Consider the following 40,971-nt stretch of genomic DNA (forward strand, 5'->3'; position numbering starts at 1 on the left):
CCTCGACGCCTTCGCGTGCGACGATGCGCAGGAGGGCGCTGGCGATCTCGCGGCGGCGTTCGGCGCGGTCGACGATCTTCGGCACGGACGCATTCTCCTCTCCTTGGGGGCGGGTGGACCGTGACTGTGTGGATTTCGGGACATCTGACGTCCCGAAATCCACACAGTCACGGTCCCCCGAGGCGGCAGCCAGCCGGTCGCGAGGGGGTGTGTGGAAATAGGGACGTTGAGTGTCCCTATTTCCACACACCCCCTACTCTGCGTCACCTTTCGTGCCACCTTGCCCACTCGGCCCTCTTTAGAATACATTCGTATCCGAAAAGGGGGTACTGGGGTGGACGAAGTCGCACACAAGCGGCGGGCGGAGGAGAACCAGCTCGCCGCCGCGCTGACCAAAGGGCCGGCGGAAGTCCTCGATTTCCTTCTGCCGTTGTGGGTGGGGAGCCAGCTCGGCGCGTCGGCCGCCGAGGTCGGGGCGCTGACCGCGTTGGAGACGCTGGTGTCGTTCGTGGTCCGGCCGATCGCGGGCTCGCTCGCGGATCGGTTCGACCGTGGCCGGGTCGCGGCCGTCGGCGCCGTCCTCTATGGACTGTCCTTTGTGGTCTACGCGGTGACACCGGGAGTCGGGGTCGCTTATCTGGCCGCGGTTCTCGGTGGCGCGGGCGGGGCGCTGTTCTGGGTCGCGTTGCGGGCCCGGGTGGGGGAGGGGCTCGCGAGGGACGACGGCGCGTTCAGCAAGCTGTTCGCGGCCGAGGGTGGCGGTACGTGGATCGCGTTCGTGGTCGCGCTGACCGCGATCGCCTGGATCGACTACCGGGGTGTGTTCTGGCTCGGTGCGGCGGCCTGGGCGGCGGCCGCGGTGGTCTTGCTGAACGCGCCGTCCGCGCCGGTGCGCGAAGCGGGCGCGCCACGGCTTTTCCAGCTGGGTAAGAGGATGCGCCCGATGCTGGCGCTCGTCGCGTTGACCGCGATGGCCGAGGCCGGGGTCGCCCTGTTGCTCCTGATGCATCTGCAACGCGGGCATCAGCTACAGCTTGGCGAGATCGCCGCGGTGTTCATCCCCGGCTTCATCGTCTACAGCCTGCTGCCGGACTACCTGCACGGCTTCGTCCGCAAGGTCGGCCGGACGCGGGTACTCGCCTTGGCGATGGTGGCGAGCGCGGTCTTCGCCGCCGGCTTGTCCTTCGCGCCGAGTCCGGCGGTGCTCGCGGTCATGTGGGTCCTGTCGGCGGCGGCGTTCGCGGCGGCCATCCCGGTGGAGCAGGCGGTGGTCGCCGAGGCGGCCGGGCTCAGCCTCGGCCGGGCGATGGGAATCTACGAGAGTGCGACGCTACTGGGAGCGACGATCGGGACCTTCGTGGCGGGCCAGCTCTACGGTTCGGACGCCGGATGGCGCGTCGCCTGCTTCGGCGCGGCGGCGCTCCTGCTCTTCGGATCTTTCGTGGTTCGTGGCGCCGTACGGCGTGTCGGAGTTGCGGAGTTTCCCGTGGAACCACGAAAAACGGTGTCACAAAAGGAAAAGCCGGTCACCCGCACGGTCGTGGAGAGTCCGCAAGCGGCCGAATCGGTGACGGAGGAGGCGAACAAGCGCTCGAACCCGCTCCGCAACTGGGCGGTCCATGTCGCGGTCTACGTCGTCGCGCAGACGGCGCTGGCGTTCGCCGGATACAGCTGGCCCGTAGAAGCGCTATTCGGCGGCCCTCACGCGGCCGACTGGTTCTGGAACTCCAGTGGTCACTGGCTGCTGAACATCGGCCGGATCTGGACCTTCGTCCTGGTGGTCGACACCGTGTGGACGGTCGGCCGCGCGTTGCTGAAGAAGCAGCCTTATTGACATGTTGTCTAACATGACACTATGTCTCATACGTGGGTGACGGCCAGCGACGGTGTCCGCCTCTCGGTCCGGGTGACCGGTGTCGACGACGCGCCCACGGTGGTGCTCGTCCACGGTTACCCGGACAACGGCTCCATGTGGGACGGCGTCGCCGGCCTGCTCGAGCGCCGCTACCGGGTCGTCGTCTACGACGTCCGTGGCGCCGGCCGCTCGGACAAGCCTTCGGGACGAGCGTCCTACAAGCTGGACCAGCTGTCCGATGACCTCGCTTCGGTCATCGACGAGGTCCAGCCCGAGGGCAAGGTCCATCTGCTCGCGCACGACTGGGGCTCCATCCAGACCTGGCATTCGGTCACCGGCGAGAAGCTGCGCGGACGGCTCGCGTCGTTCACGTCGATCTCCGGGCCGAGCCTCGATCACGCGGGAGCGTGGTTCCGCGCGCAGCTGCGCCCGAGCCCGAAGCGGCTCAAGAACGCGCTCGCGCAAGGAGTGCATTCGACGTACATCCTCGGTTTCCAGCTCCCGTTGATCCCGCAGCTGCTGTGGCGCACCGGCGCGATGGGGGCGCTCATCGGCCGGATGGATCCGGCGGCCGCGGCGCCGTCCACTTCGGACGGCCTGTACGGGCTCAACCTCTACCGCGCCAACATGTTCACCCGCCTCTCCCGGCCGCGGCCGCGTAACGCCGAGATCCCGGTGCAGGTGCTCGCGCCCACCGGCGACAAATTCGTCACCACGCCGTTGCAGACCGAGATCGAGCGCTGGGCACCGGACCTGCGGGTGCGCCGGATCGTCGGCACGCACTGGGTGGTCCGCGAGAAGCCACAGGTGATCGCCGACGCCACCGCCGAGCTGATCGATCACGCCGAAGGCGGCGAGGAGAGCCGCGCGCTCAAACAGGCCAGGACGAAGGGTTTCGCGCACAAGCTCGTCGTGGTCACCGGTGCCGGCAGCGGGATCGGCCGCGCGACGGCGCTCGCGTTCGCGGACAAGGGCGCCGACCTGGTCATCACCGACATCAACGGCTCTGCTGCGGCGGACACCGCGAAACTCCTGCGGGACAAGGGTGTCACCGTCGGCGAGTACACAGTGGACTCTTCCGACGCGGAGGCGGTCGAGAAGTTCGCCCAGCAGGTCAAGGAGGAGTTCGGGGTTCCGGACATCGTCGTGAACAACGCGGGGATCGGGCTGTCCGGGCCGTTCCTCGACACGACGGTCAAGGACTGGGAACGCCTCATCGAGGTGAACCTGTGGGGCGTCATCCACGGCTGCCGCGTCTTCGCCGAGCAGATGCGCGAGCGGGCCGAAGGCGGTCAGATCGTCAACGTCGCCTCGGCCGCCGCCTACCTGCCGTCGAAGATCCTTTCCGCCTACGCCACCACGAAATCCGCCGTGCTGACGTTGAGCGTGTGCCTGCGGGCGGAACTCGCCGCCGAGAACATCGGCGTCACCGCGATCTGTCCCGGCATCGTGAACACCAACATCACCAGCACCACCAGGTTCGTCGGCGTCGACGACGTCGAGCAGAAGCGGCGCCAGAAGTCGAGCAGCAAGCTGTACGCGAAACGCGGTTTCGGCCCGGAGAAGGTCGCGCGGGACATCCTGCGCGCCGTCGAGAAGGATAAGGCGATCCAGCCGTCGACGCCGGAGGCCAAGGCCGCGCTCGTGCTCTCCCGGCTCACCCCCGGACTGCTGCGGGCCGCGGCGAAACTGGACGTCACCCCGTGACCTCTGCCAGACGTCCTCGCCGGATGTCGGCGGAAGCACGCCGCGAGGACCTGATCCGCGCCGCACTGGACCTGTTCGGTTCGCGCGCGCCCGAACTCGTCACGGTCGACGACATCATCGCCCGCGCCGAGGTTTCGCGGCCGCTGTTCTACCGGTACTTCTCGAGCCTGCGGGAACTGCAGGTCGAGGCGCTGAAAACGGTCACCGTAGGGCTCATCGACGGCCTTGCCGGACTAGAGGAAGGCCCGCCTGAAACGCGGCTGCGGGCCGCCGTCCGCGGGCTGATCGACGTCGCCGACCACTACCGCGCGGGCTACGTCGCCTTGCTGCGCAGCGGTTCGGTGATCGCGACCTCGGAGACGGACGCGGCGATCGACGAGGTCCGCAACCGTGCCGTCGAGCTCATCCTCGACGCGCTGGGAGTGTCGGAGCCCTCGCCTATGCTCCTGCTGACCTTGCGCTGCTGGACCGCGGTGGTGGAGGGCTCGCTGCTGAGCTGGCTGCAGGAGCGGGCCGTGCCGCGCGAGGTGCTCGACGGCTGGCTGGTCGATCAGCTGACGGCCATGCTGTCGGCGACGGCGCGGCACGATTCTTCGGTCCCTCAGATGCTATGAACGGTCCGTTCCTTGCAAATTTTGCAAGGAACGGACCGTTCATAGCGCGCTACTAGGACTGCTTCGCGACCAGGTCCCAGCCTTCGACGTCTTCCGGCTTACGCGGCTCGGGGCCGACGTACTTCGCCGACGGGCGCACGAGGCGGCCGGTCTTCTTCTGCTCCAGGATGTGCGCGGCCCAGCCGGCGGTGCGCGCGGAGCTGAACATCGCGGGCATCATATGCGGCGGAACCTGGGCGAAGTCCAGGATCACGGCCGCCCAGAACTCGACGTTGGTCTCGATCGGGTGATCCGGACGCCGCTCGCGCAGCTCCTTCAGCGCCACCTGCTCCAGCTCCGCGGCCGCCTCGTAGCGCGACGCGCCGAGCTCCTTGCAGGTGCGGCGCAGCACGCGTGCCCGCGGGTCCTCCGCGCGGTACACGCGGTGCCCGAAGCCCATCATGCGTTCCTTGCGGTCCAGGATGCCCTTGACCAGGCCGACCGCGTCGCCGGTCTTCTCGACCTCTTCGATCATCGGCAGCACCCGCGCCGGCGCGCCGCCGTGCAGCGGGCCGGACATGGCGCCGATCGCGCCCGACAGTGCCGCGGCGACGTCGGCGCCGGTCGAGGCGATGACGCGCGCGGTGAAGGTCGAGGCGTTGAGGCCGTGCTCGGCGGCGGACACCCAGTAGGCGTCGATGGCCTTGACGTGGGCCGGGTCGGGCTCGCCGCGCCAGCGGACCATGAAGCGCTCGGTGATCGACTTCGCCTCGTCGACCCGGGTCTGCGGGACGGCGGGCTGCCCGATGCCGCGCGCGGACTGGGCGACGTACGAAAGCGCCATCACCGAGGCACGGGCCAGCTGGTCGCGCGCCTCGTCGTCGGTGATGTCGAGCAGCGGCCGGTATCCCCAGATCGGGGCGAGCATGGCCAGCGCGGCCTGGACGTCGACCCGGACGTCGCCGGTGTGCACCGGCAGCGGGAACGGCTCGGCGGGCGGTAGCCCGTGGCCGAACCGGCCGTCGACGAGAAGTCCCCAGACGTCACCGAAGGTCACCTTGCCGGCGAGATCCTCGATGTCGACACCGCGATAGCGCAGCGCGCCACCGTCACGGTCGGGCTCGGCGATTTCGGTCTTGAAGGCGACCACGCCCTCGAGACCCGGTCGGAAACCGTCGTCGACCTTCTCCGACGGCTGATTGGTGCTGATCGTGGAGGCACTCACTGTGGTGAAACCTTTCGATGCGCATTCCCCGGCTTTGTGTTCACGCGTGGACGGGATACACGCAGCGTAGGCGCGCCTCATCGCACGGATGGACAAACTTTGCTCCACGTCGGGGCCTGGGGCAATCGAAAGATGTGGTGCTTTCGGTCACGATTACGAGAACGATTCAGTGAAAACGCGCCTCGTACGCGAAGAGTTACGGTGCCGTTCACTTTGCGTGTACCGGCCGCCGAGGTAAATCCTGTGTTTCGAGAACCGGCGGCGACCGGTTTCCGGTGATAGACCTTTCCCATGCACCTGAGCCCCCAGGAGCGGGACAAACTGCTCATCCACGTCGCGGCGGACGTAGCACGCAAACGCCTGGAACGCGGGGTTTCGCTGAACTACCCCGAGGCGGTCGCGCTGATCACCGACCACGTGCTCGAAGGCGCTCGCGACGGCCGGACGGTGAGTGAACTCGTCGCGAGCGGGCGTTCGGTGCTCTCGCGGGCGCAGGTGCTGGACGGAGTGCCGGAAATGGTCGATTCCGTCCAGGTCGAAGCCACTTTCCCGGATGGAACGAAGCTCGTCACCGTGCACGACCCGATCGTTTAGAAGGGGGACGGGTGCGACCAGGAGAGATCATCACCGGGGACGGACCGGTCGAGGTGAACCCGGGCAGGCCACGGGTCCGGCTGCTCGTGCGGAACCTCGGCGACCGGCCCGTCCAGGTCGGTTCGCACTACCATTTCGCGGCGGTCAATCCGGGGCTCGAATTCGATCGCGAAGCCGCGCGAGGACATCGGCTCGACGTGCCCGCGGGAACGTCCGTGCGGTTCGAACCGGGTGTCGAACGCGAAGTCGACCTCGTCCCGCTGGCCGGGAACCGCGTGGTGCCCGGATTGCGCGAGGAGTCCTGATGCCGTCGATCGATCGCGAGCGGTACGCCGAACTGTTCGGCCCGACGACCGGGGACAGGATCCGTCTCGCGGACACCGACCTGCTGATCGAAGTCACCGAAGACCGCAGCATGGGCCCGTCCGGCAGTGGCGACGAGGTGTTGTTCGGCGGCGGCAAGGTGATCCGCGAATCCATGGGACAGGGCATGGCGACCCGGGCCGAAGGCGCGCCCGACCTGGTCATCACCGGCGCGGTGATCCTGGACCACTGGGGGATCGTCAAGGCCGACGTCGGCGTCCGCGACGGCCGGATCGTCGGCATCGGCAAGGCGGGCAATCCGGACACGATGGACGGCGTCGATCCGGCGCTGGTCGTCGGACCGTCGACGGAAGTACTGTCGGGCAACGGGAAGATCCTCACCGCGGGCGGGATCGACTGCCACGTCCATTTCATCTGCCCGCAGCTCACCGAGACCGCGCTGGCGTCCGGGCTCACCACCCTCGTCGGCGGCGGCACCGGCCCGGTCGAAGGCAGCAAGGCCACCACCGTCACGCCCGGCGCGTGGAACCTCGGCCGGATGCTGCAGGCGATGGACGGCCAGCCGGTCAACGTCCTGTTGCTGGGCAAGGGGAACACCGTCCGGCACGAGGCCCTGCGCGAACAGCTCGCCGCCGGCGCGGGCGGGTTCAAACTCCACGAGGACTGGGGCAGCACCCCGGCCGCGATCGACGCCTGTCTCACCGTCGCCGACGAATCCGGTGTCCAGGTGGCGATCCACACCGACACCCTGAACGAAGCGGGCTTCCTGGAGTCCACAGTGGACGCCATTCGAGGCCGCTCGATCAACGCGTACCACACCGAAGGCGCGGGCGGCGGGCACGCGCCGGACATCATCCAGGTCGCCGGACTGCCCAACATCCTGCCGTCGTCGACGAATCCGACGCGCCCGCACACCGCGAACACCCTCGACGAGCACCTCGACATGCTCGTCGTCTGCCACCACCTGAATCCGTCCGTGCCCGAAGACCTGGCGTTCGCCGAAAGCCGGATCCGGCCGACGACCATCGCGGCCGAGGACGTCCTGCACGACCTCGGCGCGATCTCCATGATGAGCTCGGATTCGCAGGCGATGGGCCGGATCGGCGAGGTGATCATCCGCACCTGGCAGACCGCGCACGTGATGAAACGGCGGCGCGGTACACTGCCCGGCGACGGCGCGGCCGACAATCTGCGGGCTCGTCGCTACGTCGCCAAATACACGATCAACCCCGCGATCGCGCACGGTATGGAGCGCGAGATCGGCTCGGTGGAGATCGGGAAACTCGCGGATCTCGTGCTGTGGGAGCCGAAGTTCTTCGGTGTCCGGCCGCATGTCGTGCTCAAGGGCGGTTTCCCGGCGTGGGCGGCGATGGGCGACGCCAACGCGTCCATCCCGACGCCGCAGCCCGTGCTGGCGCGGCCGATGTTCGGCGCGGCCCCGGTGGTGGCGGCCGCGAGCAGTTTCCATTTCGTGGCGCCGGAAGCCCTGGAAAGCGGGGTGGCGGAGCGCTTCGGCATCACGCGGAAGCTCGTGCCGATCTCGAACACCCGCTCCCGCGGCAAGGCCGACATGGTGCTGAACGACGCGACACCGGACATCCGGGTCGAGCCGGACAGTTTCGCCGTGCACGTCGACGGCGAGCTGATCGAGCCCCAGCCGGTGACGGAACTGCCCATGGCGCAAAGGTATTTTTTGTTTTGATGGATCTGGCCGCGCTCATCCTCGCCGACTCCCGGTTCCCCGGGGGCGGCCATGTCCATTCCGGCGGGCTCGAAGAGGCTGTCACCCGGAAGCTGATCACGCACGAACGCGACCTGCCGGGCTTCCTCTCCGGACGGTTGCGCACGGCGGGTTCGCTCGCCGCGGTGTTCGCCGCCGCGTCGGCGCCGGCGGCGGCGCGGAATGTCCAGAGTGGACACTGGCGACGGCTCGACCACGAACTGGACGCCAGGACGCCGTCGCTCGCGCAGCGGGAAGCGTCCCGCGCGCAAGGACGCGGGACGGCGAGGGCGGGCAAGGCGGCGTGGCCGTCGCCGGTGCTTTCCCAACTGTTGAGGGAAACCCCGCGACCGCATCATCCGGTGGTGGCCGGCGCGCTGATCGGGGTGCCCTTCGACGCGGCGATGGCGGTGGCGTACCTCGCGATCAGCGGACCCGCGAGCGCGGCCGTGCGGCTGCTCGGGCTGGATCCGTTCGCCGTCAACGCCGTCGTGGCCCGTCTCGCGAAGGAAGTCCGGGACGTCTCCCTGCGCGCGGCCGAGGTCGCGGGCGACGATCCGGCCGATCTCCCGGCGCCGGGTTCTCCGGCGCTCGATCTGTTCGCCGAGGCACACGCCCGGCATCACCAGGAAGAGGTGCGTCTCTTTGCCAGTTGAGCATGGTCACGGACACGGTCACGTGCATCCCGTCAACTTCGACCCGACCGCGGCGGAACCCGACCATTACGAGCAGGCGCCGACCGCGGGCCGCGCGTACCGGATCGGGATCGGCGGGCCGGTGGGCAGCGGGAAGACCGCGCTCACCGCGGCGCTGTGCCGGGCGCTCGGCGACGAGGTGAACCTCGCTGTCGTCACCAACGACATCTACACCACCGAAGACGCCGACTTCCTGCGCAAGGCCGGGGTGCTCGACCCGGAGCGGATCGAGGCCGTGCAGACCGGCGCGTGCCCGCACACCGCGATCCGCGACGACATCACCGCGAACCTCGACGCCGTCGAGCGGCTGGAGGAGCGATTCCCCGGGCTGGACCTGGTGATCATCGAAAGCGGTGGCGACAACCTCACCGCGGTGTTCAGCCGGGGGCTCGCCGACAGCCAGGTCTTCGTGGTCGACGTCGCCGGCGGCGACAAGGTGCCGCGCAAGGGCGGGCCGGGCGTGACGACCGCGGATCTGCTGGTGATCAACAAGATCGACATCGCGCATCTGGTCGGCGCGGACATGGACGTGATGACGTCGGACGCGCACCGGATGCGGGGCGAGTTGCCGGTGATCACGCAGTCCCTTGTGGACACTCCGAACGCGCCGGCGGTGGCGGACTGGGTTCGTTCGCTGCTCCCGGTCCGCACGGGGTGAAGGCGCATGCGCGGCTGACCGCCTGTTTCGAGGGCGGCCGGACCGTACTGCGTGAGCTGCGCTCGATGGCGCCGCTCACGCTGCTCCCCAAACGGGGCACCGGTGTGACGGCGATCGTGCACTTGGTCAACTCGGCGACCTCGCCGTTGGGCGGCGACGGGCTGAAGCTGACCATTCATGTCGGCCCCGGTGCTTCGCTGCGGCTATCGGGAGTTGCGGCGACCATCGCGCTTCCGGGGTTACACGGGGAAGGAAGTTCGTCCCTTGTGGACGTTGTCGTGGAGGACGGCGGGTCTTTGGAGTACCTGCCGGAGCCGACCGTGGTGACCGCTCGTGCGCGCCATATCGCCGAGTTCCGAGCTGCTTTGGCATCGGACGCTTTCTTGCACACGCGGGAGGTTCTGGTGCTCGGCCGGGCTGGTGAGCGTCCGGGTTCTTTGGTGACCACGCAGCACGTGACGCGAGGCGAAGTGCCGGTGCTGCGGCAGACGTTGGAGATCGGGGATTCCACTTTGGACTCCAGCCTCGCGCATCTAGCCGGACGGCGGGTGCTGGCGACCGATCTGGTCGTCGGCGGCCCGGAGCTGCCCGAGGCATCCGGCGAGTGGTGGTCCCGCACGTCTCTGGCCGCCGGTGGGATACTCACGACGTCGCTGGCTCACGATGCCGTGACCGCGCTCAAGGGGGAGCCATGAAACCACTGAGTCTTTCGTTGCCCGGCCAGCCTTGGAGAATGGCCGCACCTTCGGCGGTGGGGCCGTTGTACGTGCTGTGCACCCAGGGGAAGGAGCTGACGAGTCGGCGGACGTTGCTGGCGATCGACCTGGCGGGGAAGGTGCTTTGGCGACGCGAACTCGAGGGCGATCCGAAGGGGCACTGGTCCCAGAAGAGCTATACGAAGCATTTGCGTGTCTCCGAGTCGGGCACCGTCTTCCTGATCGACGGTGACGTTCTCCTCGGATTCGACGAGTCCGGCGGAACCCAGGCGGAGATCCGGCTGGATCATGACCCGGACGAGGCTCCAGGCTCGTTCGCCCTGGTACGGGGAGGGTTCTGCACCACTTGGACGACCTTGCCGGGGCGTCACCGCGATGTCCGTGTCGATGTGCGCGACGGTTCCGGCGCGTGCACGTGGTCGACCCGGATCCCGACCGAACCACTGGGCTTCGCGTCCTCCGAACCTACGATGCCCCACGAGTTCTCGCCGTCGTACTGGGATCCGTTGCTCGTTTCCGACGACCGGATTCTCGCCGCGTTCGACGACTTGGGCAGAGGGCTGTCGCTGTCCTACCTGCTCGACCGGGACTCCGGCCGCCTCGTGGCGACCACGCCGGTTTCGGGCGGCATGCACAAGGCGATCGCCGGGCCGAGCGAATTCCTGGCCGGGGATCGGGGTTTCGGCCTGCTCGGGACGGCGCGCTATGACGCGTCAGGGGCCGAGGTGGTCCGCTGGGACAGCGAAGGCCCGTTTCTCGTCGGCCCGGACGGCGTCATCCGGTGTGCCGAGAGCGGGAATCCGGAGAGGCATCGAAGGTTCAGGAAGCTCAACGCAGACGGTTCGACGGAGGACGGCCCGGTGCTCTCCAGGCGGCATTTCGGGAGTCCGGCGCTCGACAGCGCAGGGACGGCGGTCTTCACCCAGGACGGGGCGTTGCGAGCGATCGACGCGGAGCTGCATGAGCGTGTGCTGTGCGAGATCCCGGAAGAACGTGATCTGTACGGCCGGGTTCTCCTGCTGGAGGACGGGCTGGTCGCGTTCACCGTCGGGCATGAACTCTTCCTGGCCGCAACCGATCTCGGTCCCGTGCCGTCCAGCGGCTGGGTCTGCGGTGACGGCAACCTGCGTGCCAATCCCGTCCTCGAAAAGCCGTGAAGGCCTCCTTCCCTGCCTGGCGAGAGGTGGGGCGGCAGGAGCGGTCCTAAGAGCCCTGGCTGCCTCTTGATTGTCCATAAGGGACTCTTGCAGAGAAGTCAGCGCACGATTTGGGCGATTTGCGCGGATTGGCGGCTGGGTCGTGAGTGATAATGAGGGTTAGAACGACACTTATCACTCACGACCCCTTCGAGAACCGTGCATACGGGTATAAAAAGGACTCTTGATTGTCGGAAGGTGTCCCTTGTGGACAATTGGCTGCTGCCGTCGGTGAGTCCGGAACCAGCCGCGAAAGCCCACCTGCCCTCTTCGGTGAGTCCGCGATGCCCGCCCCGATGCCGAACAGCAGCTATCGGACCTTGCCGGGACGCTGACCCTGAAAGTCCGTGAGGGCCTCCTTTCCTACCCTGAAGGTAGTGAAGGAGGCCCTCACGGACCGGCTCCCCGTCAGAACTTGGTGCCCAGCCAGGTCATCGCGACGGGACCGCCGGTCGCGACGCCGCCGATGTGCTCCAGCAGCGGGAACTCCTGCCAGGTGACGTCGGCGCCGAGGGCGCGGTAACGGTCGCGCAGGCCCTGGCCGACCGAAAGCGGGATCAGTTCGTCCAGCGACGCGTGGTACAGGTAGACCGGCGCGCCCGGTTTGGTCTTGCCCGCGAGGTTCTCGCCGAGCCGGGCTTGCCAGCGCGGGTCCGCGGAAACGTTCGGCACGGTCGTGAAGTCGTTAAGCCGTGCGAAAGGCGCCGCCGCGCCGAGTTCGACGGTGCACGCTTCCTTGACCTTCGCGACCATCCTCTCGCCCTTCGCGTTGAGCACGTCGTTGAAGGGCAGTTCGGGGTACGCCGTCGAGTAGCCGACAGCGGCGCCGAGCACCAGGCCGAACGCCGGGCCGCCGTCGTTGAACTTCAGGACCGCGTTCAGATCCGCCGGGACACCGCCTTCCGCGACGCCGACCAGGTTGACGTCGGGCGCGTAGGACGGCTGGAGTTCACCGGCGAAGGCCGCGGCCTGACCTCCTTGTGAGTAACCGAAAACGCCGACCGGCCCGGTCTTGGACAGGCCCGCTTCGGGGACGTTCGAGGCGGCACGGGCGGCGTCGAGGACGGCCCGGCCTTCGGACTGGCCGACGGCGTAGGTGTGTGTGCCCGGGGTGCCGAGGCCTTCGTAGTCGGTCACGACGACCGCCCAGCCGCGCGAAAGCGCTTGGCTCATCAGGAGGACTTCGTTCTCGGACCCGTTCGTCAGCCGGGTCGACGGCGCGCAGCGGTCGCCGAGGCCATGGGTGCCGACGGCGTAGCTGACCAGCGGCCGCGCGCCCTTCGTCCACGGCGTGTGCGGGACCAGCAGGATGCCCGACACCGTGTTCGGCTGTCCCGTCGCCGAGGTGGAGCGGTAGTTGAGTTTCCAGGCCTTCGCCGGGGCGGTGGCGATGACCGGTTTGTAGTCGACCAGATCCCCGGGGGCGCTCGGCGCGGCTTGCGCGGCGGGCGCGCCTATCAGGGCGGCTGCGAGGGCTGAGACCAGAACTGTCCGAAGCACCGTTGCCTCCAGTTTGGTAATTGAGATTTTCGCAATGTAGGCGGAGTTGCTAGCATCTGGCAATCCCTGTTACCGAATCGGGGGAGGTCGAGTGGCCCGCACCTACGGCGGGGTCGCGCCCGAGCAACGGCGCGCCGAACGGCGTGAACGCCTGCTCGTGGCGGCCCTGGACCTGTTCACGTCGACGGGCTACCAGCAGGCGAAGATCACCGAGTTGTGCACCCGCGCCGGAGTCTCGACGCGGAACTTCTACGAGGAGTTCGAGAGCAAGGAGAAGGTGCTGCTGACCCTGCACGAGCGCATCAACTCGCTCGCGCTGGAGCACGTCACCGGCATCCTGGAACGGCTGGAGGACGCGGACGCGGTCACCCGGATCGGGACACTGCTGGACGTCTTCGTCAGCTCGGTGACGTCGGATCCCCGGATGCCGCGGCTGAACTACGTCGAGGCCGTCGGCGTCAGCGCCGCCTTGGAGGCGCAGCACCAGGAATGGGTCGACCGGTGGGCCGCGTTCATCGAAGCCGAGGCCCGGCACGCCGCCGAGCACGGGGTGGCGCCGGACCGCGATTACCACCTGACGGCGATCGCGCTCGTCGGCGCGGCGACCGGGCTGCTGCGCGAGTGGCAGGCGCACACCCCGCCGCTGCCGGTCGCCGACGTCGCCGCCGAACTCCGGGCCCTGATGCTCGCCGCGATCACCCGGCCTGCCTGACCCCGCATTTAGTCCTCTGAATGCGGTCCTTGCACACGCAAGTACCGCATTCAGAGGACTAAATGCGTCAGGAAGCGGCGGAGGCTCGCCGGAAGGTGTTGTGCAGTACGGCAAGCAGCGCGTCACGGACCGAAAGCCGTTGCCGCGCGTCGAAGGTGATCAGCGGGACGTCTTCGCCCACCGCGAGTGCCCAGCGCACGTCCTCGAGGTCGTGCTTGAGGGAGCCGTCGAAGACGTTCACCCCGACCACGAACGGCAGCCCGGCCTTCTCGAAGTAGTCGACCGCCGGATAGCAGTCGTCGAGACGGCGGGTGTCGACGATGACGAGTGCGCCCAGCGCCCCCAGCACGAGGTCGTGCCACATGAACCCGAACCGGTCCTGCCCCGGCGTGCCGAAGAGGTACAGCTTCACCTCTTCGTCGATGGTGATGCAGCCGAAGTCCAGCGCCACCGTGGTGGTGGTCTTCGACGGCACGTTCCCGCCGGTGCCGTCGACGGCCGCGCCGGTCGAGGTCATGGCGGCCTCGGTGGTCAGCGGTTTGATCTCGGAGATCGCGCCGACGGTGGTCGTCTTGCCGACGCCGAACCCGCCGGCGATGACGATCTTGACCGGTGTCGGCGGTTTGGCCGTCACCGGTTCAGCGAATGGATTCGAGTCCACGAATGACCCTTTCGATCATGCCGAGGTCCTGGGTGAAGGCTCCGGCAGGGCGACGGAGCACGACGTAGCCGAGCGCGGCGAGATCCGCCACGAGGACACGGGCCACGCCGATGTGCAGGCCGAGCATCGCCGCCACTTCGGCGACGGATTTCGTTTCCCGGCAAAGGGAAACGATCTCCCGTCGTTCGAAGGTCAGCCTCGCGTGCGAAGCCGCGCCGAGCCTGCTCGTGAGCACTTGAGCCTCGATTTCGAGCGTGCCGTCCACCGGCTGCGCGCGGCCGGCCGTGAGCAGATACGGGCGTAGCGGCGAGATGCCCTGTTCGGCGCCTCGCGGCTGAGGTACCTGGTCGTCGCTCATTCCCTTGTCCCCTCGTCAGTTCAGCTGCCGACGCTCTTCTTGAGTTCCTCGATCAGCGCGGGGGTGAGCACCTCGGTGGCCCGGTTGGCGAACATCGCCATCTCGTAGGCGATCGTGCCGAGGCTGGCCTGCTTGGTGGCGAGCACGCCGAGCGAACAGCCGATGCTGATCGTGCAGACCAGCAGGTAGCCCTGCTCCAGCTCGATGATGATCTTGTCGGGCGAACCGAGCGGGTGACTCTCGGAGACACCGTGCGCCAGGCCGAGCATCGCCGAGCAGATCGCGGCCAGCCGGTCGGCGTTGGCCCGTTCCAGCTCGGACGACATCGCGATCAGCAGACCGTCGGCCGAGACGGCGATCGCGCCCATCGCGCTCGCCGTGTTCTGGGCGAAGCGCGTCACCAACCAGTTGAAGTTCCGGGCTTCGACGCTGACTCCGGTCGTCATCTCTTGCTCTTCTCTCTCTGTTCCATCTCCGGGTTGACGGCTTTCTCCAACCCGTCACTGAAGGCGTCGAACGCGGCACGCTCGGCCTCGGGGTCACGCATGCCCTTGGGCTTGGTGGTGTTCAGCGCCGCCCGCGCGGTCTGGTGCCGTGCGGCCGGTCCTTTGGACAGTCCCGGCGCCAGCTGCGCGCCGGGGACCCTTCTGGTGAGACCGCCGCGTGAGGCGGCGGGCACCGGTGTCGGGGTCGGCATCGGCATCGACATCGGCGCTGCGGCTGCTGCCGGCGACGTGGTGGCCTTCGCGAGTCCGGCCTCGAAGCCGTCGAAGGCCGCTTTGGCCGCTTCTGGATCATGCCTGGACTTCTGCCGCGACGGTGCTTCGGGGGCACCTGGCAGCTGCGCGCCCTTGACGCGGCGCCGCAGCCCGCCCCGGGTCTCCCCGGGCTCGGCGGCGGTGAGCGTCGGCGCGGGTGCCTGGTACACGGGTGCCGGCGGAAGCGGTACCGGTGCCGGCGCGGGTTCCGCGATCTCCCCGTCGGTCTTGCGGAACCACCGGAAGTCCTTGGGACGCATACCGTCGCGCGGGATCATCCCGGCGATCGCCAGTGTCGGCGGCTCGTGCCCGGTCGTGTTCGCCCGCGGCGCGGGCAGGGAAGGCGGCGCGGGCTCGTCGACCGGTTCCGCCGTCGGCCACACCGGCGGCGCCGGGACGGACTTCGGCATGGGCTGCCGGTACGTCAGCAGGTTCGGCGGAACGGTGAGCCGCGCGGTGATCCCCGCTCCCGGCTCGGTCTCGGTCAGTTCGACCTTGAGCCCGTGCCGCCGCGCGAGCCGCCCGACCACGAACAGGCCGAGCACGCTGGTCGGTGCCAGTTCGAGCCGCTCGCGTTCGACCAGCCGCCGGTTCTCCTCGGCGAGCCGTTCGGCGGTCATGCCGATGCCCTGGTCCACGATCACGATCAGGCAGGAACCGTCGGGCAGGATCTTCGTGCCGACGTCCACAAAGGACTCCGGCGGGGAGAACGACGTCGCGTTCTCCAGCAGCTCGGCGAAGATCAGCACCAGATCGGAGCCGAACGGCGAAGACAGCAGGACGTCGCCCATCGAACCGAGCCGGACCCGCTGGTAGTCCTCGATCTCCGCGAGCGCCGAACGCAGCGCCGTCGACAGCTCGATCGGACCGGAAATCCTTGCCTCGTCACGATTCCCCGACACGACCAGGAGGTTGTCCGCGTTCCGGCGCAGGCGGGTGGAGAGGTGGTCGAGCCGGTAGAGGCTGGCCAGCAGGGCGACGTCCTGCTCGTTGCGTTCCAGTTCGTCGACCAGCGCCAGCTGCCTGCCCACGAGGTTCTGGGTCCGCTTCGCGACGTTGGCGAACATCAGGCCGACGTTGCGCCGCGTGAGGGCCTGCCGCTCCACCAGTTCGGCGGCGGTGGCCTGCACCCGGTTGAACGCGTCGGCCAGTTTGCCGAGTTCGTCCTGTGAGGACACATCGATGGTGGCGAGGCGAGGCGCGAGTTCTTCGGCCTCCTCGGTGTCGGTGACGCGGACCAGTTCGGTGCTCGCGAGGTCCGCGACCGAGGTCGCCGCCGTGGTCAGCTTCCGCAGCGGATCCGCGATCGACCGGCTGACCGCGATCGCGAGCCCGCCGACCAGGAGGAACAGCACACCGGCGCCGATACCGATCGTCCACGCCAGGTTCTGGGCGGCGTCGGCCCGCGCGGTCGCCGCGTCGGTGATGCCGGTGGTGACCGCGTCCTGGGCGAGCCGTCGCTGGTTCGACTGGGCGTCGACGGCGCCGAGGATGTCCGGCAGCAGGTTCTGCACGGCCTGCGGGCCGCGGGCCTCCGCGAGCCTGGCTTCCAGCGCGTCGACCCGGCGGCCCGTCTCACCCTGTTCGACCGCGACGACCTGCGTGGCCTGGACGACGTCGGCCTGTTGCACGAACCGTTCGAGGAACAGCGACGACTGCTGCTTCGCGTCGGCCAGTACCGGCGCCCCGGATTCGGGGGTGACCAGCACGATGATCAACGCCATACCGCGCAACGAGTTCTCCTCGTTCGCGCGCAGCAGCGCGTCGAGCGCCGTCAGCTGCTGGGTGCCCTCCGCGTCACTGGTCTGCTGCGGGACGAGGCGGAGCGAGTTGATGACCGCGTCGATCACCGCGTGATACGTCCGCGCCACACTGTCCAGTGAGGCCCCGCGCCGGAGCGCGTTCTCCCGGATCTCGTTCAGCGACCCGATCCGCACCAGCGCGGCGGCGAGCTCTTCCGGCGCGTCGGCGCTCAGCTGCGACCGGATCTGGTTCACCGTTTCCGCGACGACACCCTGCTGCTTGAGCATCGCCGAACTGCTCGCCGACGAAGACGCGATGTAGTGCGCCGTCAGCAGCCTTTCCCGCTGCAGTTCCCAGGCCAGCGTGCCGAGCGCGCGGGCCTGCGACGCGACGTCGGCGGTGGTGCGCGCGGACCGGGCGTCGTCGATCTCCCCGGCGACGTAAGGCACCGACACCAGGACCACGGCGGTCAGCGGCAGCATCAGGAGCAGGTTGAGTTTGCCCCGGATGCCGAGTCTGCCGAGTAATCCGGACCGCGGCCCGCGTTCGGGCCGGGTCTTCCCGTGCCTCATGATCACCTTTCTCCCCGGCTCCGCCCGAGGTGTCCGCGGTGCTGCTCCCGGACGAGGTCTTCGATGGACGCGCGCAGCGCGACGAACTCCGGCGCGCGTTTGACCGCGAGTTCGCGGTCACCGGGCAGGTCGACCACGATGTCGGCGGCCACCCGGCCCGGATCCGAGGCCAGCACCACGACGCGCCTGCCGAGGAACACGGCCTCTTCGACGTCGTGGGTCACCATCAGCACCGTGGTGTGCGTGTCGGCCCAGATCCGGCGGATCAGGACCTGCATGTCCTCTTTGGTCTGGACGTCCAGTGCGCCAAAAGGCTCGTCCAGCAGCAGCACGTCGGGCTCGCACGCCAGTGCCCGCGCGATCGCGACCCGCTGCTTCTGCCCGCCGGAAAGCTGTTTGGGCAACGACTTCCGGAGGTGGGCGAGCCCGGTCTCTTCGAGATACCAGTCGACCCGGCGCGCGCGTTCGGCCTTGTCGAGGCTCAGCAGTTCGAGTCCGAACGCGACATTGCCCTCCACCGTGCGCCACGGGTACAGCGCGCCGTGCTGGAACACCAGCCCGCGTTCCGGGCCGGGCCCGGTCACCGCGTCACCGTCGAGGGTGATCAGGCCTTCGGTCGGTTCGGTCAGCCCCGCGATCAGCGACAGCAGGGTCGACTTGCCGGATCCGCTCGCGCCGACCACGCAGACGAAATCGCCGCGCGCGATGTCGAGATCGATCCCGTCGAGCGCACGGGTGGTCTTGTCGCGGACCGTGTAGTCCTTGGCGACGGCCTTGAGCTGAAGCGTCACGCCGCCCACTTCCCGACGCGTGCCCGCAGCTGCCGGAGCGCGATGTCGATGACCAGCCCGAGCAGCCCGATCACGATCAGCAGCGCGAAGATCCGGTCGGTCTGGGTGAACCGCTGCGCCCGCATGATCCGCAGGCCGAGCCCGGCGGTCGCGTTGATCAGTTCGGCGACCACCACGAAGTTCCACGCGGCCGCGGCGTTGACGCGGGTCGCGTCGATGATGCCGGGCAGCGCGTGCGGCACGATCACCTTGCGCAGGACCTCGCCGCGCCGCGCGCCGAGCGTGTACGACACGTCGATCAGCGAACGCGGCACCCCCCGGACGGCGTCGGCCGTCATCAGCGTGTTGAAGAAGACCGTGCCGAGGAACAGGACCGCGACCTTCGACGGTTCGCCGAGACCGAGCCAGATCATCAGCAGCGGGATGAACGCGCTCGCCGGCAGATAGCGCAGCATCGCGATGACCGGCTCGAACAACGCCAGCCCCGCGTCGAACGTCCCCATCACGATGCCGAGCGGCACCGAGACGAGCACCGCGAGCCCGAAACCGAGCAGCACCCGCTGGCTGGTGGCCCAGAGATCGCTGAACAGTTCACCCGACTCGATCATCTTCAGCAACGCGTCGAACACCGCGACCGGCGTCGGCAGGAACGTGGGCTTGATGGTGCCCAGCGCGTTCAGCGTCACCCAGATCAGCAGCGGGATCACGAACGAGGCCACCGCCAGCGTCCACCGCCAGCGCGCGGGGATCGGCGTCCGGAGCGAGAACAGCGGGGACGCGTCCGGCTTGAGGCCCGCCCGGCGGGGCAGCGGCGACCAGTCCGGCCGCGAGCCGGCCCGCTCTTCCTGCGCTTCGGCGAGCCGCTGCTCGTCTTCGAGGCGGCGCGCTTCGGCCTCGTCAGCGGCGTCCGCCCGCTGAGTGGCCTGCTTCGCCGCGTCCGTGGTGCTCACTTCACCGCCTTGACGTACTGGTCGTCGAACAGTCCGTCGAAGTTCGGCCGGTTCTGGGCGAGCCCGTTGGAGACGATGAAGTCGGCGATCTTGCCCGCCTGGAAGTTCAGGTGGGCGGGGGTGACGCCGGGGGTGAAGGCGTCGAGGTTCTGCTGCTTGGTGAAGATCGTGGTGCCCGCGTCGTAGCTCTTGTACTCCTCGACCGACACCGCACCGCGTTTGGCCATGATCCGCACGGCCTCGTCCCGGTTCTGCTTGATCCACTCGATCGTCTCGAACCAGGTGTTCACCAGCGCCTGGACCTCCTTCTTCCGCTCCTTCGACATCTGCTCCGAGACGACGAGGTGGTCCGGGATGGCGCCGGGGAACTCGGCGGACGTCGCGATCGCGCGGCTGCCGGGACGCTCGAGCGCCTTCGAGGTGAAGGGGGCGAAGGCCGCGACGGCGACGACCTGCTCACCGACGAACGCGGCCGCGGCGGCGTCGGTCAGCAGCGGGACCACTTCGACGTCCTTCTCGGTCAGCTTCGCCTCCTGCAGCGCGAGCAGCAGGAGGTAGTGGTCGACGGTGCCCTGCTCGACGGCGACCTTCTTGCCCTTGAGGTCGGCGACGCCGGTGATCCCCTGACGGGCGATGATCTTGTCGTTGCCGGTGGAGTTGTCGTTGACCAGCACCACCGACAGCTTCGCGCCACCGCTGACCGACGCGAGCGTGTCGTTCAGGGTCTGGCTGTTCGCGTCGATCGCGCCGGAGGACAGTGCGTTGATGCTCTCGGTGTAGCTGTCGAACCACTTCAGGTCGACGTTCACGCCGTTCTTCTCGAACAGGCCCTTCTCCTGGGCGACCGCCCACGGGAACCAGCCCGGCCAGGCGCTGTAACCGATGGTGACCTTGTTGCCGGAGGCGGCCGTGCTGTCGGAACAAGCCGAAAGGGCGGTCACGCCTGCGAGCGAAAGGGCGCACAACAACGCCGTCACGAGACGGCGGGAACGGGAAATCACAACGCACTCCTGGGGAAGGGGAGTAACACGGGCGTGGAAAGTTCCGGCGGTTCGAGCGCAGGACTGATCGACCGGTGTCGAGCTCCCTCGCGGAAGCCCGGCCGGCAATAGCGGATGGTGCGGCCGCACACCCGGCCGTCCCATCAAAACCTCTGAACACTCTGGATAGAGGTGATCACCCCGTTGCTCTCGGCGGCGATCCTATCGAGTGGCGCAAGCTCTACCTAGTGTGATCGTCGGCTCTTGCACGATTCGCTGTCACATTCTGCTAAATCCGGCCGTTCGCCCCAAAGAGCGGACTCTCGCGCGGTGGGCAACCCCGGTCCCGGCGCCGTACGTCCATCGGGTGGCGGGTGAAAACTTCGCCCGTCTTCTGGAGGGAGCAGAGGATGAAAATTCGTTCGGCCGCGTTGTGTGTCGCGGGGGCGGCGCTCTTGTCCACCTTGGCCGGTGCGGGGCAGGCGAACGCGACCAGACCGTCCAGTCTGGTCCTGAGCCCGAGTGCCGTCGTCGCAGGTGGGACGGTCACCGCCGACATCTATTGCCTGCGCCCGTCCGGGGCGGGCGAGCTCGCGACGACCCTCGTCGCGGACGGTCTCGCCGCGCCGATTCCCTTGCGGGTGGTGGGAGACGGCGGCACCGGCGGCATCGGTGTGGCGTTGCGGGGCGACGGTCCGGCCGGGACGGTGCCGGGCAGGTACACGGCGTCGTACGACTGCTGGGGCTGGATCGTCCGTGCGGAGTTCACTGTCACGAATTGACAACAGGGCAGGGTCGGTTCCGGGACGGAATTGCCGTCCCGGAACCGGCCTCGGCCGCGCTTCTGGCACATCTCGCGGGTCTGTGTCGGCGATGTTTCCCGGCCGCTAATTTCTGTCAAACGACAGAATTAGCCAGGCGCCGGATGGACGGTCTCCAGGTGGCCCGAAGTCGTCGAATTCGAATAGTTCGAAATGGCGGTAAGAATAGGGCGAGTTCGGCGAATTACGTCCGCTCGGACCGGGTCTGTCCAGGCAATTCGCGCCTTCCGAAAAGGTGAATTAGTCCGCCTTCGCGCGAGCGAGTGCCCTTTCATGAACCGGCGGGCGCGGCCTCGGCGGCCGACGATCGACCTGGATCGATCAGGGTCGGCCAGGTAACCGGGAGGTAACGGCTTGCGGTCCAGCGGCTACACACAGATGATCGGGCAGGGGTGGCGGGTGTCACCGTTCAGTGGGTTTCGCCGCCGCCGTCTAGGCAATACCGTCGGCGGCAAAGCCGAAGTCATGGGCCCCGATCGGGTACGGAGGTTTGGCGGATGATGCCGGAGATCAAAGATGGCGCTGTCGGCGGTGACGACGCCGTCGTACGCCTGCCCGGAATGAGGGTGGCCTACGAAGGCGCCGCCTTCGACGAGTCCGCGTTGGCGGAGACCTGGACCGCCCAGTTGCAGGACTGGCTGAACCAGGCCGTCTCCGCCGGGATCCCCGAACCGAACGCGATGGTGCTCGCCACCGCCGACCCCGAAGGCAGGCCGTCCTCCCGGACCGTCCTGTGCAAGGGCCTCGACGAACGCGGCGTCGTGTTCTACACGAACTACACCTCCACCAAGAGCCACGACCTCACCGCGACGCGCTACGCGTCGGTCACCTTCCCGTGGTACGCCCTGCAGCGTCAGGTCCACGTGCGCGGCGAGGTCGAGAAGGTCAACGTCGCCGAGACCGCCGAGTACTGGGCCTCCCGCCCGCGAGGATCACAGCTCGGGGCCTGGGCCTCGCCCCAGTCCCGTGTCGTCGACGGCCGCCGCGCCCTCGAGACCGCGCTCCACGGCATCGAGCGCCGCTTCGCCGACGTCGAGAACATCCCGTTCCCGCCGCACTGGGGCGGCTGGCGCATCCGGCCCGACGTCGTCGAGTTCTGGCAAGGCCGCGAAGACCGCATGCACGACAGGCTCCGCTACGTCCGGAACGATGACGGCTGGCAGGTCGAACGCGTCGCGCCCTAATTTCTTGTCGCGCGCTTCCGCAAACGCGCCGAAGGGGCACCCGGGTCGCTTGCAACTCACGTTGCGAGCGGAGGGTGCCCCTTCATCGCGTTTCCGGGGGCCTTCGGCCCAAAAGAGGGCGCGCGACGGTGAAGTCTCCCCGTCGCGCTGGCGCGCTCCCGGGAGACGCGTGGGGGCACCGGGGTCTTGGGGGTACCGGCGTTGGGGCACCAGCGTGGGGCACTGGGGTCTTGGGGGTACCGGCGTTTGGGGTGTCGGGGTGTCGCGAAAGCCACTTTCGGGACGCCAGGTGTCGCGAAAGTGGCTTTCGCGACCTTCCCGTGGCGGCGGCCCGGCCTTCGTGCGTGCGTCGCTGGGTGAGGTAAATCGCGCGCGGATGGTTAGTTAGCGCGGCTAAGCTGTCGGGTTGTGAGTGACGACGTGGGGGTTGACCAGCGCAAAGGTGTCCGCAAGCTCTTCGGCTCGATCGTCGTCGACACCAGGCCGCTCAAGATCCCCGCGTTCCGCCGCCTCTGGCTGTCCACCGCGGTCACCGCCGTCGGCAGCCAGCTCACCGCCGTCGCGGTCCCCAAACAGGTCTTCGACCTCACCGGCTCGTCGGCGTACGTCGGCCTGACGGGCCTGGTCGCCTTGGTCCCGCTGCTCGTCTTCGGCCTCTGGGGCGGCGCCATCGCGGACGCCGTCGACCGCCGCAAACTCCTGCTCGTCACCAACGTCGGCGTCACCGTCACTTCGGCGGTCCTGTGGCTCCAGGCGTTCCTGAACCTCGGCTCCGTCTGGCTCGTCCTGGCCCTGCTCGCGGTCAACCAGGCGTTCTTCGCGATCAACATGCCGACCCGCGGCGCCGTCGTCGCCCGGTTGGTGCCGGACAACCTGATCGCGCCCGCGACGGCGCTGAGCAGCACGATGGCCACCTTCGGCGCGGTCTTCGGCCCGCTGCTCGCCGGTTCGCTGATCCCGATCCTCGGCCTTTCGACGCTCTACCTGATCGACGTCGTCGCACTGACCTTGACCCTCATCGCGGTCTGGAAGCTGCCCCCGATCCCGCCGCTCGGCGAGATCGCGCGCCGGGCCGGGATCCGCGACATCATCGACGGCTTCAAGTACCTGGCGAAGCAGAAGATCCTGCTGGCCTCGTTCCTCGTCGACATCATCGCGATGGTCGCGGGCATGCCGCGCGCGCTGATCCCGGAGATGGCGGAGCGGACCTTCGGCGATCCGCCCGGCGGTGGCCCGGCGCTGGGCTGGCTGTACGCCGCGCTCCCGGCGGGCGCGATGCTGATCGGTCTCTTCTCCGGCTGGCTGACCAGGATCCGCAAACAAGGTGTCGGCGTGATCATCTCCGTCTGCGTCTGGGGTGCCGCCATCGTCGGCTTCGGCCTCGCGCAGTCGCTGTGGCTCGCGGTCTTCTTCATGGCGCTCGCCGGCGCGGCCGACATGGTCAGCGCGATCTACCGGATGTCGATCCTGCAGCTCGCCACCACCGACGAGATGCGCGGACGGCTTCAGGGCGTGTTCACCGTCGTCGTCGCGGGCGGCCCGCGGATCGCCGACCTCACCCACGGCTGGGCGGCCGCGGGAGTCGGCACCGCCGCCGCGGCCTCCGGCGGCGGAGTGCTGGTCATCGTGCTGGTCATCGCCGCGGCGCTGCTGATCCCGTCGTTCTGGCGGTACCGGGCCCCGGCGGACTGAGCCATTCGGTCTATCGTCGGGCCATGCGTATTTCACGGGCGATCATCCTGTTCGCCGCTGTCATCGCGACCCTTTCCGCCTGTTCTTCCGGGGACACGCAGTCGGACAACGCGGCCAAGCCGTCGAGCCAGGCTCCCGCTCCCTCCGCCGCTCCGAGCTCTTCGACCGCGCCCACCGGCGGCAACGGTTCGAAGGAGCCGTGCGCGCTGCTGCCCGCCGAGGCGGTCGGCAAGGCGGTCTCCCTTCAGGGCGTGACGTCGGCGCCGGGCCCGGTGCAGGACACCGCCGCCAACGGTGGCAAGGCCAAGAGCTGTGTCTACTCGGCGGCAGGCAAGCAGATCGGCGCGCTCGCGGTGACCCGCTTCGAGGGCAAGAAGCTCAAGCCCGCCGAGATGGTCGCCGCGCTGAAGAAGGCGAAGGCGGGGTCGAAGGACGTCGCCGGTGTCGGCGAGGGCGGTCTCTACTACGTCGACGAGAACAAGACCGCGACGCTCGCGGCAGCCGAGCTCGTGGGCGACGTGCCCGTGCTGGTCAACTACACCGGCCCGGCGAAGATGACGCAGGAAATGATGACCCCGCTCGTGAAGACCGCGGTCGACGCCAACTGATCGACTTACCCAATGGCGTGCTTCGTCAACCCGTGACGAAGAACTGACCAAACCGGACTGTCGGCACCAGAGGTGATACGGCACACTCTTGCCGCATGGCGGACACGACGACAACAGAACAGACCGGGCCAGCCGGTCAGCCGAGCCTCAAACGGGTCATGGGTTCCAAGCTCCTGCTGTTCTTCGTGGTGGGGGACATCATCGGGACGGGCGTCTACGCGCTCACCGGACAGGTCGCCGGCCGCGTGGGCGGCGCGCTGTGGCTGCCGTTCCTGATCGCGTTCGTGGTCGCGATCATGACCGCGTTCAGCTACCTGGAACTGGTCGGCAAGTACCCGCAGGCGGCGGGTGCGGCGCTGTACACGCACAAGGCGTTCAAGCTCCGCTTCCTCACCTTCATGGTGGCGTTCGCGGTGATGTGCTCGGGGATCACGTCGGCTTCGTCGGCGGCGAAGGCCTTCGGGGACACCTATCTCGCCGAGTTCATCACCGCGCCGATGCCGCTGGTGGCGATCCTGTTCGTGATCGGGCTCGCGCTGATCAACTTCCGCGGGGTCTCCGAATCGGTGAAGACCAACGTGGTGCTGACCTGCATCGAGATCGGCGGCCTGCTGATCATCATCGGGGTCGGCGTGTGGGCGGTGCTGAACGGCAACGGGGACGCGTCGCGGCTGGTCGAGTTCGACACCGAGAACCAGACGATGCTGGTGGCGATCACCTCGGCGACGTCGCTGGCGTTCTTCGCGATGGTGGGCTTCGAGGACTCGGTGAACATGGCCGAGGAGTGCAAGGACCCGGTCCGGATCTTCCCGAAGGCGATGCTGTGGGGCATGGTCATCGCCGCGACCATCTACATCCTGGTCTCCGTGACCTCTTCGCTGCTGGTGCCCGCCGACGACCTGGAGGCCGCCAAGAGCAGCGCGCTGCTGAAGGTGCTCGACGTCGGGGCCCCCGGGTTCCCGCGTGAGGTCTTCTCCGCGATCGGTCTCTTCGCGGTCATCAACTCGGCGCTGATCAACATGCTGATGGCCAGCCGTCTGCTCTACGGCATGGCGAACCAGCGGATCATCCCGAAGCAGCTGGGCACCGTGCACCCGTTCCGCCGCAGCCCGTGGGTGGCGATCGTGTTCACCAGCCTGATCGCGATCGCCCTGGTGTCCTTTGTGGACATCAGTGTGCTCGGCGGGACGACGGCGTTGCTGCTGCTGGCGGTGTTCGCCATCGTCAACGTCGCGGTACTGGTGCTGCGGAAGGAGAAGGCGGCGCACAAGCACTTCCGCGCGCCGACCATCATCCCGGTGCTGGCCGCGATCTTCTGTCTCTACCTGGTGACGCCGTTGTCCGGGCGGCCCGCGCGCGACTACAAGGTCGCCGCGATCCTGCTCGGCGTCGGCATCGTGCTGTGGGGGATCAACTGGCTCGTCATGCGGGCCACGCACAGCGAAGAGGACCGGCAGCCCGTCGAGCCGCCGGTCGGCTGATCACTCACGACCCCGGCTGAGCGATTGGTACTCGATCGGGCTGTGGGCCGAGAACACGGTGACCTCGTCGGCGTGTTCTCGGCTCAGCTCCCGCAGCCGCTCGACGTTCTCCAGCCGCGGTTTGCGCAGGGTCTGCACCATGTTCTGGAACGCGGTCATCCCCGGCGGGCAGTGCGGCTTCACCGGATCCATTTGACCGTGGAAGAAGTACGCGTCGCCGGCGTGCAGCAGCCAGCCGTCGCCGGTGTCGACAGCCACCCCGGTGTGGCCCTTGGTGTGGCCCGCGAGCGGCACCAGCAGGATCTCCGGCGGCAGGCCCTTGAGTTCACGGACGGCCTGGAAGCCGAACCACTCGTCCCCGGCCTCGTCGTAATGACTCCACAAAGGACGGTGGGCGAACTGGTTGGCGCGGAAGCGGAACTTCTCGCTCTGGTTGGACGGTGACGTCGCCGCGTCATGCTCCGCGGTGCGGACGTGCACGACGGCGTTCGGGAAGTCCGCGAGCCCGCCCGCGTGGTCGACGTCGAGGTGGGTGCAGATGATGTGCCGCACATCCTCCAGCTTGTGCCCGAGCGCCTCGACGTGGTGGGCCGCCGTCTCCGTCTCGACCGGCTTCGCGCCGACCATCATCGTGAACGGCGTGCCGAGCCACGCGCCGGGATTCGCGACCCCCTCGCGGCCGAAACCGGTGTCCACCAGCACGAGACCGTCGCCGGTCTCGATGAGCAGGCAGTGCGCCACCAGCTCCGAGCGGCGAAGCAGACCGGGCTGGCCGTCGAGCAGCTTGCCTCCCGGTGCGCGCATCGTGCCGCAGTTCAGGTGGTGCACCTTCATAACCTGCTCCTCTGGCTGAGCCGTTCGAATGCGGTGACGTCGTGCGCGGCGAAGACCGTCACTTCGGCACCGTTGTCACTGACAAGTTCGCGCAGCCGGAGCTGGTTGTCCAGTCGTGCCGTCTTCTCCGTCTGCATGTACGACTCGAAGAAGCCGAGTGCGAAGGGGATGTGAGGGTTTCGCTCCAGTTCGCCGCCGTGGAAGACGGCGTCACCGGCGTTGAGGAGCCAGCCGTCACCGGTGTCGACCGCGACGCCGGCGTGCCCGCGGGTGTGCCCGGCGAGGGGGATGATCAGGACGTCCGGAACCCCTTCGAGTTCGCGGACGGCGTCGAATCCGAACCACGGCTCGCCGTCGGCGCGGTACGACTTCCACTTCGGACCGTGGCTGAACTGGACCTTCCGGTAGCGGCTCGCCTCCTTGCGGTCGATCGGCTTCTCCAGTGCCTGGAGTTCACGCGCGTGGACGTGGACCCGCGCCTGGGGGAAGTCGACGAGGCCGCCCGCGTGGTCGAGGTCGAGGTGGGTGAGCACGATGTCGCGCACGTCGGCCGGGTCGAAGCCGAGCTTGCGGATCTGGGTGGTGGCGCTCAGGTCGTCGTCGCTGTCGGGGTGGACGAGCCGGACGAAACCGGCACCGAGCCATTCGGCAGGCCTGCCGACGGTCGGTGTGCCGACACCGGTTTCGACGAGGACGAGCCCCGTGTCGGTCTCCAGCAAAAGGCAGTGGCAGACCAGTTCCGCGCGGCGGAACAGCCCCGGCCTGCCGTCGACGAGTTTGCCGCCGATCGGCCGCAGGGTCCCGCAGTTGAGGTGGTGGACGCGCATCAGGACAACTCCCGTTCGAGTGTGGTGGCCAGATGAGGGGCGATCGCGCGCAGCGGCGCGGTGTCGTGCAGGGTCTTGGCCAGCAGCAAACCGCCCTCGATGGCGGCGAGGACGACGGTCGCCAGCTGGTCCGCCTTGTCGGTGTCCAGCGCGTCGGCGATGACGGTGTGCCAGGAGGTGTAGCCGTCGGCGCAGGCCTGGCGGATCACCTCGCTGTCACCCGACGCGTCGAGCGCGACCGTCGCGAGTGGACAGCCGCGCTGGAAATCCGACTCCTCCAGCGAGGTCGCCAGCGCGTCGATGATGGTCTCGATCCCGGTGACGATGTCGGGCGCGTTCGCGGCGATCGTGCGCAACTGATCGCAGAGGCGATCCGCGGACTGGCGGATGGCCTCCGCGGCCAGCTGCTCCTTGCCGCCGGGGAAGTGGAAGTACAGCGACCCCTTGGGCGCGCCGACGGCCGTGACGAGCTGGTTCAGCCCGGTGGCGTGGTAACCCTGCTGGTGGAAGAGCTCGGCGGCGGAGTCGAGCATGCGCTGCCTGGTGTCGGTGCGGCGGACCATGCGGCCGACTGTAGCTCAAACTATGACGACCGGTCTAGTAAGCTCTGTTTACACAAACACCCTCTTCTGCGGAGGTTTGTGTAAACTGGGCAGGAAGCGAAGGGAGCGGGCATGGTCGACTCGGCCCAGCTGATCCCGGTCGCACGGGCGGCGCAGGTTCTGGAGATCTCGCGAGAGCGCGTCCGTGAACTCGTGCACGGTGGCAGGCTGGATGCCATCCGGATCGGCCGTGAGCTGCTGGTCGACGCCCGCTCGGTCGAACATCGGAAGAGTGTGGTGAAGCCTGCGGCAGGCAGACCGCTTTCCGCGCGAATGGCCTGGGGATTCTTGTGGTCGCTGAGCGGCTATCACCCGGCGTGGACCTCGCCGTCGGAACGGGTCCGGCTCAAGCGCTATGCGCGGGAACGTGAGCCTGCCCAATGGCCGCGTCTGCTTTCCGGTCGCGCGCGCGTGTATCGCGTGCGGATGCTGGCCGGACCCCTCGCGCGGCTACGGGAAGACCCGCACGCCGTCGTCAGTGGTCCTGCCGCCGCTGGTCACTACGGTGCCGATCTGATGGCAGGCGGCGCCGACGAAGAGTTCTATGTGGACGCCGCCCGGTTCGACGAACTCGCACGATCACGCCGGCTGCGGCTGGACAGCGCCGAACCGAACGCGGTGATTCGTGTTCCCGCCCTGCCGGGCGTCCTGCGTCCGCCGGGGGCGGGCGGCCTTGCGATCCCGGCGGCTGTCGCGGCGGATCTGCTCGACGCCGGAGACGAGCGTTCTGTCCTTGCGGCACAACAACTTCTCACTCGTTTGGGCGAGGTGCATAAGCTCGGCGGATGATCGATTCCGCGCCGCGGCCCAGCTTGGGAACGCTGGGTTTGCCGCCATTGCAAGGTGAGGGTGACCGTATCGTCTGGCCCGCGATGTTCGACCTGGCCGACCGACTACCCGAACCCTGGGTCATGATCGGAGGGCAGATGGTCATCCTGCACGGTCTGCTGGCCGGCCGGTCGATCCCGCGCGTGACGAAGGACATCGATCTGCTCTTTGACGTTCGGTTCACGCTGGATGCCTTTCCTCGTGCACATGAAGTGCTCAAGAAGCTGGGCTACGAGGTCGATGGCATCAGCGCGGACGGCAAGGCTCATCGCTACCTCCATCCGGAAACCGGCATGGTGGTCGACATCCTCGCACCGGACAAACTCGGCGCCCGTGCCGCTCCGAAGATCCGGACGCCCGCCGGAAAGATCGTGTCGATCCCCGGTGGCAAGACTGCGTTGGACGATGCGCGGCCGCTCACGGCGACCTATGGCGGGAGGTCGGCGACGTTGTATCTGCCGGGGTTGGCCGCCGCTTTGGTGGTCAAGGTGAAAGCCCTGATCGATGAGCCGTCGAAGCCCGGCATACCCAGTCGCCATATCTCCGACATCGCCTTCTTGGCCTCGCTCGTGGACGATCCCGACGCGCTCTTTCCCGGTGATCCGCCTGGCACGCCCCGGTTCGGCTGCTTGGTCGACCGCCTCGACGACCCTCGAGATCCCAGCTGGCTCGCGCTGGGCAGTCCTCACGCCGAAGACGGCTTCAGCGCGTGGCAGATCATGCGCGAGACCAGCCGGCGCTAGACGCCGATCGCCGACCCCGAGCCGCCGAACTGTTGCCGCAAATCGCGTTTGAGCAGCTTCCCGGACGCGTTCTTCGGCAACTCGCCGACGAAGTGCACCGACTTCGGCACCTTGTGCGCCGCCAGCGACTTCTTGGCGAATTCGATCAGTTCCGCTTCTTCGACGGGCTCCTTCGCGACGACCACCGCCGCGATCGCCTCGATCCAGCGTTCATGCGGCAGGCCGACGACGGCGACCTCGGCGACGGAGGGATGCGCGTACAGCGCGTCCTCCACCTCGCGTGACGCGACGAGGACGCCACCGGTGTTGACGACGTCCTTGATCCGGTCGACGACGAACAGGTAGCCCTCCTCGTCCTGGCGCACCAGATCACCGGAATGGAACCAGCCGCCCGCGAAAGCCTCCACCGACTCCTCGGGTTTGCCCCAGTAACCGGTGCACAGCTGGGGAGAGCGGTACACGACCTCGCCGAGTTCGCCCGGCGGGAGGTCGTTCATCTCGGCGTCCACCACGCGCGTCTCGACGAAGAGCACCGGGCGGCCGACGGAATCCGGCCGCGCGTCGTGCTCTTCGGGACGCAGCACCGTCGCGAGTGGACCGATCTCCGACTGGCCGAAGCAGTTGTAGAAACCGACTTCCGGCAGCCGTGAGCGCAGCGCCTTCAGTACCGGGACGGGCATGATCGATGCGCCGTAGTAGGCCTTGGTGAGACCGCTCAGATCCGCGTCCGCCAGACCGGGGTGATTCGCGAGTCCCACCCAGACGGTCGGCGGGAAGAACAGCGAAGTGACGCCCTGACGCGGGATCCGCGTGAGGATGTCGCCGAGGTCGGGTGACTCGACGAGGTGGTTCGTCGCGCCGACGGCCAGGCCGGGCATCAGGAAGACGTGCATCTGCGCCGAGTGGTACAGCGGCAGCGCGTGCAGCGGCACGTCGCGGTCGCTCAGGTCGAGCGCGGCGATGCAGGACGAGTACTCGTGCACCAGCGCGCGGTGGGTGAGCATCGCGCCCTTCGGTCGCGAGGTCGTCCCGGACGTGTAGAGCAGCTGAACGAGGTCATCGTCGGTGACCCCGGATTCCTCGTGCGGGGCAACGGTTTCGTCCAGCGCCCATTCCAGGACGTCCAGTGTGGACACATGCTCGACGCTGACGTGTTCGGCCAGCGTGGGGTCGACGAAGGCGACGGCGGGCTCGGACTGCGTGAGCAGGTACTCGAGTTCTTCACCGCGCGCGTTGAAGTTCACCGGAACGTGCACCAGCCCGGCCCGCGCGCAACCGAGGTACAGCAACAGGTACGCGTCGGAGTTCTTGCCGAAGGCCGCGACACGGTCGCCGTGGACGAGCCCGCGGCCGAGCAGCTTCGCCGCGACCCTGCCCGCCGCGCGGTCGAGCTCCGCGTAGGTCCACACGCGATCGGCGAACGTGAGCGCGACCCGGCCCGGGACGCGCCGCGCGCTCCGCTCCAGGACGCGGCCGACAGTGCTGGGGTAGCCGGGAACGGTCATCGCGGCGGTCTCCTTCGTCCGGGCGTGGCGCTCCCACACTACTTCGGACAAGGCCGCCGGTAACCTCGTCAGCATGGCCAATCCCACCGGAGAGCAGTTCGAGATCACCCGCGGCAACGCGCGCGCCGTCGTCACCGAGATCGGTGCCGGGTTGCGCGCGTTCGAGGTCGGCGGCGTGCCGTACGTCGAGGCGTTCGCCGAGGACGAGAAGCCGCCGAAGGGTGCCGGGCAGGTGCTGCTGCCCTGGCCGAACCGCACCAAGGGCGGCCAGTGGGTGCACCAGGGGGAGAAGCAGCAGCTCGCGATCACCGAGGAGGCACGCGGCAACGCGATCCACGGCCTGACCCGGCACGAGGAGTGGGAGCTCCTCGAGCACGCGGAGTCGTCGATCACCCTGGCCATCGACGTCCCGGCGCAGGAAGGCTGGCCGGTGCCGCTGCGCGCGACGATCACCTACGAGATCTCGCCGCGCGAACTGGTCGTGACGCACGAGATCCGCAACGAGGGCGAGAGCCCGATCGGCGTCGGACTCGGCACGCACCCGTACTTCCGCATCGGCGACGTGCCCACCGACGAGCTGACCCTGACGCTGCCCGCGAGCCGGGTCCGGCCGTACCTCGGCGACGAGCAGATGCCGTACGCCGACGAACAGGACGTCGAGGGGACCGAGTACGACTTCCGGTCCGGCAAGGTGCTCGAAGGCGTCGACCTGGACACGGCGTTCGGCGGGCTGAGCGTGGCCGACGACGGCAATCACCACCACGTCCTCTCGCACGGGGAGCGGGAGCTGCTGGTCTGGGCCGGGCCGGACTTCCGCTGGGCACAGGTGTTCACACCGGACGACCTGGTCGGCCGCGGCCGGGCAGTGGCGATCGAGCCGATGACCTGCCCCGCCGACGCGCTCAACACCGGCACCGACCTGATCGACCTGGAGCCCGCGTCCTCGTGGACCGGGAGCTGGGGAATCAGGGTGCGCTGAGATGTCGTTTCTCCGCCTGGGCTCCGCGGACGCGGGCGAAGTGCTCACGCTCCAACGCGCTGCGTACGTCCCGGAGGCCAGGGAGCACGAGAATCTCGACCTCCCGCCGCTGCTCGAGACGTTCGAGCAGGCCAAGGAGGCACTGGGCGATGCCGCGTGTTTCGCCTGGGGCGTCAGGGAATCCGGGCGATTGGTGGCGAGTGTCCGGATCGTCGTGGACGGCGAGGCGGGTCTCGTCGGCAGGCTCATCGTGGCCCCGGACAGGCAGGGACACGGGCTCGGCAGCTCGTTGCTGCTCGCCGCCGAAGCGGCCGCGCCGCCTTCGGTGACCGTGTTCCGCCTGTTCACCGGCGAGCGGAGCGCCGGTCCGCTGCGGATGTACCGGAAGCTCGGCTACGTCGAAACGCACCGGACGCCCGAGAAGCACTACGAGCTGGTCCACTTCGAAAAGCCCCGCGTGCGGACCGGCGGCCCAGTTCGTTAGCGTGTCAAAGTATGTCGAACAAAGCACAGGTCAAGGCCATCGTCGGTGGTTACGTCGTCCCGGTCGACGGTGATCCGATCGACGGCGGCACGGTCCTCATCGAGAACGGGAAGATCGTCGAGGTCGGCACGGACGCCGACGTCGACGTCCCCGACGACGCCGAACTGATCGACGCCGCGGGCAGCTGGGTGCTGCCCGGGTTCATCGACGCGCACGCCCACCTCGGCGTCCACGAGGACGGCGAAGGCTGGTCGGGCAACGACACCAACGAGATGACCGACCCCAACGGCGCGCGGTTCCGGGCGATCGACGGGATCGACCCCTACGAGCCCGGCTTCGACGACGCGCTCGCGGGCGGCGTCACCAGCGTCGTCATCAAGCCCGGCTCGGGGAACCCCATCGGCGGGCAGACGATCGGCGTCAAGACCTGGGGCCGGACCGTGCTGGACATGATCTTCGCCGAGGGTGTCAGCGTGAAGAGCGCGCTCGGCGAGAACCCGAAGCGCGTCTACGGCGACAAGAAGCAGACGCCGTCGACCAGGCTCGGCGTCGCGTCGACCATCCGCGACGCGTTCACCGCCGCGCGCAACTACGCCGCCCAGCGCGACCACGCCGCCGGCGAGGGCAAGCCGTTCGACGTCGACCTGACCAAGGAGACGCTGGCCAAGGTCCTCGACGGCGAGCTGTACTGGGACCAGCACGTCCACCGTGCCGACGACATGGTCACCGCGATCCGGCTGGCGGACGAGTTCGGCTACAAACTGGTGATCAACCACGGCACCGAAGGCCACCTGATCGCGGATCTGCTCGCCGAGCGGGACGTGCCGGTGATCCTCGGCCCGCTGTTCACCACCAAGTCCAAAGTGGAGCTGCGCAACCGCACCCTGCGCGCGCCCGGCATCCTCGCCAGGGCGGGCGTGCGGATCGCGATCACCACGGACCACCCGGTCGTGCCGATCAACTTCCTGGTGTACCAAGCGGCGCTGTCGGTGAAGGACGGCCTCGACCCGGAGACCGCCCTGAAGGCGCTGACCGTCAACCCGGCCGCGATGCTGGACCTCGACGACCAGGTCGGCGCGCTGAAGCCCGGCCTCGACGCCGACGTGGTCCTCTGGTCGGGTGATCCGCTCGACGTGATGAACCGCGCCATGCGGGTGTTCGTGCGCGGGCGCGAGGTCTACCACTTCGACGAGGAGGCCGGAGTCGGCGTCACCGAGGAACGCCGGTACCGCGAAGGCTGACGTCGGCCTTGCCAGGGCGGCCCATCTGTGCTCTCATGTGTGACACACTGGGGAGGGTGTGTAACACATGAAGCGCTGGGTTCTTGTCCTGGTAATCGGGTTCGGCTTCTTGGGTGTCTGCCTGCTGTGGGCGACCGAAGACTCGAGCGCCGTCAAATGCGACGGCAGGCTCATGTCGTACGGCGACGTCTGCGAGACCACCAAGGGTGGCCGCACCGTCCGTACGGAGACCTACGACCAGATGAAGAAGGGCGCCGAAACCCGCGAGAGGGCCTTTCAAAACCATGGCCTGTGGGTGGGCGGGGTCGGGGTCGGGCTGACCGGGCTGGGCGCGACGATGCTGATCCGCAGGAAGCGTCGCGCGTCGCGGGCCGGTGCGACGGCGCCGCAAGGTGGGCAGCCGCAAGGTCAGGCGCAGCCGCAATGGCAAGCGCAGCCCCAGTGGCAAGGTCAGGCGCAGCCGGGATCCCCGCCGCAGCAAGGAAACCCGCGGCCGTACACGAACCAGGCGGTTCAGCAGTACCCGCCGCCGCAGCAGCGGCCCGGTCCGCCGCCGCAGGCCGTCCAGCAGTATCAGCAGCCGTATCCGCCGCAGGGCGGCTGGCCGCAGCAACCACCGCAGCAACAGCAACCGCCGCAGCAGTTCGGCCCGACAGGGCACTGAACGCGTCAGCTGGGCTTGACCGGCTCGGCACCTTGCCCGCCTGAGTACATGAAGGACCCCTTCCTTGCGCCAGGCGCAAGGAAGGGGTCCTTCATGTACTGGGGAAGGTGTGAAGGTCGAGTTTCCTCGGCTGAGCCGAGGGAAGGGGTCCTTCACGCGCCACTGCTGTGACTGCTGGCACCAACCGCAGCCGGAACCACGTAGGTACCTAAGACACTCACGGTTCTGACCGTCATCACCACTCACGAGGCCGTCAGGCCTTCCGGAGTTCCCGTGCGATCACCATGCGCTGGATCTGGTTCGTGCCCTCGAAGATCTGCGGCACCTTCGCCTCTCGCATGTACCGCTCCACCGGGAAGTCCTTCGTGTATCCGGCGCCGCCGAGGACCTGGACGGCGTCGGTGGTCACCTTCATCGCGCCGTCGGTCGCGACGAGTTTCGCGATGGACGCCTGCCGCTGGAACGGCAGCCCGCGGTCGCGGCGGCGGGCGGCGTCGAGGTACATGGCGCGGGAGGTTTCGACGGTCGCGGCCATGTCGGCGAGCAGGAATTCCAGGCCTTGGAACTCGATGATCGGCCGCCCGAACTGCGTGCGCCCCTTCGCGTACTCGAGGGCCTCGTCCAGCGCGGCCTGCGCGAGCCCGACGGCGCAAGCGGCGATGCCCAGCCGTCCAGAGCTGAGTGACGACAGCGCGATCTTCAGGCCCTGGCCCTCTTCGCCGATCCGGCGGTCGGCGTCGACGGCGGCGTCGTCGAACATCAGTTGCGCGGTGGTCGAGCCGGTGAGGCCCATTTTCCGCTCGGGCGGCGCGGCCGAGAGGCCCGGCGTCGCCGCGTCGACGAGCAGGCAGGTGATGCCCTGTCCGCCGTCGTCGCTCGTGCGCACCATGGTCGTGTAGAAGTCGGCCTCACCCGCGTGGGTGATCCACGCCTTCGTGCCGTTCACGACGTACTGGTCGCCGTCGAGCCGCGCGCGGGTCGAGAGGGCGGCCGCGTCGGAGCCGGCGTGGGTCTCCGAAAGCGCGTACGCGCCCAGCAGGCCGCCTTCCAGCATCGCGGGCAGCCAGCGGTCGCGCTGCTCGTCGGTGCCGTTGTGCGCGAGTGCGAAGCAGGACATCGTGTGCACGGACAGCCCGACGCCGACCGACATCCACGCGGTCGCGATCTCCTCGAGAACCTGCAGGTAGACCTCATACGGCAGGTCCCCGCCGCCCCATCGCTCCGCGTACGGCAGCCCGAGCAGCCCGGCCTGTCCGAGCAGCCGGAACTGCTCGCGCGGGAAGTGCGCGGTCTCTTCGTACTTGCTCGCGATCGGGGCGAGCTCTTCGCGCGCGATCTCCTTGGCCAGGTCGATCAGGTCCTTGGCCTCGGTGCTGGGCAGAAGACGGTCCGCCGGCATGGCTCCTCCGAGCTGAACTGTACTCAAAACAGTACTGTGGGCTCATTGAGAGTACAGTATGAACTGTCTGGGGACCCGCGATCCGGGTAAGGGATAGTGATCCGATGACCCCGCGCCGCCAGCCCACCGCGCGTCAGAGAGCACTGCTCTCGGAGCTTGAAGAGCTCTTCCTCGCCGAGGGGTTCTCCCAGTTCACCCTGGACGATCTCGCCGCGAGGCTCCGCTGCTCGAAGTCGACCCTCTACGCGCTCGCGCCCAGCAAGGAGCAGCTCGCGGTCAAGGTCGTCACCCACTTTTTCAAGGGCGCCGCCGAGCTGCTGGAAGAGCGGATCGACGGGATCGACGACGCCCGCAAGATCCTCGGGGAGTACCTCGCCGGGATCTCCGAGTACCTGAATCGCGCTTCGGCCGCTTTCATGACCGATATCGCCGAATTCGCGCCGGCGCGGGACGCGTATCAGCTCAACAGCCGCGCCGCGGCCCAGCGGATCCGGTCGTTCATCGATCGGGGCGTCACCGACGGTGTTTTCCGCGAGGTGCACGCGCGGCTGATCGCGGAAATGGCGGGGCTGATCATCGAGGGAATCCAGACCGGCGTCATCGGTCAGCGCGCCGGGGTGACCGACGCCGAGGCGTTCACGGCGCTTTCGGAACTTCTTCTTGGCGGGATCGCGACAAAAAATGTCCTGAACTGACAATTCTGGTGGTCTTGCCGCCGCCTCGGCTAGCATCGCGCCCGTGATCGTCGTAGGTGGAGAGGCGCTGGTCGACCTCGTTCCCGGTGCACCGTTGGATTCCACTGTGGACGGTGGATTGCGCGCGCTGTTGCCCCGGATGGGTGGTGGTCCCTACAACGTCGCGCTCGCCGCCGGGCGGCTCGGCGTCCCGACCGGGTTCTTCTCGCGGGTCTCGAACGACCGGTTCGGTGTCGCGCTGGTGGACCGGCTGCACGCCTCCGGTGTCGACACCGCCTTGCTGCAGCGAGGAAACGAGCCGACGACGCTCGCCGTGGTCGCGCTCGACGAGAAGGGGTCGGCGCAGTACACCTTCTACACGGAGGGCACCGCGGACAGGCTCGTCGGCGACCCCGGCCCGCTGCCGGAGAATGTGACGGCGCTCTCGCTCGGCACCCTCGGCATGGTCCTGGAGCCGGGGGCGAGCACGTACGAAACCGTGTTGCGCCGCGAATCCGCCCGCGGTGTGCTGACCGTCCTCGATCCGAACATCCGTGCGGCGCTGATCACCGATCCGGCGGCGTACCGGGCGAGGTTCCAGTCCTGGCTGCCGCATATCCGGCTGCTCAAGATCTCCGACGACGACACGGAATGGCTCGCCGAGGGCGCCGATCCGGTCGACGCGGCAAAGGTCTGGACCTCTTGCGGAGTCGATGCCGTCGTGCTCACCCGCGGCGCGCAGGGGCTGTCCGTCATCACACGAGCGGGCGAAATCGCGCAGGTCCCGTCACGCCGGGTCGAGGTCGTCGACACGATCGGCGCCGGTGACACCGTGCAGGGCGCCCTGCTGGCGTGGCTGTACTCGAACGGGGTGCGTGACGTGTCCACACTCGACGCCGACGGCTGGCGTGCGGCGCTCGAATTCGCGGCGAAAGCGGCGTCGATCACCGTCTCGCGGAGCGGGGCGGAACCGCCGACGGCCGGGGATATGGCATCCGCCGTGTGAACCTGGTCCCAAAGGGGCTGTTGTGAGCAACTCACCCGCTGCGCGTTGACCCCATTCTCGACTAGCGTGGAGGGGAATTCATACCCCAGCGGGGCGGTGTGCAGCGAGGCCATGGGTCACGCGCGAGAAAGAGGGCGTACCTGTGGGACCTACAGGCGCCGCCGGCCCGTGCTGAACGTGAGAGGGACTTACATGTCCGACGCGACGACGGGCGAGACCGCGACGCTGCGCCTGCCCAATGGTGAGCACGAGTTCAAGGTGATCCACCCGGTCGAGGGCGCGCCTGGGATCGAGCTGGGGAAGCTGCTGGCGACGACCGGGTACATCACGCACGACCCGGGCTTCGTGAACACCGGTGCCGCGTCGTCGGCCATCACCTACATCGACGGTGACGCCGGCATCCTGCGCTACCGCGGGTACCCGATCGAGCAGCTGGCCGAGAAGTCGACCTTCATCGAGGTCTCGTACCTGCTCATCTACGGCGAGCTGCCCACCCAGACGCAGCTGTCCGAGTTCACCGAGAAGATCCAGCGCCACACCCTGCTGCACGAAGACCTCAAGGCCTTCTTCAGCGGCTTCCCGCGCGACGCGCACCCGATGCCGGTGCTCTCCAGCGCCGTATCCGCGCTGTCGACCTTCTACCAGGACTCGCTCAACCCGTTCGACGAACCGAACGTGGAGCTGTCCACCATCCGGCTGCTGGCCAAGGTCCCGACCCTGGCCGCGTACGCGTACAAGAAGTCCGTCGGCCAGCCGCTGCTGTACCCGGACAACTCGCTCGGCCTGGTCGAGAACTTCCTGCGGATGACCTTCGGCTTCCCCGCCGAGCCCTACGAGGTCGACCCGGACGTCGCCAAGGCGCTCGACCTGCTGTTCATCCTGCACGCCGACCACGAGCAGAACTGCTCGACCTCGACAGTGCGCCTCGTCGGCTCCTCCGAGGCGAACCTGTTCGCCTCGATCTCGGCCGGTATCAACGCGCTCTTCGGCCCGCTGCACGGTGGCGCCAACAGCGCGGTGCTGGACATGCTCGAGGGCATCCAGGCCGAGGGCGGCGACGTCGCGAACTTCGTCACCCGCGTGAAGAACAAGGAAAAGGGTGTCCGCCTGATGGGCTTCGGGCACCGGGTCTACAAGAACTACGACCCGCGCGCGAAGATCATCAAGAACACCGCGGACGAGATCCTCTCCAAGCTCAAGGGCGGCGACCAGCTGCTCGACATCGCGAAGAAGCTGGAAGAGACCGCGCTCTCGGACGACTACTTCATCGAGCGGAAGCTGTACCCGAACGTCGACTTCTACACCGGCCTGATCTACCGGGCGCTCGGCTTCCCGACGAAGTACTTCACCGTGCTGTTCGCGCTCGGCCGCCTGCCGGGCTGGATCGCGCACTGGCGCGAGATGATCCAGGACCCGGCCACGAAGATCGGCCGCCCGCGGCAGATCTACACCGGCTACGCGTCGCGGGACTACGCGCCCATCGCGGAGCGCTGATCCCCCTCCGGCAAGCGCTATGAACGGACCGTTCCTTGCAAATTTGGCAAGGAACGGTCCGTTCATTGCATCCCGGGCGTGCAGGACCACGGGAGCGCGCTTAGGGTTTCCGGAGTGACCAGAGAAGCCCCGGTAGTGCTGTGGTTCCGCCGCGACCTCCGCCTCGGCGACCACGCCGCCCTGCTGGAGGCCTCGAAGCACAGCAAGCACGTCCTCGCGCTGTACGTCCTCGACAACGCGCTTCTCGAACCGTCCGGCGCCCCGCGCGTCGCGTTCCTGCACGGCTGCCTGAAGGCGCTGGACGATCAGCTCGGCGGACGGCTGATGCTCGTCAAGGGCGACCCCGCCGAGGAGGTCGTCAAGGCCGCGCGTGAGATCGGCGCCGCGACGGTGCACGTCAGCGCGGACACCGGTCCGTACGGCCGCCGTCGTGACGACGAGGTCAAGAAGGCGTTGGCGGAGCACGACATCGCCTGGGTCGAGACGGGTTCCTCGTACGCGATCACGCCCGGCCGCATCACCAAACCGGACGGCGATCCCTATCGCGTGTTCACCCCGTTCTACCGTGCGTGGACGCGCCACGGCTGGCCGCGGCCCGCCGACACGGGGAAGTCCATAGTGGACTGGGTGGAGCCGCCGCGTTCGGTCAAGCTCCCGAAATCCCCTTCGCTCAACGGGATGGAGCTGCCGGAGCCCGGCGAGAAGGCGGCGCTGGAGCGCTGGCACGAATTCCTGGACGACGGCGTCGAGACCTACGACGAGGATCGCGACCGGCCGGATCGTCCCGGTACGACAAGGCTTTCACCGTATCTGCGCTGGGGTTGCGTCCACCCGCGCACCTTGCTTGCCGACCTCGCGGGGAACGAGGGATCCGGCGCGCAGGCGTTGCGCGGCGAGTTCGCCTGGCGCGAGTTCCACGCCGACGTTCTGTGGCACCGCCCCGAAACCGCGCGGAAGAACTACGATTCCCGTTTCGACGCCATGGAATACGAGAGCGACGACGAGGCCTTCCAGCGGTGGTGCGAAGGACGCACCGGCTTCCCGATCGTCGACGCCGGGATGCGGCAGCTGCTCGCCGAGGGCTGGATGCACAACCGCGTCCGGATGATCGTGGCGAGTTTCCTGGTCAAGGACCTGCATCTGCCGTGGTGGCTCGGCGCCCGGCATTTCATGAAGCATCTGGTCGACGGCGATCTCGCGTCGAACCAGCTGAACTGGCAGTGGGTGGCGGGCAGCGGCACCGACGCCGCGCCGTACTTCCGGATCTTCAATCCGACCACGCAGGGGGAGAAGTTCGACCCCTCCGGCGACTACGTCCGCCGCTACGTCCCCGAACTCCGCTCCGTGCAAGGAAAAGCCGTGCACAAACCCGCCGACGTGCCCGATTACCCCGCGCCCATGGTCGACCACGCCCACGAACGCCAGGTCGCCCTGGAGCGCTACGGCGCCATCAAAGGTCCGTGAGGGCCTCTTGGGTTCACGGGGTCGTTGCAACACCGATTGTGGTCGGAGGTTGTGTTGGCGGGTCGTGTGCCGTTGGTGCGGGATGTGCGGGTGGGGTTCTGGGAGGGGATTCGGGCGGGGCGGGCTGTGACGC

The 40,971-nt window shown here is 68.2% G+C and carries 41 protein-coding genes (1 of these 41 only partly in view); 26 read left to right on the plus strand and 15 right to left on the minus strand.

Going from position 1 to position 40,971, the window contains the following annotated elements:
* On the minus strand, window positions 1–85 hold the start of the coding sequence (locus DMH03_RS09000; protein WP_125791423.1) for a TetR/AcrR family transcriptional regulator. The gene continues 512 nt to the left of window position 1, outside the view; the window shows 85 of its 597 coding nt (coding positions 1–85); its start codon is at window positions 83–85; its stop codon lies off the left edge, out of view.
* Between the two features lie 249 nt (window positions 86–334).
* On the opposite strand from DMH03_RS09000, the gene DMH03_RS09005 reads away from it, so the two are divergent.
* Genes DMH03_RS09005 through DMH03_RS09015 form a run of 3 tightly spaced genes read left to right on the plus strand, consistent with a single transcriptional unit; the run spans window position 335 to window position 4,176 of the window.
* Window positions 335–1,834 (plus strand): MFS transporter, encoded by a 1,500-nt coding sequence (locus DMH03_RS09005; protein ID WP_125791424.1) that lies wholly within the window; start codon window positions 335–337, stop codon window positions 1,832–1,834.
* 36 nt (window positions 1,835–1,870) lie between these two features.
* Window positions 1,871–3,562, plus strand: coding sequence for an SDR family oxidoreductase (locus DMH03_RS09010; RefSeq protein ID WP_125791619.1), 1,692 nt, complete (start codon window positions 1,871–1,873; stop codon window positions 3,560–3,562).
* Window positions 3,563–3,585: 23 nt separating this feature from the next.
* The gene (locus tag DMH03_RS09015; RefSeq protein WP_125791425.1) at window positions 3,586–4,176 is read left to right on the plus strand and encodes a TetR/AcrR family transcriptional regulator; all 591 of its coding nucleotides are present in this window, start codon (window positions 3,586–3,588) and stop codon (window positions 4,174–4,176) included.
* 52 nt (window positions 4,177–4,228) lie between these two features.
* On the opposite strand, the gene DMH03_RS09020 is transcribed toward DMH03_RS09015, so the two are convergent.
* On the minus strand, window positions 4,229–5,380 hold the full coding sequence (locus tag DMH03_RS09020; protein WP_125791426.1) for a citrate synthase 2: 1,152 nt from the start codon (window positions 5,378–5,380) through the stop codon (window positions 4,229–4,231).
* A 291-nt stretch (window positions 5,381–5,671) separates the two neighbouring features.
* Between DMH03_RS09020 and DMH03_RS09025 the strand changes: the two genes are divergently transcribed.
* Genes DMH03_RS09025 through DMH03_RS09055 form a run of 7 tightly spaced genes read left to right on the plus strand, consistent with a single transcriptional unit; the run spans window position 5,672 to window position 11,244 of the window.
* Window positions 5,672–5,974 (plus strand): urease subunit gamma, encoded by a 303-nt coding sequence (locus DMH03_RS09025; protein ID WP_125791427.1) that lies wholly within the window; start codon window positions 5,672–5,674, stop codon window positions 5,972–5,974.
* 11 nt (window positions 5,975–5,985) lie between these two features.
* Complete coding sequence (locus tag DMH03_RS09030; RefSeq protein ID WP_125791428.1) at window positions 5,986–6,279, plus strand: urease subunit beta; 294 nt, start codon at window positions 5,986–5,988, stop codon at window positions 6,277–6,279.
* Complete coding sequence (locus DMH03_RS09035) at window positions 6,279–8,000, plus strand: urease subunit alpha (protein ID WP_125791429.1); 1,722 nt, start codon at window positions 6,279–6,281, stop codon at window positions 7,998–8,000. The genes DMH03_RS09030 and DMH03_RS09035 overlap by 1 nt, the downstream gene beginning before the upstream one ends.
* Window positions 8,000–8,674 (plus strand): urease accessory protein UreF, encoded by a 675-nt coding sequence (locus DMH03_RS09040; protein WP_125791430.1) that lies wholly within the window; start codon window positions 8,000–8,002, stop codon window positions 8,672–8,674. Before DMH03_RS09035 ends, DMH03_RS09040 begins: the two co-directional genes overlap by 1 nt.
* Window positions 8,664–9,371, plus strand: a complete 708-nt coding sequence (gene ureG / locus DMH03_RS09045; protein WP_125791431.1) for an urease accessory protein UreG — start codon at window positions 8,664–8,666, stop codon at window positions 9,369–9,371. The genes DMH03_RS09040 and ureG overlap by 11 nt, the downstream gene beginning before the upstream one ends.
* Window positions 9,368–10,066, plus strand: a complete 699-nt coding sequence (locus DMH03_RS09050; RefSeq protein WP_125791432.1) for an urease accessory protein UreD — start codon at window positions 9,368–9,370, stop codon at window positions 10,064–10,066. Before ureG ends, DMH03_RS09050 begins: the two co-directional genes overlap by 4 nt.
* Before the next feature lie 38 nt (window positions 10,067–10,104).
* Window positions 10,105–11,244 (plus strand): hypothetical protein, encoded by a 1,140-nt coding sequence (locus DMH03_RS09055; protein WP_125791433.1) that lies wholly within the window; start codon window positions 10,105–10,107, stop codon window positions 11,242–11,244.
* Window positions 11,245–11,691: 447 nt separating this feature from the next.
* Here DMH03_RS09055 and DMH03_RS09060 read toward each other — a convergent pair whose 3' ends face one another.
* Window positions 11,692–12,783: a lipase family protein gene (locus tag DMH03_RS09060; RefSeq protein ID WP_125791434.1), complete on the minus strand. Its 1,092-nt coding sequence runs from the start codon at window positions 12,781–12,783 to the stop codon at window positions 11,692–11,694.
* A gap of 91 nt (window positions 12,784–12,874) precedes the next feature.
* On the opposite strand from DMH03_RS09060, the gene DMH03_RS09065 reads away from it, so the two are divergent.
* The gene (locus DMH03_RS09065) at window positions 12,875–13,495 is read left to right on the plus strand and encodes a TetR/AcrR family transcriptional regulator (protein WP_125791435.1); all 621 of its coding nucleotides are present in this window, start codon (window positions 12,875–12,877) and stop codon (window positions 13,493–13,495) included.
* A 67-nt stretch (window positions 13,496–13,562) separates the two neighbouring features.
* Here the strand turns inward: DMH03_RS09065 and DMH03_RS09070 are convergent, their stop codons facing one another.
* The 7 genes from DMH03_RS09070 to DMH03_RS09100 are packed head-to-tail and all read right to left on the minus strand — an operon-like array spanning window position 13,563 to window position 20,329.
* Window positions 13,563–14,156 (minus strand): ATP/GTP-binding protein, encoded by a 594-nt coding sequence (locus DMH03_RS09070; RefSeq protein WP_125791436.1) that lies wholly within the window; start codon window positions 14,154–14,156, stop codon window positions 13,563–13,565.
* On the minus strand, window positions 14,134–14,514 hold the full coding sequence (locus DMH03_RS09075; RefSeq protein WP_125789372.1) for a DUF742 domain-containing protein: 381 nt from the start codon (window positions 14,512–14,514) through the stop codon (window positions 14,134–14,136). Before DMH03_RS09075 ends, DMH03_RS09070 begins: the two co-directional genes overlap by 23 nt.
* Before the next feature lie 20 nt (window positions 14,515–14,534).
* Entirely contained in the window at window positions 14,535–14,960 is a 426-nt protein-coding gene (locus DMH03_RS09080) for a roadblock/LC7 domain-containing protein (protein WP_005156032.1), read from the minus strand.
* Window positions 14,957–17,587: a nitrate- and nitrite sensing domain-containing protein gene (locus DMH03_RS09085; RefSeq protein WP_125791437.1), complete on the minus strand. Its 2,631-nt coding sequence runs from the start codon at window positions 17,585–17,587 to the stop codon at window positions 14,957–14,959. Before DMH03_RS09085 ends, DMH03_RS09080 begins: the two co-directional genes overlap by 4 nt.
* Before the next feature lie 2 nt (window positions 17,588–17,589).
* Window positions 17,590–18,378, minus strand: a complete 789-nt coding sequence (locus tag DMH03_RS09090; RefSeq protein ID WP_125791438.1) for an ABC transporter ATP-binding protein — start codon at window positions 18,376–18,378, stop codon at window positions 17,590–17,592.
* Window positions 18,375–19,328, minus strand: a complete 954-nt coding sequence (locus DMH03_RS09095) for an ABC transporter permease (protein ID WP_125791439.1) — start codon at window positions 19,326–19,328, stop codon at window positions 18,375–18,377. Before DMH03_RS09095 ends, DMH03_RS09090 begins: the two co-directional genes overlap by 4 nt.
* Window positions 19,325–20,329 (minus strand): ABC transporter substrate-binding protein, encoded by a 1,005-nt coding sequence (locus DMH03_RS09100; protein WP_125791440.1) that lies wholly within the window; start codon window positions 20,327–20,329, stop codon window positions 19,325–19,327. Before DMH03_RS09100 ends, DMH03_RS09095 begins: the two co-directional genes overlap by 4 nt.
* A 389-nt stretch (window positions 20,330–20,718) precedes the next feature.
* Here DMH03_RS09100 and DMH03_RS09105 point away from each other — a divergent pair, with 389 nt between their 5' ends.
* From DMH03_RS09105 to DMH03_RS09125, 5 genes are all read left to right on the plus strand, one after another.
* Complete coding sequence (locus DMH03_RS09105; RefSeq protein ID WP_125791441.1) at window positions 20,719–21,090, plus strand: hypothetical protein; 372 nt, start codon at window positions 20,719–20,721, stop codon at window positions 21,088–21,090.
* 536 nt (window positions 21,091–21,626) lie between these two features.
* Window positions 21,627–22,313: a pyridoxamine 5'-phosphate oxidase gene (pdxH, locus tag DMH03_RS09110; protein WP_125791442.1), complete on the plus strand. Its 687-nt coding sequence runs from the start codon at window positions 21,627–21,629 to the stop codon at window positions 22,311–22,313.
* Between the two features lie 408 nt (window positions 22,314–22,721).
* Window positions 22,722–24,005 (plus strand): MFS transporter, encoded by a 1,284-nt coding sequence (locus DMH03_RS09115; RefSeq protein WP_125791443.1) that lies wholly within the window; start codon window positions 22,722–22,724, stop codon window positions 24,003–24,005.
* Between the two features lie 23 nt (window positions 24,006–24,028).
* On the plus strand, window positions 24,029–24,613 hold the full coding sequence (locus DMH03_RS09120) for a DUF3558 domain-containing protein (RefSeq protein ID WP_125791444.1): 585 nt from the start codon (window positions 24,029–24,031) through the stop codon (window positions 24,611–24,613).
* A gap of 95 nt (window positions 24,614–24,708) precedes the next feature.
* Entirely contained in the window at window positions 24,709–26,094 is a 1,386-nt protein-coding gene (locus tag DMH03_RS09125) for an APC family permease (RefSeq protein WP_125791445.1), read from the plus strand.
* Here DMH03_RS09125 and DMH03_RS09130 read toward each other — a convergent pair whose 3' ends face one another.
* Genes DMH03_RS09130 through DMH03_RS09140 form a run of 3 tightly spaced genes read right to left on the minus strand, consistent with a single transcriptional unit; the run spans window position 26,095 to window position 28,318 of the window.
* Window positions 26,095–26,928 (minus strand): MBL fold metallo-hydrolase, encoded by an 834-nt coding sequence (locus DMH03_RS09130; RefSeq protein ID WP_125791446.1) that lies wholly within the window; start codon window positions 26,926–26,928, stop codon window positions 26,095–26,097. It lies immediately after the preceding gene.
* Window positions 26,925–27,755: an MBL fold metallo-hydrolase gene (locus DMH03_RS09135; protein ID WP_125791447.1), complete on the minus strand. Its 831-nt coding sequence runs from the start codon at window positions 27,753–27,755 to the stop codon at window positions 26,925–26,927. The genes DMH03_RS09130 and DMH03_RS09135 overlap by 4 nt, the downstream gene beginning before the upstream one ends.
* Window positions 27,755–28,318: a TetR/AcrR family transcriptional regulator gene (locus tag DMH03_RS09140; protein ID WP_125791448.1), complete on the minus strand. Its 564-nt coding sequence runs from the start codon at window positions 28,316–28,318 to the stop codon at window positions 27,755–27,757. The genes DMH03_RS09135 and DMH03_RS09140 overlap by 1 nt, the downstream gene beginning before the upstream one ends.
* Before the next feature lie 111 nt (window positions 28,319–28,429).
* On the opposite strand from DMH03_RS09140, the gene DMH03_RS09145 reads away from it, so the two are divergent.
* Together DMH03_RS09145 and DMH03_RS09150 are read left to right on the plus strand one after the other, a co-directional pair.
* Window positions 28,430–29,146 (plus strand): helix-turn-helix domain-containing protein, encoded by a 717-nt coding sequence (locus DMH03_RS09145; RefSeq protein WP_125791449.1) that lies wholly within the window; start codon window positions 28,430–28,432, stop codon window positions 29,144–29,146.
* Complete coding sequence (locus DMH03_RS09150; RefSeq protein WP_125791450.1) at window positions 29,143–29,928, plus strand: hypothetical protein; 786 nt, start codon at window positions 29,143–29,145, stop codon at window positions 29,926–29,928. The genes DMH03_RS09145 and DMH03_RS09150 overlap by 4 nt, the downstream gene beginning before the upstream one ends.
* Here DMH03_RS09150 and DMH03_RS09155 read toward each other — a convergent pair.
* The gene (locus DMH03_RS09155) at window positions 29,925–31,433 is read right to left on the minus strand and encodes a fatty acyl-CoA synthetase (protein ID WP_125791620.1); all 1,509 of its coding nucleotides are present in this window, start codon (window positions 31,431–31,433) and stop codon (window positions 29,925–29,927) included. The two genes, DMH03_RS09150 and DMH03_RS09155, sit on opposite strands and share 4 nt — an antisense overlap.
* 73 nt (window positions 31,434–31,506) lie before the next feature.
* Between DMH03_RS09155 and DMH03_RS09160 the strand changes: the two genes are divergently transcribed.
* From DMH03_RS09160 to DMH03_RS09175, 4 genes are all read left to right on the plus strand, one after another.
* Complete coding sequence (locus DMH03_RS09160; RefSeq protein WP_125791451.1) at window positions 31,507–32,412, plus strand: aldose 1-epimerase family protein; 906 nt, start codon at window positions 31,507–31,509, stop codon at window positions 32,410–32,412.
* A gap of 1 nt (window position 32,413) precedes the next feature.
* Window positions 32,414–32,896 carry a GNAT family N-acetyltransferase gene (locus tag DMH03_RS09165; protein WP_125791452.1) on the plus strand — a complete coding sequence of 161 codons (483 nt, stop codon included), beginning with the start codon at window positions 32,414–32,416 and terminating at the stop codon, window positions 32,894–32,896.
* Between the two features lie 11 nt (window positions 32,897–32,907).
* Window positions 32,908–34,137 carry an amidohydrolase gene (locus DMH03_RS09170; protein ID WP_125791453.1) on the plus strand — a complete coding sequence of 410 codons (1,230 nt, stop codon included), beginning with the start codon at window positions 32,908–32,910 and terminating at the stop codon, window positions 34,135–34,137.
* 67 nt (window positions 34,138–34,204) lie between these two features.
* Entirely contained in the window at window positions 34,205–34,801 is a 597-nt protein-coding gene (locus tag DMH03_RS09175) for a hypothetical protein (protein ID WP_125791454.1), read from the plus strand.
* 253 nt (window positions 34,802–35,054) lie between these two features.
* Here DMH03_RS09175 and DMH03_RS09180 read toward each other — a convergent pair whose 3' ends face one another.
* The gene (locus DMH03_RS09180) at window positions 35,055–36,200 is read right to left on the minus strand and encodes an acyl-CoA dehydrogenase family protein (protein ID WP_125791455.1); all 1,146 of its coding nucleotides are present in this window, start codon (window positions 36,198–36,200) and stop codon (window positions 35,055–35,057) included.
* 104 nt (window positions 36,201–36,304) lie between these two features.
* Here DMH03_RS09180 and DMH03_RS09185 point away from each other — a divergent pair, with 104 nt between their 5' ends.
* The 4 genes from DMH03_RS09185 to DMH03_RS09200 all read left to right on the plus strand — a co-directional run bounded on the left by DMH03_RS09185 (window position 36,305) and on the right by DMH03_RS09200 (window position 40,838).
* On the plus strand, window positions 36,305–36,895 hold the full coding sequence (locus DMH03_RS09185) for a TetR/AcrR family transcriptional regulator (RefSeq protein ID WP_125791456.1): 591 nt from the start codon (window positions 36,305–36,307) through the stop codon (window positions 36,893–36,895).
* Between the two features lie 43 nt (window positions 36,896–36,938).
* The gene (locus tag DMH03_RS09190) at window positions 36,939–37,880 is read left to right on the plus strand and encodes a carbohydrate kinase (RefSeq protein WP_125791457.1); all 942 of its coding nucleotides are present in this window, start codon (window positions 36,939–36,941) and stop codon (window positions 37,878–37,880) included.
* A 192-nt stretch (window positions 37,881–38,072) separates the two neighbouring features.
* Entirely contained in the window at window positions 38,073–39,374 is a 1,302-nt protein-coding gene (locus tag DMH03_RS09195; RefSeq protein WP_125684045.1) for a citrate synthase, read from the plus strand.
* A gap of 114 nt (window positions 39,375–39,488) precedes the next feature.
* Entirely contained in the window at window positions 39,489–40,838 is a 1,350-nt protein-coding gene (locus DMH03_RS09200) for a deoxyribodipyrimidine photo-lyase (protein WP_125791458.1), read from the plus strand.
* Window positions 40,839–40,971 lie beyond the last annotated feature (133 nt).

It is taken from the genome of Amycolatopsis sp. WAC 01376 (assembly GCF_003947415.1).
In the GTDB taxonomy this organism is placed as follows: Bacteria; Actinomycetota; Actinomycetes; order Mycobacteriales; family Pseudonocardiaceae; genus Amycolatopsis.

Excerpts from the sequence above, each read along its gene's own strand:
- DMH03_RS09055 (WP_125791433.1), top strand. The coding sequence starts at position 10,105 with ATGGCCGCACCTTCGGCGGTGGGGCCGTTGTACGTGCTGTGCACCCAG.
- DMH03_RS09105 (WP_125791441.1), top strand. The coding sequence starts at position 20,719 with ATGAAAATTCGTTCGGCCGCGTTGTGTGTCGCGGGGGCGGCGCTCTTG.
- DMH03_RS09135 (WP_125791447.1), bottom strand. The coding sequence starts at position 27,755 with ATGCGCGTCCACCACCTCAACTGCGGGACCCTGCGGCCGATCGGCGGC.
- DMH03_RS09195 (WP_125684045.1), top strand. The coding sequence starts at position 38,073 with ATGTCCGACGCGACGACGGGCGAGACCGCGACGCTGCGCCTGCCCAAT.
- pdxH (WP_125791442.1), top strand. The coding sequence starts at position 21,627 with ATGATGCCGGAGATCAAAGATGGCGCTGTCGGCGGTGACGACGCCGTC.
- DMH03_RS09130 (WP_125791446.1), bottom strand. The coding sequence starts at position 26,928 with ATGAAGGTGCACCACCTGAACTGCGGCACGATGCGCGCACCGGGAGGC.
- DMH03_RS09080 (WP_005156032.1), bottom strand. The coding sequence starts at position 14,960 with ATGACGACCGGAGTCAGCGTCGAAGCCCGGAACTTCAACTGGTTGGTG.
- DMH03_RS09140 (WP_125791448.1), bottom strand. The coding sequence starts at position 28,318 with ATGGTCCGCCGCACCGACACCAGGCAGCGCATGCTCGACTCCGCCGCC.
- DMH03_RS09165 (WP_125791452.1), top strand. The coding sequence starts at position 32,414 with ATGTCGTTTCTCCGCCTGGGCTCCGCGGACGCGGGCGAAGTGCTCACG.
- DMH03_RS09040 (WP_125791430.1), top strand. The coding sequence starts at position 8,000 with ATGGATCTGGCCGCGCTCATCCTCGCCGACTCCCGGTTCCCCGGGGGC.
- DMH03_RS09015 (WP_125791425.1), top strand. The coding sequence starts at position 3,586 with ATGTCGGCGGAAGCACGCCGCGAGGACCTGATCCGCGCCGCACTGGAC.
- DMH03_RS09150 (WP_125791450.1), top strand. The coding sequence starts at position 29,143 with ATGATCGATTCCGCGCCGCGGCCCAGCTTGGGAACGCTGGGTTTGCCG.
- DMH03_RS09170 (WP_125791453.1), top strand. The coding sequence starts at position 32,908 with ATGTCGAACAAAGCACAGGTCAAGGCCATCGTCGGTGGTTACGTCGTC.
- DMH03_RS09180 (WP_125791455.1), bottom strand. The coding sequence starts at position 36,200 with ATGCCGGCGGACCGTCTTCTGCCCAGCACCGAGGCCAAGGACCTGATC.
- DMH03_RS09125 (WP_125791445.1), top strand. The coding sequence starts at position 24,709 with ATGGCGGACACGACGACAACAGAACAGACCGGGCCAGCCGGTCAGCCG.
- DMH03_RS09185 (WP_125791456.1), top strand. The coding sequence starts at position 36,305 with ATGACCCCGCGCCGCCAGCCCACCGCGCGTCAGAGAGCACTGCTCTCG.
- DMH03_RS09120 (WP_125791444.1), top strand. The coding sequence starts at position 24,029 with ATGCGTATTTCACGGGCGATCATCCTGTTCGCCGCTGTCATCGCGACC.
- DMH03_RS09155 (WP_125791620.1), bottom strand. The coding sequence starts at position 31,433 with ATGACCGTTCCCGGCTACCCCAGCACTGTCGGCCGCGTCCTGGAGCGG.
- DMH03_RS09160 (WP_125791451.1), top strand. The coding sequence starts at position 31,507 with ATGGCCAATCCCACCGGAGAGCAGTTCGAGATCACCCGCGGCAACGCG.
- DMH03_RS09075 (WP_125789372.1), bottom strand. The coding sequence starts at position 14,514 with ATGAGCGACGACCAGGTACCTCAGCCGCGAGGCGCCGAACAGGGCATC.
- DMH03_RS09145 (WP_125791449.1), top strand. The coding sequence starts at position 28,430 with ATGGTCGACTCGGCCCAGCTGATCCCGGTCGCACGGGCGGCGCAGGTT.
- DMH03_RS09175 (WP_125791454.1), top strand. The coding sequence starts at position 34,205 with ATGAAGCGCTGGGTTCTTGTCCTGGTAATCGGGTTCGGCTTCTTGGGT.
- DMH03_RS09025 (WP_125791427.1), top strand. The coding sequence starts at position 5,672 with ATGCACCTGAGCCCCCAGGAGCGGGACAAACTGCTCATCCACGTCGCG.
- DMH03_RS09085 (WP_125791437.1), bottom strand. The coding sequence starts at position 17,587 with ATGAGGCACGGGAAGACCCGGCCCGAACGCGGGCCGCGGTCCGGATTA.
- DMH03_RS09035 (WP_125791429.1), top strand. The coding sequence starts at position 6,279 with ATGCCGTCGATCGATCGCGAGCGGTACGCCGAACTGTTCGGCCCGACG.